Annotated in this window: 52 protein-coding genes, 4 tRNA genes and 1 other RNA gene (1 of these 57 running past the window's edge); 38 read left to right on the forward strand and 19 right to left on the reverse strand. The window is 47.9% G+C overall.

The features are described from left to right. The 5 genes from OEV79_03050 to OEV79_03070 form a co-directional block, all read left to right on the forward strand. On the forward strand, positions 1-2,183 hold a 2,183-nt coding region (locus OEV79_03050), incomplete at its 5' end, for a TonB-dependent receptor (GenBank protein MDH4210408.1). 12 nt (positions 2,184-2,195) lie between these two features. Then, positions 2,196-2,645 (forward strand): hypothetical protein, encoded by a 450-nt coding sequence (locus OEV79_03055; protein ID MDH4210409.1) that lies wholly within the window; start codon positions 2,196-2,198, stop codon positions 2,643-2,645. 108 nt (positions 2,646-2,753) lie between these two features. Beyond that, the gene (locus OEV79_03060; GenBank protein MDH4210410.1) at positions 2,754-3,164 is read left to right on the forward strand and encodes a hypothetical protein; all 411 of its coding nucleotides are present in this window, start codon (positions 2,754-2,756) and stop codon (positions 3,162-3,164) included. Between the two features lies 1 nt (position 3,165). Further along, the gene (locus tag OEV79_03065) at positions 3,166-4,035 is read left to right on the forward strand and encodes a hypothetical protein (protein ID MDH4210411.1); all 870 of its coding nucleotides are present in this window, start codon (positions 3,166-3,168) and stop codon (positions 4,033-4,035) included. A gap of 3 nt (positions 4,036-4,038) precedes the next feature. Beyond that, positions 4,039-6,558 (forward strand): UvrD-helicase domain-containing protein, encoded by a 2,520-nt coding sequence (locus OEV79_03070; protein ID MDH4210412.1) that lies wholly within the window; start codon positions 4,039-4,041, stop codon positions 6,556-6,558. A gap of 1 nt (position 6,559) precedes the next feature. On the opposite strand, the gene OEV79_03075 is transcribed toward OEV79_03070, so the two are convergent. Genes OEV79_03075 through OEV79_03090 form a run of 4 tightly spaced genes read right to left on the reverse strand, consistent with a single transcriptional unit; the run spans position 6,560 to position 10,900 of the window. Further along, a complete protein-coding gene (locus tag OEV79_03075; protein ID MDH4210413.1) occupies positions 6,560-7,177 on the reverse strand; it encodes a DedA family protein in 618 nt (205 codons plus the stop codon). A gap of 11 nt (positions 7,178-7,188) precedes the next feature. Further along, positions 7,189-8,916, reverse strand: a complete 1,728-nt coding sequence (locus tag OEV79_03080; protein ID MDH4210414.1) for a helix-hairpin-helix domain-containing protein — start codon at positions 8,914-8,916, stop codon at positions 7,189-7,191. Continuing rightward, positions 8,913-9,629: a hypothetical protein gene (locus OEV79_03085; protein ID MDH4210415.1), complete on the reverse strand. Its 717-nt coding sequence runs from the start codon at positions 9,627-9,629 to the stop codon at positions 8,913-8,915. The genes OEV79_03080 and OEV79_03085 overlap by 4 nt, the downstream gene beginning before the upstream one ends. Positions 9,630-9,652: 23 nt before the next feature. Continuing rightward, on the reverse strand, positions 9,653-10,900 hold the full coding sequence (locus OEV79_03090; protein ID MDH4210416.1) for a nodulation protein NfeD: 1,248 nt from the start codon (positions 10,898-10,900) through the stop codon (positions 9,653-9,655). Positions 10,901-11,226: 326 nt separating this feature from the next. On the opposite strand from OEV79_03090, the gene OEV79_03095 reads away from it, so the two are divergent. From OEV79_03095 to miaA, 3 genes are all read left to right on the forward strand, one after another. Further along, the gene (locus tag OEV79_03095; protein MDH4210417.1) at positions 11,227-11,646 is read left to right on the forward strand and encodes a hypothetical protein; all 420 of its coding nucleotides are present in this window, start codon (positions 11,227-11,229) and stop codon (positions 11,644-11,646) included. Continuing rightward, positions 11,595-12,419 (forward strand): prepilin peptidase, encoded by an 825-nt coding sequence (locus OEV79_03100; GenBank protein ID MDH4210418.1) that lies wholly within the window; start codon positions 11,595-11,597, stop codon positions 12,417-12,419. The genes OEV79_03095 and OEV79_03100 overlap by 52 nt, the downstream gene beginning before the upstream one ends. A 107-nt stretch (positions 12,420-12,526) precedes the next feature. After that, the gene (gene miaA / locus OEV79_03105) at positions 12,527-13,444 is read left to right on the forward strand and encodes a tRNA (adenosine(37)-N6)-dimethylallyltransferase MiaA (protein ID MDH4210419.1); all 918 of its coding nucleotides are present in this window, start codon (positions 12,527-12,529) and stop codon (positions 13,442-13,444) included. A gap of 70 nt (positions 13,445-13,514) precedes the next feature. On the opposite strand, the gene cmk is transcribed toward miaA, so the two are convergent. From cmk to OEV79_03120, 3 genes are read right to left on the reverse strand one after another with little or no spacing between them, the layout of a single operon-like run. Continuing rightward, entirely contained in the window at positions 13,515-14,219 is a 705-nt protein-coding gene (gene cmk, locus OEV79_03110) for a (d)CMP kinase (GenBank protein ID MDH4210420.1), read from the reverse strand. Further along, positions 14,194-15,345 carry a putative sugar nucleotidyl transferase gene (locus OEV79_03115; GenBank protein MDH4210421.1) on the reverse strand — a complete coding sequence of 384 codons (1,152 nt, stop codon included), beginning with the start codon at positions 15,343-15,345 and terminating at the stop codon, positions 14,194-14,196. The genes cmk and OEV79_03115 overlap by 26 nt, the downstream gene beginning before the upstream one ends. Next, the gene (locus OEV79_03120; GenBank protein MDH4210422.1) at positions 15,342-15,743 is read right to left on the reverse strand and encodes an EamA family transporter; all 402 of its coding nucleotides are present in this window, start codon (positions 15,741-15,743) and stop codon (positions 15,342-15,344) included. Before OEV79_03120 ends, OEV79_03115 begins: the two co-directional genes overlap by 4 nt. A 158-nt stretch (positions 15,744-15,901) precedes the next feature. On the opposite strand from OEV79_03120, the gene thrS reads away from it, so the two are divergent. From thrS to rny, 10 genes are all read left to right on the forward strand, one after another. Beyond that, complete coding sequence (gene thrS, locus OEV79_03125) at positions 15,902-17,800, forward strand: threonine--tRNA ligase (GenBank protein MDH4210423.1); 1,899 nt, start codon at positions 15,902-15,904, stop codon at positions 17,798-17,800. Beyond that, positions 17,790-18,314: a translation initiation factor IF-3 gene (infC, locus tag OEV79_03130; GenBank protein ID MDH4210424.1), complete on the forward strand. Its 525-nt coding sequence runs from the start codon at positions 17,790-17,792 to the stop codon at positions 18,312-18,314. The genes thrS and infC overlap by 11 nt, the downstream gene beginning before the upstream one ends. Positions 18,315-18,318: 4 nt before the next feature. Further along, positions 18,319-18,507, forward strand: coding sequence for a 50S ribosomal protein L35 (gene rpmI / locus OEV79_03135; GenBank protein ID MDH4210425.1), 189 nt, complete (start codon positions 18,319-18,321; stop codon positions 18,505-18,507). 171 nt (positions 18,508-18,678) lie between these two features. Further along, positions 18,679-19,068, forward strand: a complete 390-nt coding sequence (gene rplT / locus OEV79_03140; GenBank protein ID MDH4210426.1) for a 50S ribosomal protein L20 — start codon at positions 18,679-18,681, stop codon at positions 19,066-19,068. Continuing rightward, positions 19,049-20,050 carry a phenylalanine--tRNA ligase subunit alpha gene (gene pheS / locus OEV79_03145; GenBank protein MDH4210427.1) on the forward strand — a complete coding sequence of 334 codons (1,002 nt, stop codon included), beginning with the start codon at positions 19,049-19,051 and terminating at the stop codon, positions 20,048-20,050. The genes rplT and pheS overlap by 20 nt, the downstream gene beginning before the upstream one ends. 134 nt (positions 20,051-20,184) lie before the next feature. Beyond that, on the forward strand, positions 20,185-22,515 hold the full coding sequence (gene pheT, locus OEV79_03150) for a phenylalanine--tRNA ligase subunit beta (protein ID MDH4210428.1): 2,331 nt from the start codon (positions 20,185-20,187) through the stop codon (positions 22,513-22,515). A gap of 2 nt (positions 22,516-22,517) precedes the next feature. Further along, positions 22,518-22,694: a hypothetical protein gene (locus OEV79_03155; protein MDH4210429.1), complete on the forward strand. Its 177-nt coding sequence runs from the start codon at positions 22,518-22,520 to the stop codon at positions 22,692-22,694. Between the two features lie 8 nt (positions 22,695-22,702). Beyond that, on the forward strand, positions 22,703-22,990 hold the full coding sequence (locus OEV79_03160; protein MDH4210430.1) for a cell division protein ZapA: 288 nt from the start codon (positions 22,703-22,705) through the stop codon (positions 22,988-22,990). A 2-nt stretch (positions 22,991-22,992) separates the two neighbouring features. Next, a non-coding RNA gene (gene ssrS / locus OEV79_03165) (6S RNA) lies at positions 22,993-23,147 on the forward strand. A gap of 35 nt (positions 23,148-23,182) precedes the next feature. Next, positions 23,183-24,739 (forward strand): ribonuclease Y, encoded by a 1,557-nt coding sequence (gene rny, locus OEV79_03170; GenBank protein ID MDH4210431.1) that lies wholly within the window; start codon positions 23,183-23,185, stop codon positions 24,737-24,739. Positions 24,740-24,987: 248 nt separating this feature from the next. On the opposite strand, the gene OEV79_03175 is transcribed toward rny, so the two are convergent. After that, entirely contained in the window at positions 24,988-25,659 is a 672-nt protein-coding gene (locus tag OEV79_03175) for a CPBP family intramembrane metalloprotease (GenBank protein ID MDH4210432.1), read from the reverse strand. Positions 25,660-26,010: 351 nt separating this feature from the next. Between OEV79_03175 and yidD the strand changes: the two genes are divergently transcribed. The 17 genes from yidD to OEV79_03260 all read left to right on the forward strand — a co-directional run bounded on the left by yidD (position 26,011) and on the right by OEV79_03260 (position 43,366). Then, positions 26,011-26,382: a membrane protein insertion efficiency factor YidD gene (gene yidD, locus OEV79_03180; GenBank protein MDH4210433.1), complete on the forward strand. Its 372-nt coding sequence runs from the start codon at positions 26,011-26,013 to the stop codon at positions 26,380-26,382. 16 nt (positions 26,383-26,398) lie between these two features. After that, positions 26,399-27,118 (forward strand): hypothetical protein, encoded by a 720-nt coding sequence (locus tag OEV79_03185; GenBank protein MDH4210434.1) that lies wholly within the window; start codon positions 26,399-26,401, stop codon positions 27,116-27,118. A 15-nt stretch (positions 27,119-27,133) separates the two neighbouring features. Then, a complete protein-coding gene (locus OEV79_03190) occupies positions 27,134-27,886 on the forward strand; it encodes a hypothetical protein (protein ID MDH4210435.1) in 753 nt (250 codons plus the stop codon). Between the two features lie 127 nt (positions 27,887-28,013). Further along, positions 28,014-28,087 (forward strand) — tRNA-Ile (locus OEV79_03195). A 135-nt stretch (positions 28,088-28,222) separates the two neighbouring features. Then, on the forward strand, positions 28,223-28,498 hold the full coding sequence (locus OEV79_03200) for a hypothetical protein (GenBank protein MDH4210436.1): 276 nt from the start codon (positions 28,223-28,225) through the stop codon (positions 28,496-28,498). A gap of 9 nt (positions 28,499-28,507) precedes the next feature. Next, positions 28,508-29,299, forward strand: a complete 792-nt coding sequence (locus tag OEV79_03205; protein MDH4210437.1) for a hypothetical protein — start codon at positions 28,508-28,510, stop codon at positions 29,297-29,299. Between the two features lie 336 nt (positions 29,300-29,635). After that, positions 29,636-30,505, forward strand: a complete 870-nt coding sequence (locus tag OEV79_03210; protein MDH4210438.1) for a hypothetical protein — start codon at positions 29,636-29,638, stop codon at positions 30,503-30,505. A gap of 193 nt (positions 30,506-30,698) precedes the next feature. Continuing rightward, positions 30,699-31,313, forward strand: coding sequence for an outer membrane beta-barrel protein (locus tag OEV79_03215; protein ID MDH4210439.1), 615 nt, complete (start codon positions 30,699-30,701; stop codon positions 31,311-31,313). A gap of 8 nt (positions 31,314-31,321) precedes the next feature. After that, positions 31,322-35,395, forward strand: a complete 4,074-nt coding sequence (locus tag OEV79_03220) for an acyl-CoA dehydratase activase (GenBank protein MDH4210440.1) — start codon at positions 31,322-31,324, stop codon at positions 35,393-35,395. Positions 35,396-35,419: 24 nt separating this feature from the next. Continuing rightward, positions 35,420-35,491, forward strand: a tRNA-Gly gene (locus OEV79_03225). Positions 35,492-35,520: 29 nt separating this feature from the next. Continuing rightward, the gene (locus OEV79_03230; GenBank protein MDH4210441.1) at positions 35,521-36,300 is read left to right on the forward strand and encodes a hypothetical protein; all 780 of its coding nucleotides are present in this window, start codon (positions 35,521-35,523) and stop codon (positions 36,298-36,300) included. Further along, positions 36,270-37,040: a hypothetical protein gene (locus OEV79_03235; protein ID MDH4210442.1), complete on the forward strand. Its 771-nt coding sequence runs from the start codon at positions 36,270-36,272 to the stop codon at positions 37,038-37,040. Before OEV79_03230 ends, OEV79_03235 begins: the two co-directional genes overlap by 31 nt. Beyond that, the gene (locus OEV79_03240) at positions 37,024-38,271 is read left to right on the forward strand and encodes an LptF/LptG family permease (protein MDH4210443.1); all 1,248 of its coding nucleotides are present in this window, start codon (positions 37,024-37,026) and stop codon (positions 38,269-38,271) included. Before OEV79_03235 ends, OEV79_03240 begins: the two co-directional genes overlap by 17 nt. After that, positions 38,268-39,347, forward strand: a complete 1,080-nt coding sequence (locus tag OEV79_03245; GenBank protein MDH4210444.1) for an LptF/LptG family permease — start codon at positions 38,268-38,270, stop codon at positions 39,345-39,347. The genes OEV79_03240 and OEV79_03245 overlap by 4 nt, the downstream gene beginning before the upstream one ends. 60 nt (positions 39,348-39,407) lie before the next feature. Further along, positions 39,408-40,238: an acetyl-CoA carboxylase, carboxyltransferase subunit beta gene (gene accD / locus OEV79_03250; GenBank protein MDH4210445.1), complete on the forward strand. Its 831-nt coding sequence runs from the start codon at positions 39,408-39,410 to the stop codon at positions 40,236-40,238. Further along, entirely contained in the window at positions 40,231-41,301 is a 1,071-nt protein-coding gene (ugpC, locus tag OEV79_03255) for a sn-glycerol-3-phosphate ABC transporter ATP-binding protein UgpC (GenBank protein MDH4210446.1), read from the forward strand. The genes accD and ugpC overlap by 8 nt, the downstream gene beginning before the upstream one ends. After that, on the forward strand, positions 41,273-43,366 hold the full coding sequence (locus OEV79_03260) for a PBP1A family penicillin-binding protein (GenBank protein ID MDH4210447.1): 2,094 nt from the start codon (positions 41,273-41,275) through the stop codon (positions 43,364-43,366). The genes ugpC and OEV79_03260 overlap by 29 nt, the downstream gene beginning before the upstream one ends. Before the next feature lie 20 nt (positions 43,367-43,386). On the opposite strand, the gene OEV79_03265 is transcribed toward OEV79_03260, so the two are convergent. From OEV79_03265 to OEV79_03295, 7 genes are all read right to left on the reverse strand, one after another. After that, on the reverse strand, positions 43,387-43,884 hold the full coding sequence (locus OEV79_03265; GenBank protein MDH4210448.1) for a protein-S-isoprenylcysteine O-methyltransferase: 498 nt from the start codon (positions 43,882-43,884) through the stop codon (positions 43,387-43,389). Positions 43,885-43,892: 8 nt separating this feature from the next. After that, positions 43,893-43,976 (reverse strand) — tRNA-Leu (locus OEV79_03270). Between the two features lie 121 nt (positions 43,977-44,097). Beyond that, positions 44,098-45,573, reverse strand: coding sequence for an FAD-dependent thymidylate synthase (gene thyX, locus OEV79_03275; GenBank protein ID MDH4210449.1), 1,476 nt, complete (start codon positions 45,571-45,573; stop codon positions 44,098-44,100). Between the two features lie 5 nt (positions 45,574-45,578). Further along, positions 45,579-46,658, reverse strand: coding sequence for an L-threonylcarbamoyladenylate synthase (locus OEV79_03280; protein ID MDH4210450.1), 1,080 nt, complete (start codon positions 46,656-46,658; stop codon positions 45,579-45,581). Between the two features lie 26 nt (positions 46,659-46,684). Continuing rightward, positions 46,685-47,095, reverse strand: a complete 411-nt coding sequence (gene purE, locus OEV79_03285; GenBank protein ID MDH4210451.1) for a 5-(carboxyamino)imidazole ribonucleotide mutase — start codon at positions 47,093-47,095, stop codon at positions 46,685-46,687. Continuing rightward, a complete protein-coding gene (purD, locus tag OEV79_03290) occupies positions 47,092-48,378 on the reverse strand; it encodes a phosphoribosylamine--glycine ligase (GenBank protein MDH4210452.1) in 1,287 nt (428 codons plus the stop codon). The genes purE and purD overlap by 4 nt, the downstream gene beginning before the upstream one ends. After that, on the reverse strand, positions 48,375-49,103 hold the full coding sequence (locus OEV79_03295; GenBank protein MDH4210453.1) for a geranylgeranylglyceryl/heptaprenylglyceryl phosphate synthase: 729 nt from the start codon (positions 49,101-49,103) through the stop codon (positions 48,375-48,377). The genes purD and OEV79_03295 overlap by 4 nt, the downstream gene beginning before the upstream one ends. An 88-nt stretch (positions 49,104-49,191) precedes the next feature. On the opposite strand from OEV79_03295, the gene OEV79_03300 reads away from it, so the two are divergent. From OEV79_03300 to OEV79_03310, 3 genes are all read left to right on the forward strand, one after another. Then, positions 49,192-49,707, forward strand: coding sequence for a cyclic nucleotide-binding domain-containing protein (locus OEV79_03300; protein MDH4210454.1), 516 nt, complete (start codon positions 49,192-49,194; stop codon positions 49,705-49,707). Further along, positions 49,686-49,760 (forward strand) — tRNA-Glu (locus OEV79_03305). Before OEV79_03300 ends, OEV79_03305 begins: the two co-directional genes overlap by 22 nt. Before the next feature lie 18 nt (positions 49,761-49,778). Continuing rightward, positions 49,779-51,809 carry an OmpA family protein gene (locus OEV79_03310; GenBank protein MDH4210455.1) on the forward strand — a complete coding sequence of 677 codons (2,031 nt, stop codon included), beginning with the start codon at positions 49,779-49,781 and terminating at the stop codon, positions 51,807-51,809. Positions 51,810-51,852: 43 nt separating this feature from the next. On the opposite strand, the gene OEV79_03315 is transcribed toward OEV79_03310, so the two are convergent. From OEV79_03315 to OEV79_03330, 4 genes are all read right to left on the reverse strand, one after another. Next, positions 51,853-55,005: a diguanylate cyclase gene (locus OEV79_03315; GenBank protein ID MDH4210456.1), complete on the reverse strand. Its 3,153-nt coding sequence runs from the start codon at positions 55,003-55,005 to the stop codon at positions 51,853-51,855. A 391-nt stretch (positions 55,006-55,396) separates the two neighbouring features. Continuing rightward, complete coding sequence (locus OEV79_03320; protein MDH4210457.1) at positions 55,397-56,641, reverse strand: ABC transporter permease; 1,245 nt, start codon at positions 56,639-56,641, stop codon at positions 55,397-55,399. After that, the gene (locus OEV79_03325) at positions 56,634-57,299 is read right to left on the reverse strand and encodes an ABC transporter ATP-binding protein (GenBank protein ID MDH4210458.1); all 666 of its coding nucleotides are present in this window, start codon (positions 57,297-57,299) and stop codon (positions 56,634-56,636) included. The genes OEV79_03320 and OEV79_03325 overlap by 8 nt, the downstream gene beginning before the upstream one ends. Positions 57,300-57,316: 17 nt before the next feature. Next, positions 57,317-57,671, reverse strand: the 3' portion of a protein-coding gene (locus OEV79_03330) for an efflux RND transporter periplasmic adaptor subunit (GenBank protein ID MDH4210459.1). 800 nt of this gene lie beyond the right edge of the window; 355 of the gene's 1,155 nt are visible here — the last part of the coding sequence; the start codon falls outside the window, past its right edge; the stop codon is at positions 57,317-57,319.

The following is a 57,671-nucleotide window of genomic DNA, read 5'->3' on the forward strand; positions in this document are numbered from 1 at the left end:
AAGACATGGTCGGCACCACTTATCTCATTCGCAAGACCGAACTCCCTTATTTGCCGGTCGATTATACGATCGAGCTGGTTGCATTCCAGGCGGCGGTTGCCCGAACCGACACGGCGCTTCATGTGCGCGGTGGCCGGGCGACCGAGGTGCAGTACATGATCGATAACGTCTCGATCATCGATCCCCAGACCGGCGATGCGGCAATAACCCTTTCCAAGGGTGTGGTCGACGAGATCATATTCCTCCCCGGCGGTTTCGATGCTGAATACGGTCGAGCCATGTCCGGCATCATAAATATGATCACAGCCTACCCGGCCGGCGAACTGAAAATAGGAGGATACGGTAAGACCGAAAAAGTTATGCCCGAGGACTACGATTTCGGGTACCAAAACGTCCAATCCTCGGTTCATTTACCGGTTTCACCAAGATTCAAGGGATTTTTGTCTTTTGGTGCGATGGTAACCGACGACTGGGACCCGCGCCTTAATCTGCTGTCACACAAGCAGCGCCAGGATTATTCAGTATACGGGAAGTGGTTGTATGCGCCATCAGGAAAAATCAGATTCGGCATCAGCGGCGCGAAATCGAGAAGCCAGTTCGACCGGTACGCAACGCTGTGGAAATTCCGTTTACATCATTACCGCTCAGACTTGATGAGCGGCGATCTCCAGACAATCAACGTAAATTTCCTGCCTGATTCACGCCGGCTTTTCGATCTTACCCTGAGCCGATTGTTCACTGCAAAGACATACGGCGTACGCGAACCCGGGCCGTACGACTTGTTAGATGACTACACTTTCCGTGATTACCAGACTTATGAGTATCCATGGATCGGGATCATGAACCCGTTCGGAGTATACATACGCAAGCCATACAGTGAAGGCGATTATCCCCGATATCAGGATAAATCCTCAGAAATATACCGGGCGACACTGCGCACTAACGTTCAGATTCATAAGAATCACGAACTAAGAGCCGGAGGTGAATATGTTTATCACGATCTGTACAATCTCACTTACTTCACGAGCGACTCGATCAACCCGGTGTTTGACGAGTATCAATATAACCCAACGGAGTACTCTGTCTATGTCCAGGATAATTTAGACTATGAGGGCATCTACGTAAAACTGGGTTGTCGCTACGACTATTTTTCAAATGATATCGAAGGCGTCAAGGCGAACACTGCGATATCACCGCGTCTCGGCGTCTCCTTTCTCGTCACCGACAAATTCCTCTTCCGCGCCAACATAGGCAGGTATGCCCAGCCTCCGCTATACAACCAGATGTACGATTATTATAACATCCTGCCACTCCCGCTGTACGTTCTGTCCCGGCCCGATGAATGGCCGGTTGTCGGCAATCCGAATCTCCAGGTCGAGCAAACCACCAGTTACGAGATCGGCCTACAGGGAGAGGTTCGGGAGAACTTAAGTGCTACGATCAATACTTTCTATAAGGACGTGACAAATCTCATCGGTACGCGCCATGTTGAAGCACTGCCTTACGATTACGACCGGTATGATAACATGGACTATGCCAACATCAAGGGTATCGAGACGATCATGGAATTCGTAAATTCGATATTCTCGGGTAAGATCTCTTACACGCTTTCATGGACGCGGGGCACGAGCTCATATGCAGGGGAGTATCTTGACCCAGCCATCCCGAAACCAACCACCGAATACTTCCTTGATTTTGACCAGCGAAACAGGATCTTCATCCAGGGTTTGATCCGACTTCCTTTTGATTCCCAGTTCTATCTATTCGGCTATTTTGGCGATGGCTTTCCCTATGTGCCGCCCGGCCCGGAAGGAAAATATGAGGAGCGCGGCGTTTTGAGGCTCCCATCTCAGAAGCAGATCGATTGCGTATTATCCAAATCCATTAGCCTGGCCAGCATCACCTTCAATCTAAGTGTTGAGGTACTGAACCTGCTTGATGAAAGGTACCTGGTCGCACCCCATGCACCGCTCATAGAAGAAAAACAACGCTGGGACTTCTATCATTACTACACTTTTGAGCATCGTTACTACAGTCCAGCAGCTGACGCCAACCACGACGGCCTCGTGACCCCCTCTGAGGAGTACGATGCTTACACTGCCGCTTATAATGCTACGGATGACTGGGTAAATGCCTACTCACCACCGCGCCGGGCAAGAATTGCCCTACAGGTTAGTTTTTAAACAGGAGGCGTTATGTCTTTCGCAAGAGATACCTGTGCGCGCCTTAAGAGCATCATAACGCACGGTACGATCCTTACAATCGTTTTCTTCCTTACGGTTGTCGGCTGCAAGGATCCCGATGAATACGATCCGAACCAGCCACTGGACCCGCCACCGAGTCCACCGACTATACTTTTCCCGATAGCGGATACGAATCTCTGTAGTACATCGGCTTTTCAGAGCGTCTTTTTTGACTGGAACACAGTCGGCGGTACAGAAGTATACCAACTCCAGGTCGATAGTATTTTGTCTTTTGAAACAGCCGAGTTACTTCAATTTTCATATCCGCCCACTTATGTCCAGTTATACCGTTATGCAGATAGAGCCACTTACTACGCAAGAATGCGAGCTGGCAGTACGCGATGGACCAATTATACCGACTGGTCCGAGGTTCGAAGATTCTACCTGCGACCTGATCCATAATTTGCTCCTGAGTGCTCATATTCAGCGTAAAGAACGAACTCAGCAATGGATATTGCCTATTGCAAATAGTACTATTGCGTGTAATATATAGTGGATATGTCCAATCGAATGTCACTTTTTCTGCCGGCACGCGCTCTGATTTTTGTTGCTGTAGTTATGGGAAGCGTCTCCTGCACGAATCCTGAAGAATACAATCCGCAAGAACAAAAAACGCCCCCTCCAAATCCCCCCGAGATCATAAAACCGCTGGCTGACACAGTTATTTGCGGGGGAGCCGTGTTGTTCGACTGGACAATACCGGTCGGTTCCGAAATATTTCAAATCCAGACTGACACAACATCGTCTTTCAGTACCGCCACCATGTTCCAGATCAGCGTGCCAGCAGTTTTCGTACCGCTGAACTACTACGGAACGAGCAGAACCAATTATTACGCAAGAATCCGTGCCGGCAGTTCACGCTGGATAGATTATACGGTTTGGTCTGACATCAGAAGATTCTACCTTTGGCGTGAGTCCTGATATGAAGGAATTGTTCAAAGACATTGAGATCGCCGATCCCGTGTTTCTTAGGAACCTTTTGATCCATCCGATTTCTGGCTCCTCGGGGAACGGGATAGAGATCGCCTCGCTTGAAGATATTCTGAGAACTGCAAAAGGTGAGTTCGGCGAACTAGATCCACCCGACATCAACCGGATTTCATTTTTCAATCACGGGGACGCCCCGCTGCTCATGCTGGATGGCGAGGAAATAATCGGTTCCCTGCAGAACCGTATCGTGGCTGACTCGACCCTGGTGACCGCCCGGGCGACGAGCGAAATTCCGGTGATTTGCGCCGAAGAAGGTAGGTGGGAAGATATCGGTTCGTTTCAAACAGGATACTGCTCGTACCCTACAATCCGTGCTATTCTCTCGCGGCGCGGCAAGGAGGGAAACGGTTTGCAGAAAAAGATCTGGAATGAAATCGAGCGCAAGCTTACCGTTACCAGAACGCTATCAACAACTTCCTCGATGCACGATATATACAATAACCTTGAAGATGAAGTCACGCGCTATCTCGAAGATTTCGAAAGCCTGGCTCCTGAAACGATCGGTTTCGTCGGTGTTGCAGGAAGAAAGATACTGGGTTGCGATATGTTCTTGAACTATGCTACCTACCGTAAGTTTGAGCGGAAGCTGGCGCGCAGTTATGCGCTCGACGCCATCGAACACCGCAAAACATCCGGCGGACAGGTCGATACCCATGCCTTCCTCGATGATATCTTCAATTCGGTCAATAAAAAAACATTCTCAAAAGACACTCATCATTTTTCCCTAAGAGACAAGAGAGTAGCGGGACAAGGATTCTTTAGTGACGGTCATGTAATACATCTTTCAGTCTTTCCCAGATAGTCTGTGCTGCTGAAAAAACTCGGTAAATATGAAATCATAGAATGGCTTGGGGGAGGCAGATTCGGCGATGTCTTTCTCGCACGCGATACGATCATCGGCAAAGACTTCGCGCTGAAAATATCCCGTATGCGGCGCGAAGAAATCGCCATGCTGAAGGATGAGGCAGTACTTCTGGCTTCCCTGAACCACCCGAACATAGTGCGTTTCTACAATATCGACTTTATCGAAAATAAGTTCGTGCTGGTAATGGAGTACGTTGAAGGAAACAATCTACGCGATATCATTACCGAAGGCGGTATCGATATCAGGAAATCGATCTCTATACTTGTCCAGCTAGCTGACGCTCTGGCCTATGCGCACGGCTGCAGAGTCCTTCACCGGGATCTCAAACCCGAGAACATACTAATTTCGAAGAAAAAGGGTGAGTCAATAAAGATCACCGATTTTGGCCTGGCGAAATTCATACGTGCAGATTCGATATCCGCGTCGACCGCTGGCACCCCGATCTACATGGCACCCGAATCCTGGGCGGGAAGCTACAGCGAGAAATCTGACATATGGAGTTTATGCGTGATCCTCTATGAAATGCTGACCGGAGCACCGCCTTTTCTTGATGACAACCTGGACGGGCTTAAGAGAAAGATCGAGAAAGCCAGATTTACCTCACCTGCGGTTTTGAGGCATAACATTCCCGAGCAGATCGAAAAGATAATCCTGTCGGCGCTCACAACCGACCCCCTGTCCCGCCCCAGCATAGCAGAAATTCAGGACAGAATCACCCAAATGGATGAAGGTATAAGGGGCGAGAAGGTGCGTGTGCAGATAAAGAAGACCGCGGAGATAAGGCTTACGCCCGCGCAACAAGAAGTCCTTGAGTCTTTGCCCGGTGCGGTGCTCGTGCACGGCCAAGCGGGTTGCGGAAAGACCACAATTCTCACCCAAGCGGTCGTTACACTGCTCAGTCAAGGAATGCCGATTTCCCGAATACTGATCTGCACGTTCACCAACAAGGCAGCAAGTGACATACGCGAACGATTAGAGAAAACGAGCCGGCTCCAAACCCACGATCTATGGCTGGGTACGCTGCATACATTAGGGTTTCGTATCCTCCGCCGTGATGCCGAGCGTTTAGACCTTGATCCTGATTTTGTGATCAAAGATGCAAAGAGTATAACCCAGGAAATAGGGATCGATGTCGGAAAATTCCGTATCAACGCGGTATTGAGATTCATTGAGATGCTGAAAGCAAGAGGTGTCACCGCCCAAGATTTCGAACCCAAGAGCAAATGGGAAGACACATGCTCTGAGGTATACAAGAAATATGAAACCTACACGAAAGAGAACAATATACTCGATTACGATGATTTGATCCTTTTTTCAATCAAATTGCTCGAAGAAAACGCGGACATCAGACAAGACTACCAGAACATGTTCGACCACATCTTCGTCGATGAGCTGCAAGACATAAATCCAGCACAATACAAGTTGATCGGTCTGATCTATAATCAAAATATATTCTTCACCGGCGACGGAGACCAGGCGATTTACGGCTGGCGTGGTGGCCAGAAGGAACTGATGTACCGCGTGCCAAAGGATTATCCAGAGGTTAAGACATTCCAGCTAAATCAGAGTTTCCGCCTCGCCCAGGGTATCATCGATATCGCAAGTAGCCTCATGCACCGCAGAGCGACCGTCATACCGGCCGGTGAAAAGAGTGACGTGTTCGTGTACGCCGCAAAATCCGAAGAAGACGAAGCCGGGTATGTGGTGAAAGAAATAAAGAAACTCAAAAATGAAAATCTCAGTTACCGAGATATCGTCATTCTGTGCCGGATGAACCAGCTCGCGCGAGTCTATCAAGGTGCAATGGCCCGAGCCCGTATACCACACGCCTTGATCAGTGGGTCATCACTTTACGAACACAGTGAAGTGAAGCCTATAATCGATTACCTCGAAGTCCTGAAAGAGTGTTATTTGCAGAAAGAAAAACCCGGCAATATTGCCGCTCGGGTGAACAACCTTCTAAAGATACCCAAGCGAAACGCGGGCCGGGCGCAAGGAGTATATGAATACCATCTGGCAAATTTGATGATGCTCGAACCGAAGAAATTGATAGATGATATAAGTGAATTAACCGGACTCTGCAGCGCCGAAGTAGAAGAACTTCAGACCCTGGCCATGGGTTTGGAATCTCGCGGCCTGAATAGTTTCTTGAACCAGGTCCGACTCGTGCAAGAACTTGACCTGGCCGGATGGAACAAAGACATCGTCAAGGTGATGACTGTCCACAGCGCAAAAGGTCTCGAATTCCCGGTGGTGTTTGTGGTCGATCTGGTCGAGGACATCTTCCCGCTCACCAGGAAGACGTCCTCTCAGAAAGAAGTCGACGAGGAGCGAAGATTGTGTTATGTCGCATTGACACGGGCCCAGAAGAGACTCTACTTGTTATACCCAAAGTGGCGTCATGGCCGTTACCAAAAACCATCCCGCTTTCTGGTCGATATGTTCAAGACCGATATCTGATCTATAAACCTTTACGGTACCGGGAGTGTTTTTTATAGTATATTAACGCAAGGACGATCAAACCCATGACCAATATCAAGGCGGCAATCACACTATAATTTCTCAAGAAAAGGGACGCCTCATCCCATGATGCGCCGACATAGAAACCCACCGTGATCAAAAAAGCATTCCATACAATCACGCTGATCGCGCTGTAGATGAAGAATTTACTCCGCTTGATCCCGGACATGCCGGCTACGAAGCCAATCGGCGCACGCATACCGGGGATGAATCTGTTAAGAAGCAATATCAGATCCCCTCTTTCACGGAATTTTTTCCGTGCCCGGTCGACGAGGCGCACCGGGAAGATCCGGCGCAGGAAACCCCGGGAAATGAATAACAACAGGCCATCGCCGTATTTCATACCCATATGATAGATCAACATGATGCCAACGATACTCCCCACAACGGTCAACGAATACACGAGATAGGGATCGTAATATCCACGTCCTGCAAGGAACGAGAAGACGAGAACAAAGGCATCTGAAGGGTAGGGCGGAAAGACACTCTCAAACATTGCATTGAGAAACAAGAATAGATAAATAAGGAACAAACCTTGCCTGTTAATCCATTCAAACATGTTTTTTGGGGTTATAGGATGAGGTCAATTTGCCCACCTATTTGTCTGTTAGAAATGGCATCACGGCTCACGTTAGAATACTTCATGCTCAACTTGAGCTTCTGCAACGGACGCAGCGATAAGTAAACGAACCAGTACTCTCCTTCACCATATAACATGCGATTATTTACTACGCCCTGCAGATCGATCTCATACGCATATATGCGTGCCGCGTATGTATCGGTGTCAAAGATTCCGTACCTGGCCCTTGCGTCAAATCGCTTCAAATCCAAGCCCAACTCAAGTGCGAAGAATATTCCTCTTTCCGTTTCTTCTTCATATAATGATTTCTCTTCGAATCGCAGATCAAAGAACAGGAATCTTGTAACCTTCAGGCGCAGCAACACTTCAGAACCTGACAAATCAACATCTTCTGCCCTGTATCTCCTCCTGAAATTTACCCGGGCATCAAGGTTTCCGAGTTTCTTCCCGAAGCTCAGTTTCAGGTCATGCTTTGTTGTGTCCTCATCCAGCCTGTTGTCGAGTGTCAGGCTAATACCGGCATCAATGATACTCGACCGATGCATGATGTCCAGAGTGCCGGCGGCGTGGTTCGCCTCGGCTTCAACACCCTTCGGTGAATAGAAGCCTTGAGGGAAGTACCTGCCAGCGAGGTTAAAATCTATATAAGGAAAAACAGCGCTAAAACCGAAAAGGCCTCCAATATGATTCTTCCAGGAGCGACTGACTTCGCTGAAAAAAACAAATGACTCGCTGTAATGCCTGAACTCCATACTCGTCAGGAAGAAATTTGAACCGTGGAATTTGATCACCGAATCGGATGCCGCAAAAGAAGGTTCATAGGTGCATACATAGGAACGGTTGGCGATCAGCACATCTGCTTTTCGATAGCGTATGTCGTATCCGAATATCTCTTCGTTAATCCGGTCCTTGCGGCTCAACGATAAAGAATCCGTATGTTCCCCGGACTGATCGAGCGAACGCGCGAATCCCAACGAATCGATAATACCGTCGAGTTTTTGATTTGAGTAGAAAATGGTGTAATTGAGGACAAGGGAATCACTAAGAGCGGCACCAAAAAACCCGCCATTCTCAAGCGCGGAGGTGTAAGGAATCAGACCCCGTTCGTTCAGCATCATCCTGAAGTCAATCCCCCGGAAAAAAGAACCGACCGACGAGAGTACAGCACCCGCGCCCAGGTCAAGATTATATTTCCCCAATGCGAATTTTCGTTTACCTTCATCGATGAGCAGGCCGACCGCATAATGGTCAAGAAGGTCGTCCTCGTATGGATCCCGTTCGGTGACCGCATGTACACTGTAATCACCCAACTGACCGGTTGTTCTCGAATAGTATTGCAGGGATTGTTCTTCACCAGGAAGGGCTGTCCGCGCACGAAGCCTGGCATTGAGCATCTTTCTCATATACTTCTTCTCACCGACAGTGAGGAACGGTCTGATCATCTGGAGCAGGTCAGCACCTATCAAGTTTGCCTCAGCCAGCTCGTCGACCGACTCGAATAACCCGCGCTTATCCCGGTATTCGATAATCTTTATTATATCGTTCGATGAAAGAAAAGGAATCTTCGCGAACTGCTCGAAACCGGCCGTGTTCACATCCACGGGGTTATTACGCAGATATTCGAGGTCCTTCAATATTATTTCAAAATCTATATCCTGCTCGGTCTTGAACAGAATATCCTCCGTGATGGTAAAGACAAAGAGGACAAGGAACATCATCGCGCGAAACCCAATCCCACATTGTGGGTTAAGCCGAGCTGCTGATGGCGGTTTCCTGAATAGAATACATACATACTTCCGAATGTTACCTTCAGTCCATACTCGATCGTGATCGGTTTGGTGTTGATCCCCAGGCTCAACAATGTGATCTCGTGGGGAATAAAGATGACCCCAAATTTGTAAAAAGGTAATTCCGTCTCTACGCCGAGTACCGAGAAACAGAAATCAAGATTACCGCGCGCGAGATAATCTAAACGCAGAGAATAACTTACTGGCGTATAATCGATAGAGGAAACTCTCGGTACATTAACGTTGTTCACCCAGACGCCTACCACCAGTGGCGCGGATTCGAACTGGCCGCCTACCTTTATCGCATAAGCGAACTCATTACTGACATCTCTAACCCAGCTGTTCAATCCTGCGATGTTGAATCCGGCGGAGAATTGCTCACCGAGCGGAAATCCAAATCCCAATTCCAGAAAATTCTCCCGGTACAGTTCACCGCCAAAGCTGGCGAATCTCACACTGAAACTATTGACCTGCGAATGCAGATAATATGTCCGGAGTTCGGCGAGTTCATACCTTACCTCACTGCCGGCCATTAATTCAAATCTTCTCTCATGCAGTTGCGCTGGGTTAAAATTGCCTTCGTGCAAAATACTTCTTGGAAATAGAAATGATTCGAAGAACCCTACAAGCAGTAATATCTTCAACGAAAAGGTCTGTTGTTCTTTATCTAATCTGTGACTTCTACCTTAAGGGTCATGCCTTCAACACCCATGACGCGTACCTTCTGTCCGCTCTTTATCAATTTGTCACTGGCTGCGTTCCAGAACTCTCCGTGAACATAAACCGTCCCCCCGTCGTTTTTGACATCGGTCTTTGCAGTTCCGATCTCACCCACCATTCCGTCGCTGCCTGTTGCACGTTTTCTGAATTGTGCTCTTACACCGAGGGCCAGAATGAAAATGACAAAACCCGCGACGATTACCACAGCATACATAATAACCTCCCATGAAACACGCAAATAAGGAACGTCACTCTCGAAAAGGATCAAGGAACCAAAGACTAAAGCAACAATACCGCCGATCGTCAAAAGTCCCTGTGAAGTAACATATATCTCCAGGATGAAAAGAACCGCCGAAAGAATTATCAAAGCAAGGCCTGCATAGTTGACCGGCAATACATGCAGTGAATAGAACCCCAGTATCAAACATATACCTCCGACCACCCCAGGAAATATCATGCCCGGATTCTGTAATTCGAAGAACAGCCCGTATATTCCCAATAACAGCAAGACATAGGCAATATTCGGATTGGTGAGCAATAACAAAAGACGCTCACGAAGTGTCATTCTCACTTCCCTCAGCGGTCGGCCAATTGTTTTGAGCACAATTTCCTCTTCACCAATTACGATCTTTCTGCCATCAAGCTTGCCGACAAGTTCATTCTCATCTTCAGCTATGATATCGCTCACACCCAACTGAACTGCGGTCTCAGCATCTACAGATGCACTTTCCCTCACCGACTCTTCAGCCCATTCCTCGTTTCTGCCTCTTTCTTTGGCTAAAGCCTTCAAATACGCGACAGCATCGTTGGTTACCTTCTCAGTCATCACACTATCCATCTGCTCCCCGCCCATACTCACCGGATGTGCAGCGCCAACATTAGTGCCGGGAGCCATCGCGGCCACATGGCTTGCGTACAATATGAACACACCTGCAGACGCGGCACGTGCGCCCTTGGGGGCAACATACACTACAATAGGGATTTTTGCGTTGAGAATCTTTTTTGTGATTTCGCGCATTGAAACATCAAGGCCTCCAGGTGTGTCGATTTTGAAAATCAGACAGGCAGCCCCTTCACGTTCCGCGATATCGACCACTCGTACAAGATAAGAACTACTCGCTGGGCTTATTACTCCGTCCAAATCGGCAATCAGAACATCATTTACGCTAAACAACAATGAAAGCAAAATAAACATAGAAGAGAATAACCATATCCAAAGTCAAGTCAATAGCTTAACTGACGCAGAATGCAATGCTACACATCAACTTAGGTCTTGACAAAAATTAAATAATGATTATAATCGCACAAAAGGAGGTAAGAATGCCTGCAAAAAAGAAAGCTAAGAAGAAGGTTACGAAGAAAAAGAAGAAGAAGAAAGTAACCAAGAAAAAGACAACAAAGAAAAAGAAGAAGAGATAGTGGTTTATTAGAAGGGGGAGCAATCCCCCTTCTTTTTTTATGTACAATCCACACAACAAGCATATTCTCTTGACTTGGAAGTCGTACTACATATAATTCCACATGGACACACATAGCTTTCAAATACTCAAAGAGAACATGAAGAAGAACATCATTGAGGTTAAATCCATCATAAACAACCCGAATGCACTCGACCCTTCTGACGGTGCGAAATTCGACCGTGGCGTCTACCTTTTTCAGAGTTTGACAAAATCCATTATCGCCATAGGCAACGACATCATTATCGAAAATGACTTCCGCGAACCCCTAAATCCAGCCGATGTTTTTATCAGCCTGGCGGAGCAAAATTTGATATCGACCTCGATCGTTCCCGGATTGAAAAAGGCGGCAATAACAATGCCCAAGATAGCTAATTGCGCGAAGCCCGCGCTCATGGAAATAATGACCGATTGCTTAAGCGACTTCAGTCAATGTCTGAATTCATATTCCGAATACTTTGCCTCAAAGAAGGATTGGGCGTAGAATTGCATTTCGTCTATTACCTCTTCGCTTTTGTTTTCGGTTCAGCGATCGGTAGTTTCCTGAACGTGCTGATATACCGGTTGCCAAGACAAATATCAATAATCGCTCCCCACTCCTTCTGCCCCAAGTGCCGGAAGGCGATACGCTGGTATGAAAACATCCCTATCATCAGCTTTCTCATGCTAAGAGGAAAATGCTCCAACTGCCACAGCCGGATATCGCTGCGCTATCCCATAGTCGAAGCCATTACTGGATTGCTTTTCGTCTACACGCTGAGCCGTTATGGATTCGGCTACAACTTTTTTCTCATCGTGTATTTCTTCTGTGGTCTGACCGTCATCACCTTCATTGATTTCTCTTTCCAGGTGATCCCCGATCTAATCTCTATACCCGGTATTTTCCTGGGGATACTATTCCAGGCCGTCAACGGAAATTTCTTGGCCGGCCTGTTCGGAATGCTATTCGGTGGTGGGATGATACTTTTCATCAGGGTCATTGGCGGCAAGGTGTATAAGAAAGAGGTAATGGGGCTGGGTGACGTTTACCTGACTGCAATGATCGGTGCCTTCGTAGGATTTCCGTTTATCTTGCCGGCAATATTCATCGGTGCGCTGGTCGGCGCGACCCTGGGCATTTTGTATATCGCTTCGACCCATCAGAACCGGGAAAGTCCCATTCCTTTCGGGCCTTTTCTCAGTTTGGGTGGTATTGCAGTGGTTGTTTTTGAACCGTATATTTACAAGCTCTTTGTCCTCCTCGGCATTTACCTGTGATTTCGTTTTTCGTACTCGTGATTCGTGAGTCGATTTTTCACATAAACATGATCTTCTGTGTTTAGTACGAGCACGACCCACGATACACGAATACGAGTTTCTGTGTTATGAATATCCCGACCATTGTAGGCCCGACCGCTGTCGGCAAGACAGGTATTGCCATGCTGATAGCCGAACGGATTTCGGGCGAGATAGTTTCGGCAGATTCGAGACAGATCTACAAACACCTGAATATCGGCACCGCCAAACCGACCGTGGCGCAAAGAAGGAAGATCCGGTTCCATTTGGTCGACTTCATCGAACCGGACGAAGATTACTCTTGCGGCCAGTTTGCGCGCGATGCGGAGAAGAAAATCCAAGAGATCCTCAAAAGAGACAAGATGCCTATTCTGTGCGGCGGCACCGGATTGTATATCCGGGCTCTATTTCATCCTCTTGCCGAGCTTCCGCACTCAAATACAGAGACCAAAGACAGGCTACGTGAAATGCTGAAGAAACATGGACTCGACCATATGTATAAGAAATTGCAGCGCATTGACCCGGCCTGGGCAGAAAGAATCAAGCCCCGGGACAAACAGCGGATCATGAGAGGTCTCGAAGTTTATGAGATCGCGGGCAAGCCGCTGTCAAAAATGATGAGCACAAGAGTGAGAGGCGCGAAATTTCTACCTTATTACATAGGTCTGCGCCTGCAACGTGACGTTCTATATTCACGCATCAACGCCCGTTTTGAACAGATGCTCAATCTGGGGTTGGTCAAGGAAACCGAATCGCTTCTTAAGAAAGGACTCGATCCCCGGTCGAGTGCACTGAGGACAATTGGCTACAAGGAAATCGTCGCGTATCTGCAGGGAGAGACGGGTCTTGACGAAGCGGCGGAAAAAGCGAAGCGCAGGACACGTAACTACGCAAAACGCCAGATTACATGGTTCAACAAAATACCCGGGATGGTCTGGCATGAAGCCGACAATCCTGGATTAACCGACAGCATTCTGAGATCTCTCAAAAAATCAAAAACGATTTAGCAGACAATCCGGTCATCCGGCAAGATTTTGTTGTCAGATGCAATTAAATTCGATCCAGGAAAGATATTAACTATTTGGAGTTGCCGGGGGCTGAAGTGGTCAGGCGTTTTTCAACAACAGCTTTCACTTTCTCTATTTCCTCCTCGATGGTGAGGTCCGTGGTATCTACGACTATCGCATCCTTGGCTCTTCTCAGAGGTGAGTGTTCCCTCTCGGAATCGAACTTGTCACGGAATTTTATGTTTTCCATCACCTCATGCTCATCAGCATCCATGTTTTTCTCACCCAATTCTTTTAGCCTCCGCGCTGCTCTCACCCCCACATCTGCCACCATGAAAATCTTCACCTGAGCATCCGGGAACACAATAGTACCAATGTCACGGCCCTCACAGACGACATTCTTACCTTCGGCAACCTCTCTCTGCCTTGCCACCATCCATTCGCGCACCTCTGATATTGCCGAAACCTGGGATACAAAATCACTGACCTCGGGAGTTCTGATCGCAAGGGATACATCTTCGTTATCGAGGTAGACCTTCATTTCACTGTTTTCCCTGCGCAGGTCAACCGACGTGTTTGTCAATAACTGTCTGATCAATTCCAAATCGATTTTCTTGTCACGTGACTGGCTGCTGCGTAGATACTTGAGGGTGAAAGCACGGTACATCGCCCCGGTGTCGATGTAGAAAAAACTCAGGCGCCTGGCAACGCCTTTTGCCGTGGTGCTCTTGCCAGAACCTGCCCCGCCGTCAATTGCTACGACAAATCTCGCCATGGAGAATGCGGATCATCTCTCCGTATTGTCGTGATAGATTTACTTTTCTGCGCTTCATAACAATCTGCGCCGTTCGTAATGCCTTTTCAAGATCGTAATCCTCTTTCTCGCTGCCCACAATCCACTGAAAATCCCGTACGTACCTATCCATCATGCCGCCGCCTGCAAAATTCACGAAACTACCGATCACCGCACCGGTGGGGATCAGGGTTCCGATTCCAAGCTTGCTGTGATCACCGATGAAACACCCGAGCTTGATCATGCCGGTTTCATGATCCTCGCTCCCGATCTGAACTCGCACCGGACCATAATTATTCTTCAGGTCAGAATTAGTTGTGAGAGCACCTAGATTCACCCATTCACCAATGAATGAGTGTCCGATAAAACCGTCGTGGTGTTTGTTCGAGTACCCCTGGAATATGCAATTCTCGACTTCCCCGCCGATCCGACAATGCGGACCTATGCTTGACCCCACAACCTTCGCCCGATCGATTATCGAACCTGCTCCAATATAGGAAGGCCCTACTATGCTTGAGAAAGGACGCAACTCGGCATCGTCATCAATATAGATCGGACCATCAGTAGCATCCAGAAATACCAACTTATGGATACGGGCACCCCTTGCCACGTGGATATTTTTCCCCCTCACGTACGCGTTCCTGATCATGCTGCCTTTTCTGCGCGCCGCCGTGTAGTGTTTCACAAGCATTGTATGGTTCAATCCGATAAGGTCCCAAACCTTCTTCACAACCATTCCATTGATATTCTTTGAATCCTTGATCGTAGCAAGTGCATCCCTGATTTCATCGAGTGTACAAGGAAGTGGTGGTGTCTTCTTAAAAAAACCAACGGTTGCCGAATCCACTTTTAATTTCGTATCCGTCCGCGGCAATCCGACCCCGGCATTCAACAACAGGCGACCCGAAAGATAAAGCGTCGGCTCGGTGGATCTTACCGGTTCCACACCAAACCGTTCACGACAGGCAAAACTCAATTTGTGGCGTCTGAAGAAAAAAGCATTATGCTCTGCGATCGTCCTGGCGCCAACGCGTAAATTGAATTGAGGGACGAGATTACTTAAAGGATAGAATTCCTCTTGATTTTCTTCGTATATTATTACTCTCATAGGCTCAGCAAAACGGCTGCGAGGATCGCCATAACAATACCGGCAATTCTGACAAGTGTTACGGGTTCTCTCAGAACAATGAATCCGAAGAGGACGGGCAGGATAACATAAAGATTGGTCAACGGCAACACCACGGATGATGGCCCAATTTTCAGCGCTTTGTAAAAGGATATTATCGCAACAAGCGAGATGATCCCAACCGGGATCGAATAGAAGACGTATTTATTGAATATGAGATTCTTGCGAAAAAGTATGACAAGGGTCAAGAACACTATAGACCAAAAGGAAATCCAGAAAGTGGTGCTCAATGTATTGAAATAGCGCGTTAACAGCTTGCTCCCGATCGCCCAAAAACCCCAGCCGATCAACGCGATAAATGCATACTTTACATGGTCCACCGAGCATTATAGTTGAATAGCATGATGAAGTCAAGACGGCAGAAAAGATCCGTTCTGCAACAGCAAATGCACGAAATTGAAGGTATTATGCCACATTTTTCGCTTCCCCAGCCAGGCGTTTATCTTGACAAATTTGAAAATCAACCTATAATTGCAGTATGATAAAAGTTACGATAAATAACGAGGTCATCGAAATGGAAGACGGAAAACGAATTTCTGACCTGACACAGACCAGACAACACTTTGCGTCACGCGTGAATGGTGTCTTGCGTGATTTAAACACCGAAATCACGGAGGATTGCATGATCGAACTAATTGATTTCTCGAGCGATGAAGGCAAGAGGATATACTGGCATTCCTCATCCCACGTGATGGCAATGGCCGCCAAACAACTCTTTCCTGATGCAAAACTGGCCATAGGACCGGCAATTGATCAGGGTTTCTACTATGATTTCGACCCCAAAAACCCTTTTTCACCGGATGACCTTGCAAGGATTGAAAATAGAATGAAGCAGCTCGTCGAGCAGGATATCCCGTTTCAGCGGCTAAACATGAAGAGACGAGCTGCGATCGACCTCTTCGAGAAGAAAAGTGAATCATATAAGGTTCAGTTGATCGAAGATATTGAGGACGTTGAAATAAGCCTTTATCAGAACGGAGATTTTGTTGACCTTTGCCGCGGGCCCCATGTACCAAGTACGGGATACATCAAAAACTTCAAACTGCTTAATCTTGCAGGGGCTTACTGGCGGGGAGATGTCAATCAGCCGATGCTCTCGCGTATATACGGAATTGCGTTCCCTGAGGCAGAAGAGTTAGACGATTACCTTAAGAAAATCGAAGAGGCAAAGAAGCGCGACCACCGTAAATTGGGCGTCGAGCTTGAATTGTTCTCGATATTCGAGGAAGCCGGTGCGGGTCTGGTCTACTGGCATCCAAAAGGCGCAACGCTCAGACGCATCATTGAGGAATACTGGATGAAAGAACACCTTGATGCTGGGTATCAAATCAATTCAACGCCCCACATCGCGCGTGGTCACTTATGGCACCAGTCCGGTCACTATGATTTCTATAGAGATAATATGTATTTGCTGCCGGTGGAAAATGAGGAGTATGTTCTCAGACCAATGAACTGCCCCGGCCATATTCTGATCTACAAATCCAGAGTGCGCAGTTACCGAGAACTACCGTTGAAATATGCAGAACTCGGCACGGTCTACCGTAATGAACTCTCAGGTACCCTTCACGGCTTGCTGCGGGTACGTGGGTTGACCATCGACGATGCCCACATATTCTGTCAACCAGAACAGATCGAGGACGAACTCGTAAAAGTGCTCGAATTGGCCAGGAAATTCATGAACCGATTTGGTTTCTATGATTTTCGCGTTGATCTATCTGTCCGCGACCCAAATGAAAAAGCAAAGTACCTGGGCACTGACGAAGACTGGGAAAGAGCGGAAAAGGGATTGATGGCCGCCCTCGCGAGAGTCGGATTTGAATACGAACGCATGGAAGGCGAAGCAGTTTTCTACGGACCCAAGATCGACATAAAGCTGGTGGATGCCCTCGGCAGACAGTGGCAAGCGACGACAGTGCAATTTGACTTCAATCTCCCCGGTCGTTTCAATATTGAGTATATGGACAAGGATGGCCAGCATAAGCAGGTCGTGGTCATACACCGCGCAATATATGGATCACTGGAACGATTCATCGGCTGTCTCATTGAACACTATGCAGGATCGTTCCCGTTATGGCTGGCACCGGTGCAGGTTGTTGTGATGCCAATAACGGATAAAGAAAACCGGTACGCTGAACAGATACTGAAGAAATGCCGGAAGCAAGGACTGCGCGCTGAACTGAACAGCAAATCGGAGAAGATCAATTACCGAATCAGAGAAGTCGAGGTCAACAAGGTTCCTTATATGCTTATATTAGGACAACGCGAGGTGGTCGATAAAAACGTGTCAGTGAGAAAACACAAGGAAGGAAATTTGGGACAGATGACATTGAAGAAATTTTTTGGGTTGTTGAAATCAGAACAAGGAGGTGAAAATTAAGCATCTGCCAAAGGTAAACCGCGAAATCAGGGCACAAATGGTAAAAATCGTGGATGAAGATGGAGCAATGCTCGGTGAATTCAACATCAAGGAAGCAATGCGCATGGCGCGCACAAAGGAACTGGATCTGGTGGAAGTTGCGCCTAATGCCAAGCCTCCAGTTTGCCGACTTATGGATTTTGGCCGTTATGTTTATGAAAAAAAGCGCCAGGAACGCGAATCACGCAAGCATCAACACAGAAGTACGGCGCGTGGAATGAGATTCTCCCTCAAAATCAGCGAGCATGATTATCAGGTGAAAATTGCTAAGGTCAAGGAGTTTCTAATGGACGGCGACCGGGTGAAAATTTCACTGCGGCTGAGAGGAAGGGAAATGTTGCACGCTGACATGGCCTTGAAGATGCTACAGAAGATGCAGTTGGACCTGGAGGGTCTTGGCAAGCCTGAAGCAGATCCCAGGAAGGAAAACAATATCTTTATGGTGACTTTCTTGGCCGAGAAAAAGAGGAGATAGTCCAATGGCAAAGCAGAAAACGAAGCGCGGCGCTGCAAAACGACTAAAAGTCAAGAAAAGTGGTGTAATAATGCGCAGTAGAGCAGGCCGGAGACATGGCCTGTCCTCTAAGTCGCGAAAAAGAAAAAGAAGACTTCGCAAGCCTGCAAAGGTCTCGAAGTCCGACCTAAAAAGAACAAAACCGTTGGTATAACGGGGTTTTTCGTTTACGCAGAAATCTAAGCGTTCCGCCCGCGCGGGACTTAGTTATTGGTGGAGTATAATTCGTTAATCAGGGGCAAATTCAGACGATACCGCACGTTTCTGCGAAAACATTGACAGAAAATTAGAAATGATTATAATTTAAGAAGAAAGGAGTCTGAACATGCCAAGAACGAAAAATGTCCCCCAGACGCGCAAAAGGCGAAAAAAGTGGCTGAAACAGGCAAAAGGCTACTGGGGAGGAAAGCACCGACTCTACAAGACGGCGCGGATTGCCGTGATGAAGGCCTGGCTTTCCGCATATCGCGAAAGGAAGAGGAAAAAACGCGTATTCCGTGCATTGTGGATAACCAGAATAAACGCAGCACTCCGTGCGAAGGGCATGAAATATTCACAGTTTATCCACATTCTGAAGAAGAATAATATCGACCTCGACCGCAAGACTCTGGCCAGTATTGCCTATGAATACCCTGAGCAGTTCGACAAGCTCATCGAGATCTGCAGGACCGAGGAACAAAAAGGCAAGACAAAAAATGCAGGAAAAACTGAATAGCTTGGAGAAAGAAATCCGCCTTTCCCTCGAACAGGCAAAAGATCCTGCAAGGCTGGAGGAATTGAGGATCAAGTACCTCGGACGAAAGGGCGAGATCAACAGGCTATTCAAAGAACTTGCGCAGCTTCCGCCGGAGGAAAAGAAAGCCTACGGTGAAGTCATCAACAAACTGAAGAACGCTATAACAAGTGATCTGAACTCAAGGCTCGAAAAATTCAAGGATAAATCAAAAGGCGAGTTTGAATTACTGCTGCCAGGGAAAATACCACCGGTCGGCCATCTTCATCCCTTGACCAAGGTTTTTGATGAGATAGTAACATTTTTTAAGAGTTATGGCTTCACGGTCGAAACCGGCCCTGAAATCGAATATGACTGGTACAATTTCGGAGCCCTGAACATGGCAAAGGATCACCCAGCCCGCGATATGTTCTCGAGTTTCTTCATAAAAGACGATCTACTACTTCGAAGTCACACATCCCCGGTGCAGATAAGGACCATGGAAAAGCAGAAACCCCCGGTCAAAATAATCTGCCCTGGACGCTGCTACAGGTATGATGCGTTTGATGCCAGCCATTCACCTGTCTTCCATCAGGTTGAAGCATTGTATGTTGACAAGGGTGTTTCGTTTGGCGAGCTCAAGTGGATTCTCAGCGAATTCGTAAAATATATCTTTGGCCGGAAGACAAAATACCAGATACGCCCATCCTTCTTTCCGTTCACAGAGCCGTCCGGTGAATTGGCCGTCAGCTGCATGGTTTGTGGCGGCACCGGTTGTTCGGTATGCGGAAGCAGCGGATGGTTAGAAGTCCTCGGGTGTGGCATGGTCCACCCGAATGTTCTAAAGAACGTGAAGATATCTCCGAAGAAGTATTCGGGCTACGCCCTCGGTATGGGCGTTGAACGCGTGGCAATGATCAAGTACGTTATCGATGATATCAGGGTTTTCTACAATAATGACATAAGGTTTTTGGCACAATTTTAATCGGCTATGTTGATCATGATTACAGAGATAATAAACAAGATTACAGAGACACAAAAAAAGATTACGGTGATAAGATATCGCTGTAATCTATCTGTTCATCGCTGTAATCATTGCCGAACGGCAGTGAGGCGGTAATGCTATTTTCGATCAAATGGCTTGAGGAATTCTTACGAACAAAACTGGATATTGTCAGGTTGGAGAAGGTCTGTTTAAATCTCGGACTTGAAATAGAAGATAGAATCAATTACGCGCCGCAGGATATCGTCATTGGCAAGATTACTTCTATAAGACCTCATCCTCGGCAGAAGAATTTGGATATCTTGAAAGTCAGAACCAAGCGCGATAAGACAATCGTAACCGCGGCGAAGAATATCAAAAAAGGAGATTTCGTTCTTGTCGTCGATGCAGGTTCAAAGCTCAACGAAACCCTGGTCACCGAAAAGAAATTCGCCGGGGCCAAGTCTGAAGGAGTACTGGTAAGCGAACAAGAATTGGGCCTTGCTGAATCGTCAACCGGCGTCATTGTTCTGGAGAAAGGCAAGCCGGGCGCATCGTTCTCTTCATATTTTGACGACCTGGTCGTCGATATTGGCGCAACACCCAACCGTCCCGACTGGCTGTCCCTGGAAGGTATTGCCCGTGAGATATCCGGCAGTCTCGGAATAGACTATTCCAAATTGAGTTCACTAGACCGAATGTATGATCCCGTGCAGAAGAACAAAGCAGGCATTTTCAAGATAAAGATCGAAGATCTGAGCGGCTGCCCCAGGTATACAGGACGTGTTTTTGACGAAGTCAGGGTGGCCGAATCCCCGTTCTGGCTGAAGTGGCGTCTGCACTGCATGGGTATGAACGGGATAAATAATATCGTGGATATTACCAACCTGATAATGCTCCTGACCGGACAACCGCTGCACCCGTTTGACGCCGACCTGCTACGGGGAGGTATATTCATCCGTAACGCAAAACCGGGCGAGAGATTCGTGACCCTCGACGGCACGATCCTAAAACTCTCCGCTGAGGATCTGGTCATCGCAGATCGCGATGGGCCGGTTGCACTGGCCGGGGTCATCGGTGCGAAACGTGCACAGATATCCCGTGCAACAAAGAGAGTAATGCTCGAGAGTGCTTACTTCGACCCTAAACGCATTGGGCATACGGCACGACGTCTCGGTATAATGACCGATGCTTCAACACGATTTGAACGAGGTGGGGACATTGCAGTAGTCGATGCGGCTTCATCAATGGCCGGCGAGCTTTTCACCCGGCATGCAGGTTGCAGGGAAGCAGAATTTGTCGGCCAGGGCAAAAAATTCATTCCTAAGACGGTGCGTTTTTCACTGCCGCGTATGAACGAAATACTTTCTCTCGAACTTACATCTAAAGAGGTTAAACAAATTTTGGGAAGAATTAACATTCGGGTCTCTGGTTCTACGTCCCTTGCCGCGAAGATACCCCATTACAGGCGTGATATTCATATTGAGGAAGATATATTCGAAGAAATCGCACGGGTTTACGGTTACGAACGAATTCCTGAAACCGAGCCCACGAGATGTGCTGGACGAGCACAAATCAGCAGAGCCAGTGTTTACGAAGAAAAGATCAGAAACTATCTGGTTGGACAGGGTTTCGACGAGACGTATACCCTTTCATTGATGTCGTCCAAACTGCTCGCGGATGCCGGTTATGGGCAGTTTGTAAAGATCAAGAATCCGCTCAACGAGCGGTTCGATGCACTTAGACCAACACTCTTATTCGGGTTGTTGGATGCTCTTAATTACAATCTATCTAAAGGGAATATATCCCTCAGGTTATTTGAACGGGGAAATGTACTTTTGACTAAACCACCGTATCAAGAACGCCGGCTGGGCGTAATACTGGGTGGCGACCGTAACCGAGATTTCTGGCAAAAGGAAGAAGACAGACTCGACTACTTTGATGCTAAGGGCGTTGTCGAAAGTTTGTTTGAAATTCTGCATATTTCAGACATTAACTTCAAACCTGCCGCCAGGAAAGGTTTCAGTCATGGCGTCACGATTCATGTCTCGGGTAAAGAACTCGGCTTCTTGGCTTCTCTCGATACGGAACTATGCAAGGAACCATACTACTTCTTCGAACTGACAATGGAACCATTGTGGGATGTGATCGAAGATGCATTCTACATGCCTCCACCCAAGTTTCCTGCAAACACGAGAGATTTATCTTTCGTCACAGATGACAAAGTGCAGGTTCCCGATATGATCAATGCAATATCCAGAATCGGAGGTCCGATCCTCGAACGAGTTGTGCTTTTTGATTACTATAAAGGGGAAAATTTAGGTCCCATGAAAAAAAGCTTAGGATTCCGTCTGCACTTTCGGGCACCAGACCGAACCCTTACTGATAGAGAAGTGGATGTCTTCATCAAGAGAATCACTCAAGAGGCGCTAAAGACATTCAATGCAAGTCTTAGAACAAAGGAGTAGAGTTGGACGAATTGACTAAGCTTGAAGAACGAATCGACAAGTTGGTTTCCCTGATCCGTGAATTGAGGCAGAAAGTCGAGGATTTAGAGGAAAACAACGGTCGTTTGCAGAATACTAAGCAAGAGGTTAAAAAAAGGGTTGATGGCTTGATAGAGAAGGTTGATAATCTGTTAATATAGGAGACGAGTTGAAGAAAACTGAGGTTATCGTTAACATCTTTGGAAATGATTATCGTGTCATTTCCGATGATGTGGATACCGAACGAATAAAGGAAGTCGCCGAGATCGTCGATGCCAAGATGAAAGAGATCCACCGCGAATTTCCCTTGCCTTCGACAACAAAAATCGCCGTTCTTGCGTGTCTGAACTTGGTTGACGACTATCTTCAACGTGAGAATCAAATGAACAAGAAGTTGTCCGGTATGGAAGAGAGGATAAGGTCTCTTATCCTCAAGATAGACGAAGCAGTTCCTTAATTCGTTCCCTGCAGTGCCCGTGATCGGTATGAAGTCTTGAGCCAACACCCATCTTAAGGGAGCCAAGTTCGATCAGGGATTTTACCCGAATTCGACTGGCACCCACCTTAACCTTGGGTTCAAAGACTTTTTACCACACGGCACTTGCGGGGAGCTTTATAAAATTGCCTCCGGGGGAGGTAAGGAGTCTTTATGATAACCTATACGTTTATCGCAATCGCCATTTTAATTCTGGCGGTCGTTTCAGCAATTTTCTTGTATCTACGTTTTGGCAAATCAAAATTGGCAAGCGCTTCGCTCGAAGCAAACCGCATAATAGAAGAAGCAAAAAGAGACGCTGAAAACAGCCGCAAAGCGGCCGACATTGCTGCCAAGGAGCATTGGTATCAGGAAAAAGTTAAGTTTGAAAAGGAAACAGCCTCACGGCGCAAGGAAATCGACCGGGCTGAGAAGAGGCTGTCGGAAAAAGAACGGGTTTTGGACAGGCATGAGCATCTGATCGTCGACCGTGAAAAGGAACTGATGACGATGCAACATGATCTCCAGAACAAGGAAAGAATAATCCATGCAAAATCCGAGAGATTCGATCAGATGATCCGGGAGCAGAATGAAGCGCTGCAGAAAATCGCGAATCTGTCAAAGGATGAGGCAAAAGTAATGCTCATGAGAAATCTCGAAGCCGAGGCCAGACATGAAGCCGCATCACTTATCAATCAAATAAAAGAAGAAGCCAAGGCAAAGGCTGAAGAGAGCTCCCGTGAAGTGATACTTCAGGTCATTCAGCGATGTGCAACAGCACACACCGCTGATACAACAATATCCGTGGTCCCGATCCCTTCGGACGAGATGAAGGGTCGCATCATCGGTCGTGAAGGAAGAAACATCCGCGCTTTCGAGAATCTTACCGGCGTCGAGGTTGTAATTGATGACACCCCGGAAATGATATCGCTCTCTTGTTTTGACCCTATCAGGAGAGAAGTGGCCCGTATTTCCATGGAGAAACTGATCACGGATGGTCGAATACATCCCTCAAGAATCGAAGACGTTGTACAGACCGCTCGAAAGGAAATCGAGGGTATCATAAAAAACACTGGCGAAGAAGTAGTACTCGAACTCGGCATCATCGGGGTCGCGCCAGAGGTGGTTAAATACCTCGGTAAGATGAAATATCGCACCAGTTATGGTCAGAATCTATTGCAGCATTCAAGAGAAGTCGCTTCCTTGTCCGCACTGCTTGCCCAGGAATTGGGTTTGGATCAAACGACCGCGAAGCGTGCGGGATTATTGCACGATCTGGGCAAGGTCGCCGATGGCACATTTGAAGGCTCCCATGCACACATCGGAGCTGAAATTGCAGGGAAGTTCGGAGAAGGCGAGATAATTGCCAATGCAATTGCCGCTCACCACGAAGAAGTGAAACCCATGTCATCCTACGCGGCAATTGTCGAAATTGCAGATTCGATATCTGGTTCCAGGCCCGGCGCACGCCGTGAAACGATCGAAGCATACATAAAAAGACTCAACACGCTCGAAGAACTTGCTTCGTCATTTGATGGAGTTGAGAGAGTATTTGCGATACAGGCAGGGCGTGAAATACGTGTGATGGTGCATCCCGAGAAGATCTCCGATATCGAGGCCGAAAGCCTTGCCCATGATATCGCGCGCCGCATTGAGAAGGAAACACAATATCCAGGGCAGATAAAAGTCACCGTGATACGTGAAAAGAGGGTGGTCGAAACGGCGAAATAAACTCCTGGACACAGAAGTCAAGAAGGTGAGAAACTTGATAGGATAGAAATTGAGAAGATAAGAGGCTGAGAAAGAACGAAACGGAATGATGTAGAGCCAATCTTGTCCAATCCCAAACAAAAATACGTCGATGATGATACCAACGAGATTGACGGTTTTTTAATTTCGCAATTCGCATTTCCAAATTCGAAATTTTGTATAAACGATATTAGCGGTAATAACGAACTAAACGAGATTAACGTCTTTTATCAAAGCAAAATCCCCATCACATCCGCAGTAAGAAGAATAAGAAAATGCAGGATAATGCACGGCAAGAAACTGCGAGCCCTCAGGGCGATCAACCCAAGAAATATACCGGCAATGACCGCGCCGTAAGCCTCGAGCTGCGGCTTCTTGAAGTGTGCGAGCCCGAATGCAATCGCCTGCACGAGCACACTCATGCGGCCAAAACTCCGCTCAAGCCCGAAAAGCATGAAACCCCGGAAGAAAAACTCCCATCCTATCATGTACCAGAGCTGCACCATTTGATAGAAGAAGAAATACCCCATACCCTGCGTCGCCTTGCGGTACAGCGGATAAACATGCTTCAGGTTCGTGAATCTGAAAGCAACGAAGAGAATAACCAGGAATATCAGATAGTAAAACAGAACATCCCTGAGCCATACCTTTGGGTTACCGAGGGCGATACCGTAATCTCTCGGCGATCGCTTGAAAGCAACGAGAAGAACAAAAGGCGCTATACCGTAAAGCGTACCGACCACGAGTAGCCGTTCCATAAATATCTCCCGTGGAAGAATGAAGTGGGTTCGACGCATGAACATGGCAAAAAGCAGTATCGTCGTGGAGTACATTGCGATAACCAGGGCCTCGCGGTCGATTTTCTTCAACTCATTTGCATAATCCCTGATAATTTTCAGCATGGCTTCATTATACACCTAACTTCGTATCAATCAAGGACCTTTCACACATACCAGCAGTTAAAGAAAATCATCGGTGGGTATAACTGAATTCCAAAAGCCAAACACTAAATACTAAATTCGAAATCCTAAACAAATCCAAATCTCAAAATACAAATGACCAAAAATATCGATTCAGCGTTGATACTAACGGAATTAACGAGATTAGCGGGATTAACGAAATCAACGGGCATAATGAAATTAGCGAGAATAACGTATTCAGTATCAGTGTTTCACGAATACGAGTTACGAATACGACAGACGTTTCATGTGAATAGTCCCTTGATTTCCCCTCTAATTTGCCTACAATTTCGCATGAAGGTAGTATTGATCGCACTTCTCCTGACTCAGTCACCTCACGAGACAAATCCAGTGAAGATCGTCACGGGTACTTTCTTAAAACTTTATCAAACATTGATATCTCCATCTCAGGGTGATGTCTGCAACTTCTCCCCTTCCTGCTCTCATTTCGCCAGCAAGTCAATTGACACCCACGGGATCTTCTGGGGTTCGCTAATGGCGTCAGACCGGTTGCTTCGCTGCAATCCGTGGGTGCATCAATCTTTTAACAAATACTATGTGGGGATAAAGGACCGTAAATACTACGATCCCATTGAAAACAACTTCATACTGAAGCCGATCCAAAGGCATCAGCGCAAAGATACCGTGAGCAAAGCGAGAAATTGAGTAAAGTACTTTGAGTATGATAATTCTGATATTTCTTCTCATTGGCAAGGTTGATTTATTCGAACCCCATAATATTCAGGCGTTTGCCGACTATCTCTATGACCGGGAGGACTACACTGCTGCACTGGGTGAATACCGCAGATATCAATTCCTCACCGATTCAGTCGAAACTTATATCCATGAAAGGATCGTCGACTGCCTGACACGTTTGGAAAGATACGAAGAGGCAATCGTCGCCGCAGATAACTTCGCCGATGCAAATAAACGCAATTTCACCAAAGGGTTGGTCTATTTCACGTCGGGGGCTCTGGATTCCTCACGTAAATATCTCGAGTCGGTTGACATTCCATATGACGGTGATGCGCGCAGGTTGATCGGCCTGGGATACGCTTACGAGTTCAACTTCGATAAAGCCGCCGCGTATATCCCGCTCCCTGAGAACCCGCCTTCCTACAAACAACCGGCACTTGGAGCTCTTTTTTCGATCGTGCCGGGCGGGGGTCACTTCTATACCGGGCGATTTGGTGACGGGATCTATTCATTCCTCGTCGTTGGCACCGCAGCGTTACTTTCTTATTACTATTATGACCGGGACGAAAAAGTCAAATTCGGTTTTTCGCTCGGTGCTGCGATACTGTTCTACGCCGGCAATATTTATGGCGGCATCAATTCGGTACGCAACTACAACTACTATGAAAATGAGAGATATCTTCAGCAGATCATCCTCAGAGAATAGCCATCATCCGTAACGATGTGCATATTGCTCGCGCTGTGCGCTCAACTCACTCTGGCTGATTCGCTATACGCGCACGGTTATCATGATGCCGCGCGTATCGAATATCTAAGATGTTTTTTCTTCTACCCTGAACTCAGACAGGAACTAAGACCAAGGTTGAATTATGCGATATCCGTGCTCGAGAGCGACGAACTGAGCGGCATCGAAGAGCTATATGGCATTGTTAATGACTTTCCAGAGCTACCAGACAGCGTGATCGATGAAATCGCCACAAAATACATGGAAGCCGGCCGATATTATCTGGCGACAAATCTGCTGGAAAAAGAAGAGGACAATGATCTCCTCGGTGTCGCATATCTCTTGGATGATCAACTCATCAATGCACGTAATACATTCCTCAGGAACGGAAACTATGAAATGGCGGCGAAAATTGAAGATTTCTTGCAGCATCCAATGAAATCCGAAAAAACCGCTCTTCTGCTGTCACTCTTCTTGCCAGGTTCAGGCCAGATCTATGCCGGCAATCTGCGTCGCGGAATCATGGATTTTCTCGTCAATCTCGGTTCTGGATACCTGTTCTATAACGCTGTTAAACAGCAAAAGTATGTCGATGCGAGTCTGATATTCTTTTTCCTCGTCAACCGATTTTACCTCGGGTCCCTTAACAACGCCCAAAAATCGGCTCTCGAATACAATGAAAAATATATCACAGAGTGGCGAAAAAACGTTGTTAAACCATATTTTGAGCATGATGTTGACCCACGTTGAGATATGCATTAGCGACGCAGCGCTGCAGCGAAGCTGCGGTCTTGACAAAAACTGAGTAGTATGTATAATAGCTCAAATAGGCATTTGTCCAAGTTGTAGCTGATTTGGCTCAATTCAGCGGACAAGCGGGCCTATAGCTCAGTTGGTTAGAGCGCACGCCTGATAAGCGTGAGGTGAGTGGTTCGATTCCACTTAGGCCCATGACCGGAAAGTTAGAAAGGATGAATGTGTTTCTATATCCGGCACAAAGGAGTTGCACCCATGACGGTGCAACATTAGAATAGGAAATAAGGGCAGTAGATTTTGCCCTGGGTAGTGTTAGAAAAAGGAGGAAAAATGATTAGGATCGCAACACTACTGGTGATAGTTGCTTGCCTGACAGTGATCGGGTGCCAGCCTCCAGAAGGCATGGCAGGTCCGACCAAAGAGGAATTCGATGCCCTGAAGATGCAGGTGGAAACCCTTCAGACCGACGTTGCAGATATGCAAGCTGCGATGGATTCTTTCATCGAACAATACAATATGCACATGGATAAATACCACAAAGGTGGCGCAACTGTAACCAAACCAACCACGCCAAGTGGTGGCGTGAAACCACCCACTCAAAAGTAAGGAGGAGATATGAAAAAACTGATAGGCATTACTCTTGCGGTGTCGGCACTTCTGATCGTTATCGGCTGTGAAGGTGAAGGAGACGGATTAGAAGCGCCAAACGTAACATATGATGTGATTGACGCTGGCGCAACCCTGGCTCTGGAATGGGATGCAGTAGATGGCGCCGACGGCTATTACATATATGCGGACGGAATCCTGATCGATTCGACAACAGGAACAGACTACGACGCGACCGTGCCTGCAGGATTCTACGGAGTTTCTGCATATGCCGGCGAGGACGAAAGTGCTACAGACGAGGTTGATTGTACACCGGTTGAAACAGCTAGCATTACCGTTTACGGCAACAGCGACCCTGATCCAGATCACCCGAGCGGTATCGGCTTTGCATCAGATGGTAGCTGCATAACTCTTGCACTTAGCGAAACGACGAATCATCCGCTCATCGATTTCTATTTTGACGATGCTAACTTCGTGAACCTGACGATCGTGTCTCCAGGCGATCATCAGCCAACCCCCTACAATGACGAGGAGAACACCACGGCCGCAAGCGGCAATGACTATGATGCCCTTGAGATCGCCGCCGAACCCGGCGTGGGTTTGTACAATACTCAGCGAACTCTGAACAACAACGCGGTTCTCTCATTCTGGATCGATCCGAGTCCGCCGAACTGGGGTGCGGTCGATGACTACTTTGGAAAGATAAAAGTCGTCAGCATCACTGGCACTGGACCCTATATGGCCGTGCTCAACGTTGCTTACCAACCAATTGCCGGTTTGCGTTGGGTGGTCACGCAATAGTACACACCTTTTAGAGAAAAGGGCGGGCATTGCCCGCCCTTTTTTTTGGCGTGTCATGGGGTCAGGTCTTGACTATTGACAAATCTCTTCGCCAATCCAAAATATCCCCCTGGTTGTATGTCCAGATAAAGAAGAAGTAAATTCATCCATTGTACGCAATTGTCAATAGTCAAGACCTGACCCCAGAGTTGTCGCAAATACTTCTCGATGCACTTCGCTCACTCGAAGAATAAAAAAGTATAGGCATGTACATCAACCCAATAGCGGAGATACAAAGCACTCGTTCTACGCCTACCTCAGTTGACTTCTGCCCGATTTGCATGTATAATTCACGCGATGAAGAACCAAGGAGGAATTGTGAAGCAATCTATTAGATTATTGAGCCTCAGTGTGGGCATTTTAGCTGTCGTTGTACTATCAGGATGCGAGGGTGAAGGGGACGGCAGCGCGCCCTTAAATGTTGTGCTCACCGGAACCAATTACGGACAGGAGGTCCTGCTTTCCTGGGAAGAGCCATCCAGCGGTCCACCCGGTAATTACATGATCTACTTCCGGGAATTCGACGCCACGGATTTCGTTCTCGGCGCAACGATCAACGGCGACACCATGGAATATGCCCATGACCCGGCAGGATCGACCGGAGACTACTATGTAGCCGCAAGATTCGGCAACACTGAATACGGTTCAGATACCGTGACAACCATACCCGTTCACACCGATATAGTTCTCATTTCGGAACTGAACGCAGCTGGAGAATCAGGATATGGGTGGGCTCTGGTCGAAGATTTCAGCGGTATTCTCTATGCCATCACCGATGCTTCAAATGCTCCGCTTGTTGACTTCTATGTCACTAATTTCGCGAATGATTCCCCCAGCGGACCATGGCCAGCACCATGGTACATTGCGAGTCCGGATACCGCCGTCGATGATCCAGGCGGCACTTCAGTTCCTCAGGCTGAATGGCGTCAAAACTGGTTTTCAGACCCGCTGCTTGACCCGCAGGCGATACTGCCCAATTTCGCACCAACCACATATTTCAAATGCATGAATGGTATAGAAGATGATACAACGTACATCGGCGTATACCTCAATACGGAGCAGCATTACGCGCTTGCCAAATTCTTTGATGCAGATACGACGACCGGTACTCTCCAGGTAGAAACCTGGTTCCAGAGCGTGCCGGATCTGCGTCTCATCGCCCATTAGGTGCATGGGGTCAGGTCTTGACTATTGACAAATCTCTTCGCCAGTCCAAAATATCCCCCCTGGTTGTATGTCCAGATAAAGAAGAAGTAAATTCGTCCATTGTACGCAATTGTCAATAGTCAAGACCTGACCCCAACCTGCCGTAATTGACTTCACCCATTTTTCAATGTATAATAACGTCTCAGGAGGAACAATGAGAAAAGTGTTATTCTTAATGCTTACAGTAGTAATATTCTCCTATGCCCAGTGTTTATCAGCACCAATAAGCACCAGGGTGGGCGTTAAGTTCGGATTCAACCCGGGAACATACAACCTTGATGACGGACTTGTTGAATTCAAGGGCACGGGCGTGCATTTCGGCTTCGGAATGGGGACCGACATCCTGAACTTGATAGCCCTTGATATGGGTGCACAGTTCAGAACAACGAATTACAGCCGCGACGTGTTATCGGTCAAACATACCATTTCATACAACAATCTATATTTTCCGTTCTTTCTTTCATTAAAAGCGGGCATGTTACCACTGATATCCCCTTATGTTGGTGCCGGTGTCGGTATCAATGTCCAATTCAACGGTACGAACAGGCTTGAGTCTAACGGTCTCGTTGTGGAAACGCCCATCGAGGGTTCTAACACAAATGTCTTTTTGATACTCGGACTCGGTGCTGAGATAAAACTACTCAAATTCAGAATCATGCCTGAATTCACTGCAAACATCAATGCCCAGGCCGATGATGCGGCTACCGAAACCCGCACAGAAGAGAATGTTGATTATCATTTTTCAGTCGGCTTTTATTACGCACCATAGTCCTCTTGATGCACGAATACGGCATCGATATTGGTTCAGTGAGTATCAAGCTCGCCGAATTCTCAAACGGCAGGCTTGTTCAGACCCGATACATAAAACACCAAGGGCAGCCTTATAATCTGCTGCTCAGTATATTAAAGTCAGCAGAAAAGATTGACCGGCTTGTCATGACCGGCAGTCTGGTCGAACCCCTGACCGATCTGCTCGGTGCAGTGCGTATTAACGAAGTTGAAGCTACTGCAGCCGCGATAATGCATTTCCATCCCGAGGTGAGATCGATCATCGAAATCGGCGGCGAAGATTCTAAACTCATCAACGTCAACGGAGGCATACGGGATTTTGCATCAAATACGATATGTGCTGCCGGGACCGGCATATTCCTGGATCAACAAGCCAGAAGATTATGCTATGATATTGATGATTTAGGTGACGTCGCACTGCGGGCGAAGAAGCCGGCCCGCATTGCCGGGCGCTGTTCAGTCTTTGCCAAGAGCGATATGATCCATTTACAGCAGATTGGAACCGCCCCCGACGATCTGATCGCCGGGCTGTGTCTTGCCCTGGCCCGCAATTTCAAGAGCGTGATCGCCAAAGGAAGAGAGATCGAAACACCCGTAGCATTCGTCGGCGGCGTGGCCGCAAACAAAGGTATGATAAAGGCATTCCATGAAACACTGCAAATTTCACCAGGGCAATTGCTGGTCCCTAAACACCATAACTCCGTAGGTGCAATAGGCGCCGTGCTCGCCGCAAGAAAATCGAATCTTCAATCGACATATAGGGGTCATGACAAACTGGCCGAATGGCTTGCCCTGCCAAAAATAGTGAAACGGCTGCCACCGCTGGATGGTAAAATGCGCAGGCCTCCTACGCTATCTTCGACCATCCCGGCTCAAAAAACAACTGCCTATCTGGGCATAGATGTGGGATCAATCTCGACCAATCTTGTACTTATCGACGAAGAGGGAAACGTCCTGGGACGCAAATACCTCTGGACCCGAGGACGGCCGATCGAGGTGGTACTGGAAGGACTGGCCGAACTGAGCTCCGAGATCGGGGACAAGGTTGATATTGCCGGCGCCGGGACCACGGGCTCTGGAAGGTATCTGATTGGCGAGTTCATAGGTGCCGATATCATCAAGAATGAAATAACTGCCCAGGCAAGGGCGGCATTCGAGATCGATCCTATGGTCGATACGATATTCGAGATCGGCGGGCAAGATTCCAAATTCATAAGTCTGCGCAACAGAACGATCGTCGATTTTGAAATGAATAAAGTCTGTGCCGCAGGTACTGGTTCGTTCCTCGAGGAGCAGGCCGAAATTCTCGGCGTCGAGCTGAAAGAATTCGGTGACCTTGCACTACAGGCAAAATCACCGATCAATCTCGGTGAGAGATGCACAGTATTCATAAATTCTGAAGTAATACATCAACAAAAAGATACACAAGAGCGCGAAAACCTGCTTGCCGGCCTGGGCTATTCGATAGTGTACAATTACCTCAACCGCGTTGTCAGCGGCAAGGAAATAGGCAAAAAGATATTCTTCCAGGGTGGGGTAGCAGCGAACAAATCCGTTGTCTCAGCATTCGAGGAAGTACTGCAAAAAGAAATCGTAGTTCCTCCCAACTACGATGTGACCGGTGCGATTGGCATAGCCCTGATCGTGCGCGACTCAAGCATTAAGCGCACCAAATTCAGAGGCCTCAATCTTGCATCGAAATCATACACCTCGATTTCATTCACATGCAAGGACTGTAGCAACGCATGTGAAATAAATGAAATAGCTATCGCCGGCGAGGAGATTATCCATTATGGCGGTCGCTGCGGAAAATATGAAGAAAAAGAGAAAAAAAATGACAAGGTAATTCCAGATCTATTCAAACTTCGCAATGATATCTTTTTCAGAACGGAACAAACGACCGGACCCGAAATCGGTGTGCCGAGATGTCTGATCATGTATGAATTGTTTCCCTTTTTCTACGAATTTCTCAAACAACTGGGATTTAATCCGGTCCTGTCCGAACCGACGACACGCAAGGTGATTGAATATGGATCTGAACTGGCGCTTGCCGACACTTGTTTGCCGGTCAAGGTTGCCCTCGGTCAGATACAAAGCCTGCTCGGCAAGGGAATTGACCGGCTCTTCATACCAAGCGTCATTACCATGCAGCCCCAGGATGAGATTTTTCCGCGCAGCTATGTCTGTCCGTACGTCCAAGCACTCCCTTACCTCACGAGGGCCGTGTTTGGCGAAGAAGTCGTAGTCCATGCACCCTATCTGCATTTCGACCGGGGGCAGGCAGGCGTCGAGGAATCCCTGGTACAGTTCGGCAAGGATGTCGGCAAAACAAAAAAAGAGGTAAAAAGGGCGATAGAAAAAGCCCTGAATCACTGGGTCAATATTCAAAACGAGATCAAGAAACTCGGCAGAGATGTAATGGAGCAAATAGAACACACGGCATTTGTTGTGTGTTCAAGACCATACAATGGTTTTGACGTGGGAATGAACCTGAACTTACCAAAGAAACTTCGCGATCTCGGAGTACTGGCTATACCGCTCGATTTTCTTGATCTGGACTACAAATCAATCAAGACAGATTTCAGCAACATGTACTGGCATTATGGCCAACGTATCATGTCGGCGGCCGAACTGATCAGAAAAGATGAACGTCTTTTCCCGGTATATTTATCTAATTTCGCCTGCGGGCCCGATTCCTTCCTCACCCGGTTCTTCCGAGAAAAGCTCGGGGCCAAACCATTCCTGCTGCTTGAAATAGATGAGCACTCCGGTGATGCCGGGTTCATAACGAGATGTGAAGCATTTTTGGATAGCATCAGAGGCGCGAGTAGATCCGGCGCGCCAAGAAAAATAAATCAACGCAGCGAAGTAAAAGAGGGAAGAACAATATACGTGCCATATATGTGCGACGGCGCGCGTGTCCTTGCCGGCGCAATGAAGCGTGCTGGCATCGATGCTGAGGTTCTGCCCAAGCCCGATGAAGAATCTATCAGCATTGGCCGGCAGTATACCTCGGGTCGAGAATGCATCCCGGCCATCATCACGGCTGGTGACATGGTAAAGAAGATAAACTCACCTGACTTTGACCCACAGAGCAGCGGATTCTTTATGGCTCAAGGTTCTGGTCCCTGTCGCTTCGGACAGTACTACAGACTGCATCGCATCATTCTCGACGAGCTGGGACACGGAGATATTCCGATCTATGCACCGAATCAGGGTCCGAGCTTGTTTGATGACCTCGGCACAATGGGAATCACTTTTCTCACGTCGGCATGGGACGGCGTATGCGCGGTCGATGCGTTAGAGGCGAGGGCAAGAGAGATAAGACCATACGAAGCACATGCCGGACGAACAGAGGAGATATACAATAGATACCTCGACGATTTATGCATGCTGATCGAAAGGGGAAAAAGTATTGTTCCTTTGATTCGTGAGGCAAGAAAAGATTTTGATGCAATTCGGGTTGACCGCATCGATAAACCGAAGATTGGTATTGTTGGGGAGATCTACGTGCGCTCTCAGGAATTCAGCAACAATTTTGTGATCAGACGGCTTGAAGGCCTCGGCTGCGAGATAGCTTTACCGTCCATCGGTGAGTGGTTTCTATATCTGAATTTCACCAGAGTACGTAACTGTCGTTGGTTCCGACAATACCGCAGGGTAATATTCACGAAAATATTCGACCGCTATATGAAACACCGTCAGAAAAAGATATTTGGCATTCTCGGTCTCCAACCGGAGGCTTCGGTGCATAAACTTTTCGATCATGCCAGTTCTTATATGCACTCAACCCTGGAGGGTGAAGCGGTCATGACTATCGGCAAAACCATTGATTTCATCAAGGAAGGATTCGATGGTGTCGTGAATGTAATGCCGTTCACCTGCATGCCGGGGAATACTGTCACGTCTATCTACAAGAAGATCAAAGATGATTACCGTGATTTTCCGCTCTTTAATCTATCTGTCGATGGTCTCGACCATGCGGTCGACACCATGCGGCTGGAAACCTTCGTTGCACAAGCCAGAACGCACCAGCGGGTGGTAACCTTGACAACCAGTTAGTTTAGCATATAATTTTCGGACGCTGCGGGTGTAGCTCAGTGGTGGAGCATCGGCTTCCCAAGCCGAGGGTCGCGGGTTCGAATCCCGTCGCCCGCTTTAATTTTTCTCATTGACGAGGAGGTATCGTGCGAAATACGTTTATGTTCTTGATAATTGTCGCCACTTCTGGACAAATTTGCTTTGCCGAAATGGATTGGGAGAATTATGTTCTTAAGGAATCCGCGACCCATCAGGAGCAAGCGTTCGATCTGCTGAAAAATGAACTCTACAGTTTGCAGTATGATGCAACAAGCACGGTCGGTGAATTCCTCCTCGCTTACGACCGCGGGGAACCCCTGACTGAACATCTCCACCGGTATAAGATGGACCAGTACTATCTCACGGACGGCACGACCGAATTTGGATTCCATCTGGCGCTGAAACCTTCGATCATTTCTTTGATCCTCCCCGAGAAAAAGCCAGTCCAGATGGTGGTACCGGTGCTTTGTCCAACCTGCGGACAAGAATGGCCGGCCGACAAGAAACATCCCGCAGGATTACAATTGAAGCCAAAGGAAATTGAGACGGCAAAATATACGAGTATCATTATCGATTGCAGCAGGTTGAACATTGCCTCCTGTTTTTTCCCGAGAGTCTACAATGAGAAATTTCAGGAGGTATACTCTATCGACTTTGCCGACTCTCACCACGTTATAGATAGAGGGTTAGTGCAATACATCGAATCCGGACTTTCTGATAATCCATTAATTGGCGAAAACCCGCTGAGAATCAAAGCCCTCGCAACAATGGGTCCTCACCGCACCGATATCAAGATCTCATCGCCTGATGCCAGGCGTGTACATGGTTCTCAGAGTAATTTGGAACTGCTAAGAGAATGCCGTGTCGTTATTATATCTGGGCAGTAGTTGTCTTATTCGCAAGCTGCGCCTCGCTTTTTGACCGCAAGACCGATTTTGAGCGAGGGTTGATTTCATACAAGAACGGCCAATTCCGCGAGGCAGCCAACTATTTCAATGCCTATCACAAAGAGCATCCTCATTCAGATTCTACGCTCTACTACTTATTCAACTGCTACACCAAACTCGACGAACCTGAGAATCAAATACTTACTCTGGAAAAACTGGCCGGCCGTGGCATTAACGATCCGAACATCTATCTGAATCTGATATTTCTCTGCCGCAAGCACGCGAAGTACGATCTATTATACGCAGCGCTGCTGAAAAGCCCGCAACCGCTTGCCGATGATATGGACAAGCACCTTACCCTGACCCGTAGGTTCCTGGCGGAATTGATTTCTGGCGCCTCGAGACAAAGGTTAAAAACCGACGCAATGGTCTTTTGCATATCAAGAGGCTATCTGCCACTATTCCCTGATGGTAAGACATACGAAGAAGATACGCTCACGATAGCCAACCTCATTGTGCTCTTAGACCGCCTCGTCGACCCTCTCTATCCTCGTAACCTTTTTCCAATGAAGGAGATAAGCACAAAATCCTACCTATATCTCCCTTATATGAGGCTCGTCGAACTCGGAGCAATGGATTTCGATCCCTACCTCAAGCCTGATCACACCGCCAGCGTCCTTGCAGCAACCAGGGCACTCGATCTATTGGTCACAAAAGGATACCTTGATAAGGCTCATTGATCGCTACCTCATCAGAGAATTCATACCTCCCTTCATATTCTCAACGATTGCGCTGACCTTCATCCTTCTCATGAACGAATTGTTCCGGCTAATCGACCTCTTTGTCAGAAAAGGCCTGCCAATAGGGATTGTAGGACAGATACTCATCTACACCCTCCCCCTGATCCTGTCGTATAGCGCACCCATGGCAATCCTCGTAGCAATCATCATGAGCTTCGGCCGGGCTGCGCAGGACAATGAGATACTTGCTCTTAAGACAAGTGGTCTTCCTTTTCGTTCCATCATGCGCGTTCCATTTGCGATAACGCTGACTTTCACGCTGTTCCTCGGATTCTTTAATAATTACCTGCTGCCCGAATCGAATCATCGCGTCCGAAATTTAATGTTGGACGTAACACGCAAGAGGCCGGCCGTGCGTTTACCCGAAGGTATCTTTACGAATGAATTTCCTGGCTACACCATATACATTGGCGAGAAAGATGAAGGCCGTTCAATCATTCGTGACATAACTATTTACGACGCGCGTGATGGCGTGCTCATAACTGCCCCGCGCGGTGAGTTAAAGAGTTTTGACGAGGAGGATGTTCTTCGATTCACGCTGTTTGACGGTGAACTACATCAGCTGGTCGACAGCGCCAAATACCAGAAGACTCAATTTGACAAACAAATAATCAACATGAAACTCGACACCGATCTGGTAAGAAAGGAACGCAGTTACCGAAATGAAAATGAGCTGACCGTTGACGGGCTGGAAGATATGATCCGGGAAACGAAACAGAAGATCGCCGGCCTGCGGCTCGAGATCATTGGTATCGGCACAACCGCGATTGAGAGCTATCTTCAGGGCGATGTTTTCGGTTTCGACAGAGCAAACTTTGAGATCGAGCGTCGAATAAAGACGATCGAAGGTGATTCGAGAAAGCTTTCACGCTATGAGGTCGCTTATTACAAGAAGTTTTCCCTCGCCTTTGCCTGTATAGTATTTCTGATAATCGGCGCGCCCCTCGGATATATATTCAAGCGTGGCGGAATAGCCGGTATCCTGGTGGGCGTTCTGTTATTCTCTTCCTATTACATCCTCGTCATTGCCGGCGAAGAGTTTGCCGATCGCAGGAATTTTCCTGCCTTCTGGGGCATGTGGCTCCCCAATTTCATTCTGCTCGGCATCGGTTTATATATGTTCCTGATGGCAGAACTTGACCGCTCCCCATTACGGAAACTGTTCAAATGAGCATCATCAACCGCTACGTACTCAGGCAATTCATCCGCTACGGGGTTATCTGCCTTGGCGTTTCCATATTCATATATGTGGTGATCAATCTGTTCGATAATCTGGGCAAGTTCCTGGCAAAAAATGCCTCGGCACTGGACATAATGTTATACTATGTGTATCTGACGCCCTCCTATGCCATACTACTCATCCCGGTTGCATCCATGATCGCAGTATTTCTCGTGTTCGGAATCATGACGAAGAACCGGGAACTGCTTATCTTGAAGACAAGCGGATTCAGCATCAATAATCTCTTCTACCTCCTGTTGCTGACAGGGGTCGCTATCGCCATCGGTACATTCATTTTTCAGGAAACAATAGGGGTCTGGGCTCAAACGAGGTTGATCGAACACGAACAGGTAAGAATAAACCGGCGTCCAAAGAGAGAAGATCTGTGGCGCCGTAATTTCTTCTACTACGGTGAGGACAACTGGATATATTTCGTCCGCAAGTTCGACGGCAGGATCAACACCATGGATGATGTGATCCTGTGGAAGACGACCCGCGACAACAAGGTCAAAAAACGGGTCGACGCGCCACACGGCCGGTTTGACGGCATCTGGGTATTTGAAAATGCAACCCTGCGCCAATTTGACACCCTGGAACACGAAATTGTGACCAGACACTCGCTCCTCACGATGCCCGAACTCGCAGAAAAACCCACTGATTTCCTGAAGAGAATTAAACCGGCCGAGGAAATGAATTTCCTCCAGATATCCGCATTTGTGAAGAAAAGGCAACGCGCAGGGCAGGATGTCGCAAAAGAGGAGGTTGAACTGAACTACCGTTTTTCTTACCCCATAATCACTCTCGTGCTGCTTCTGATAACCCTCCCGATTTCAGTGGTCCTGCGCAGAGGCGGGATCGCCGTCGGCCTGGGCATAAGTATCGGCCTATCATTTGTCTACTGGGGGTTCATTCAATCAAGCCGCGCCTACGGCGTTGCCGGCATCCTGAACCCGTTTCTCGCCGCTTGGCTACCCAACATAGCATTCGGTGTCATCGGCCTAATATTGTTTCTCAGGGCACCTCGCTGAGCAAAAGCCTCAGAAAATAGCCATGTTGACATTTCTCCAAAATTAAGTTAGAATAGAACAATGTGGTTCAAGAAAAAGATCGAAGCCAAGGCGGAAGACAAGCTGCAATTGCCTGACGGGCTATGGGCAAAGTGCGAGGCCTGCGGTGAAATTCTATACCGAAAGGAACTCGAGAAGAACCTCTGGATTTGCCTAAAGTGCCAATTCCATTTCCGTATCAGCTGCCGCGACTATATCAACCTGCTTCTGGATAATGCGCAATTTGAGGAGCTGGATGCAAACCTTGAACCAATGGACCCCCTGGAATTCCCCAACTACAAGAAAAAACTGAAAGAAGCGCAACAGAAAATGCAGATGACAGATGCAGTCGTCTATGGATTGGCAAAGATCGGGGAAACGCCCATTGTCTTCACGGCAATGGACTTTGGCTTCATGGGGGGAAGCATGGGTTCTGTCGTTGGCGAAAAGGTCGCCCGAGCCATCAGGCGGGCATACGAGGCAGAGATCCCGCTGATAATACTCTCCGCATCGGGTGGAGCACGCATGCAGGAAGGCATTCTTTCTCTCATGCAGCTGGCAAAAACCTCTGCCGAATTGGCCCTATTGAACCAAAAGCGAATCCCATACATTTCAATTCTTACTCATCCAACAACCGCAGGGGTGATGGCGTCCTATGCGTCACTCGGTGATATCATAATCGCTGAACCCGGAGCGTTGCTCGGATTCACTGGCCCGCGCGTAATTGAGCAGACCATTGGCAGCAAATTACCCCCGGGCTTCCAGCGGTCAGATTTCATGCTGGATCACGGGCAGGTAGACATCGTTGTGTCCAGAAAAGACCTGAGAAATACCCTGATCAAAATCCTGAATATTATCTGGAAGCATGCCTAGACTCCTTCTGGAGAATGTTACAAAAGTATATGACCGGGAAGTCTATGCGGCAAAGGATATCTCATTTGCCGTCGAGCCCGAGGAGTTCACGGTGCTCGTTGGGCCCTCAGGTTGCGGTAAGACCACAACACTGAGGCTGATCGCCGGTCTCGAAGAGTTAACGTCTGGCGATATTTACATAGATGGCCAACGCGTAAACGATGTATCGCCAAAGGATCGAGATGTGGCCATGGTCTTTCAGAACTACGCCCTGTACCCGCACATGAGCGTCTACGATAACATGGCATTTGGATTGCAGGTGCGTAAATACCAGAAGCAGGAAATCAAAGAACGCGTAGTTGCAACCGCGGAGACCCTTGGTATCTTGAGTCTATTGGAGAGAAAACCGCGCCAGTTATCAGGAGGTCAAAGACAGCGAGTTGCCCTTGGCCGTTCGATCGTGCGCAACCCAAGGCTGTTCCTGTTTGACGAACCACTCTCTAACCTTGACGCCAAGATGCGCGTGCAAATGCGCGCCGAATTAGCGCGCCTTCACAAAAAAATTCATGCTACAATCATCTACGTAACTCACGACCAGGTGGAAGCAATGACCCTCGGGCAAAAGATCATCGTGCTTAAAGATGGAGAAGTACAGCAGGTTGCAGACCCAATGCAACTCTACAAGGACCCGAGAAATAAATTTGTTGCCGGTTTCATTGGCAGCCCGCCAATGAACTTTATCGGCGGTACAATTGTCAAAAAGAATAGGACAATTGTCTTTCACAGCAGAGACTTGAATCTTATTCTCAACAAGAGAAGTGAGAAAATGGCCGATCACAAATTAAGTATAGGCATAAGACCAACTGATTTTTCAATTGCCAGGGGCTCTCAAATAGAAATTGTCGTAGATGTCATTGAACCAATGGGCACTGAGCTATACGTGCACGGGCGGACCGGTAGCACAATGTTGTCAGCCCGGGTTCCCGAGGATGCCGCGCCGCAAGTCGGCAAATCGTTTATCCTCAAGATCGACCCGGGAAAGATCTACTTCTTCGATGAAAAAACAGAACAAAAAATTCAATAAAAAGATCTTGCGCCTGGGGCTTGTCAGCATGATCCCGCTCTGTTTGGGGCTCGGGATCGGTGCTTATTACTCAGTAGTAAGCGGGCTCCCGCCGGCAGAATCGATTTCTTTCTTCGCACCACCCATTTCTACCAAAGTATTCGATGATCAGGGAAACGTGATAAGCCAGTTCTTCATCGAGCGACGGGAACTAACGAGTCTCGACCGCGTGCCCCAGTACCTGAAAGACGGATTCATAAGCATCGAAGATAAGAGATTCTACAGCCACTGGGGTGTGGATATGCTGAGGTTTTTCAAATCGATGTTGATCAATGTCGTGAACATGCATATCGTACAGGGCGGGAGCACAATAACCATGCAGCTCGCCCGGAACATGTTCCTGACAATGGAACAGACGATCATGCGTAAATTGAAAGAAATGGCACTGGCGATACGGATTGAACGCGCTTTTACCAAAGATGAAATACTCGAGATGTACCTCAACCAGATCAATTTCGGACAGGGGCATTATGGCGTCGCCACCGCTGCCGAATACTATTTCGACAAAGACATATCAGAACTCAACCTCACCGAATGCGCACTGCTCGTCGCCCTGCCGAAAGGAGAAGGTTATTCTCCATACAAACGGCCCGAACGTGCAATACAACGGCGTGACCTCGTCCTGAAAGCGATGCTCGATAACAAGGTCATTTCCTCCGAAGATTACACGCGTGCAGTGAATGAACCGCTCGGTGTTGTCGAACAGAAGAAGGAAAGGCGCGTGGGCGAATATTTTCTCGAGGAAATAAGACGTTATCTTGAGCTTAAATACGGACCGGAATTTCTCTATCGAAGCGGCGCAAATATCTACACGACGATGAATACGCGCATGCAAAAGGTCGCTGAAGAGGTACTGGAAAAGCATCTCACAAAACTGGAGAAAGACCAGAGATTACCCCATCCGAAATCTGAGTTCGATTCGATCGGTCTCGCCGATACGATAACCGCGATACCCTATCTTCAGGGTGCGTTCGTTCTGCTAAATTACCACACGGGCGAGGTCAAAGCGATGATCGGCGGCCGCAATTTCACCCAGAGCCAGTTCAACAGGGCAACCCAAGCGCGCCGCCAGGCAGGGAGCGCATTCAAGATATTCGTCTTCACAGCAGCCGTCGATAATGGCTTCACGCCGACCGATATAGTACTTGACCTGCCGATCGTCCTCGAGATTCCCGGCATGGACAGCATTTATCGTCCCTCTAATTACGACCGTACATTCCTGGGACCGATCACCGTGAAGAATGCCCTGAAACATTCAAGGAATCTCGTTGCGATACGACTCATCAGGAGCATCGGTCCGGAACTGGTAGTGAGTTACGCTCACAACCTCGGCGTTGCATCGCCCTTGCTTCCGGTCGTATCACTGGCCCTGGGCGCTTGCGAGGTGAATTTATTGGAAATGGTCAGTGCCGCCGGAACGATCGCCGATCTGGGTGAAAGGGTCGAACCGATAATGATCAGAAAGATAACCGACAACGACGGCACCTTGATTGAGATCAATAACCCGCTTCCGGAAAGAAGAATTTCAGCACAGACCAGCTATATAATGACCGACATCATGAAGTCCGTGGTGAATGGAGGAACTGGCTATCGGGTTCGTGAATTCTACAAAGGAAATGCTGCGGGTAAGACGGGGACGACCAATAATTACAGTGATGCCTGGTTCATCGGCTACACGCCCGAATACGCTTGCGGGGTATGGGTCGGGTATGACAATAACGACAGGATATTCCGTGGCGCCACAGGCGGTTTCACATCCGCGCCGATATGGGGCGATTTCATGGCACGCATCGATACCTTGCAGAACAAGGAATTCCCCAGGCCTTCATCCGGGCTATCCTCAACCCGCATTTGCTCACAAACCGGGCTCCTGGCAAGACCATCCTGTCCTGAGGTGATCGACCAGGTATATATTGAAGGCACTGAGCCCACCGAATTGTGCGACACCCACGTATTCAGGGATCGGTTCCGCCAGTATGAAGAGGAATTCGAAAAGATCGACGAGTCAATAATCGAAGGTTACTAGTGACTCTCAGCCGCGCACTTTTACAATACCAATAGCACAAGAAACCCAGCGTAAACAAATACCAACACCAGCCACGTGGAAATTTCTCCTCTAAGGTTACGCAGCCTGTAACAAGCTTCACGCACTGGTTTTCCTTTCAGGTAATCCATCTCGCCGAGAAGAATACTCACGTAAATTAACAGGAACAAACCCAGGTACAACAAACCCATCCATCGCGGCGGGTTGTAGAGGATCAAAACACCGACCACGAGAAAGAAATTACCGATATATAGCGGGTGTTTCAAATACCTGTAAGGTCCATTTCTGATGATATGTTCCGCTTGAAATTCTCGGCGCCGGGCATCACCACCTATGTAACCTGCAGCCCAGATCCTGATCGTCAAACCAAGCACGACCGCAGCGTGGCCAGCCATCGAGTGGCGAGGATTTGCAGCAATAACAAGAAGCACAAAGGCGACAGCAGCGATTGCTGCGCGATACCGGAATAAATGGCGGCCTATTTTGAAGAGAGTCCTCACATGAATAATGCCGGGAAGGGGATTTGAACCCCTATACCCTTGCGGGCGCTAGGTCCTGAACCTAGTGCGTCTGCCAATTCCGCCATCCCGGCCTAACCTGATAACTGATAACAGTCAACAGATATCTGGTATCTGTTATCCGTCAAGAGTTAGTATACACAGAGAAAGGTTCAAGTCAACGGAACAACTGGAATTCTGGATATTGCGATACGATTAAGGAGCAGGAACTTCCTTCACCCGCGGGTACTGTCCATACAAACGCCGGTAGATCTCTGGATAATCAGATTTGCCGCCGAGCAGCATTGTCGTTATGGGAAATGCCTTCTTGGCCAGAACCGACATCTGATGGGCTATGCTACGGATATCCCACTGCGCAGTCGGATCTTCCCGGAGTCGAGAAATGTGATACAACTCCCGCAGATTCACTTTCATGAGCACCCGCCTGCGGTGCGCGTTGGTCAGGATATAACTGCCGATACGGGGAAGTTTTTTTTCGAGTTTATCGTAAAAACGCTCGGTCATGTCTACCACCTGGAGAAACCCGTTCTCCTCTCTGACTGCCTTAACCGACTGCGGCACGGTTACGCCAAGATTCGGATCATAATCACTCCAGACAATTGAAGCCACACGGTGGCGCTTCAGTTGTCCAAAACATCCTGCAGACACGATCAGCGAGTAAGAAAGATCAGCATATTCGAATTCTCTGAGCAAAACATCATATAGCTCAACCCGACCGCATGCCTTTTTGAAGAGATCCAATTTCTTTCTTCTGGACATTGTCCTCACCGTCCTCAAGCAAGCAAGATAATTCCCGCCCGACACACTGAAGAGCAACGTGGCCAGTATTTTGTTATCACCATCATTCGTATGGTCGACAAGCTGCACCTCATGCTCTCGTCTCAATTTGCCGGTGCTATTGATACCAGCCGTATGGTCCAGCAATTCTTCGTAGGTTTTCTGGTCGTAATCATTTGCCTCGTAAAAGAGAATGATCGAAGGTGAGATCTTTTTTACACTGCCAAAGAGTTTCCTGCCCAGTTCCCGTATCTCGGCCAGATGATGTGAAGCGAATCGCCGTATCATCAATTCCAGATTACGCGCGTTCACGGTCGCGCCAACCTGAGTCTGGGTCGCAAGGGATAGTATATAGCGCGCGTCCTCCTTCGCCAAATTTTCCAGGAGACGTCGGTCCTGAAAATTTTTGTCCAGTCTCGGCAGTCTGGTGAAGTTGTAGTTCTTTATTTTTTCAAACAGCAATTTATAGAGCTCATTCTGCAGGCGGATCATATCTTTGAATTCCACGCGCAAATTCTTGTTCTGCATCTCTTCCGGCACTACATAATCACCTTCCAGGGTCACGTAGCGTTGTGATTTCTCTGTATACGAACACAGGCGGAACTTCTCGAATTCCTCGACAGCTTTACGGGAAATATCAAGGATATCGAAATTAAAAACTGCGTGCTCGGCCACTGAATGATGCCCCATTTCAAAAATGATCTTCTGATTCGATGCCCTTGCCCTGGCGACCTCATGCCTCGCATTTTCTCTGAGTTCATCGATAGATTTAGGACTGCGGCTGATCCGCGCGTAGGCAGCGGATATGGATTCGGGGGTCAACACGATATTTCCTTTTCTGTATTCTTTCAAGGCGTCGAGGTCGATATTGTAGCCCGCCAGGATAACCCGCATAGGTATTACCTTCTCCCCCGAAATCTTGCTTCGATATCTTTGGCCAAACGTTTTAATGTTGGATACATCTTCACCGCCGCCTGCTGATATGCAACAAGGTCACGGCCAACCGGGTCAGGTACTTCGGTATATTTTGTCTTGCGTCGGTACTCCCGAAGGAGAAAGGTCCTTACCACCGCATCAGGGTTGATTTCCAGCACCGTTTCATAATGTTTGAATTCCATCACCAGTACTAGATCGGCCCAGTCAATCAGTTCCCGGTCAAGGTAGTTGCTCCGGTGGCGGTCGATCGAACCGCCGTATTCCTTGACCACTTGCCTCGCATAATGTGCAGACTGCAAACCACCCATCGCAATCGTCCCGGCCGACCTTACTTCACAGTACTTAGGGTTGATCAACGTCTTCAACATGCCCTCGGCCATCGGACTGCGGCAAGTATTCCCACTACACACAAACAGCACATTGAATTTCAGTGAAGCCTTCAGCGTCACTCTACGCCCGTAGACCTTTTCGATCGCCAGTATCGGAACCGCGCCCTTACGCATTACCATCGGCGGCGTCGCCGTAAGATCAAGCACCGTTGAAGGCGGTGAGTACAGCATACCGCCATCGACGACAAGTCCCACTTCCGTGAAATGTTCAATAATGTCATAAGGTGATATCATTGGCGGCTCGCCGCTCTTGTTGACGCTGCTTACGGCAAGAGGTCTGCGGTACTCTGCGAGTAACTTCAGCACGAAATCATTTTGAGGAATTCGAATGCCGATCTTATCAGTGATATACGGCAGTGAAATGTCGGATTTCTTCTTGACGATAATGGTCAACGGGCCGGGAACAAAAAAATCTATTATCTTCTTCTTCACGGGGACCGCGAATTTGTCTATGTCACCCCTGCTTATGAATAGGGTAAATGGTCTTTCTTCCCGTTGTTTTGTATCAAAGAGTTTCCTGACCGCTGCTTCATCACCGCCGTCGACTGCAAGGCCGTAAACCGTATCAGTTGGTATTGCTATTATCCCCTTATTCTCCAATATCTGGGTTATGCGCCTGAGTGAATTGAATGCCTCGGCAAGTTTGATGATCATAGATATTGAAACAGCAGTCTAAGCTGCTACTTTATCTTCAGTTGATTATACAGACGGCTGGCGAATAACGCCGCGTTCTTGGCACCAGATTTACCAATGCCAAAGGTCGCTACCGGCACTCCGGAGGGCATCTGGGCAATTGACAGCAGAGAATCGAGCCCGCCCAGGGTCGAAGCCGGAATGGGTACCCCAAGCACCGGTATTTCGGTCATCGACGCAATGAACCCGGGTAGATGTGCAGCCAGCCCCGCGCCAGCAATGATCGCAATGACCTCCTCATCTTTCGCCCTGGCGATCAATTCTCTGATCTTGTCAGGTTCACGGTGAGCCGAGTGGATAAATACTTCGTGTGGAATAGATCCTTTTTTTAAATACTCTTCAGCCGGTGCCATCGTTTCGGTGTCGGACTTGCTGCCCATGAAAATCCAGACTTTCATTTTCGCCTCCTCCGCTTCATCTTCTTCATGCCAGTGTTGCCAATATCCTTACGATAGTACATACCCTTGAAATGTATTTTCTTGATCTCCTCGTAGGCGCGTTGCTTGGCGACTTTCAGATTATCACTTACCGTAACGACATTCAGTACTCTTCCCGACGCGGTGACTAATTTCGATTCATCTATTTTGGTACCAGCATGAAATACCAGCGTGCGGGAATCAAGTTTCTGCTTGAATTCAATTTCTTCACCAACCCGGTAATCATTTGGATATCCGGCTGATGCCAAAACTACACACAGTGACCATAGATTCTTTGCTTTTATCGGCTCGTCAGAAAGCTTACGTTCAGTCACTGCGACCATAGAACCGAGCAGATCGCTTTCCACAAGAGGAAGAATCACCTGTGTTTCTGGATCTCCGAACCGACAGTTGAATTCTAATACCTTGGGGCCGGTTGATGTTATTATCAACCCTGCATAAAGCACACCTTTATAATCAAGCCCCTGGTCCCGCATCGACAGAACCGTAGGCTGGATAATTACATTCTCGATGATGTTCGAAATACGTTTATTCACCGGATACGGGGCGTATGCTCCCATGCCGCCGGTATTTGGTCCACGGTTCCGGTCATACAACTTCTTATGATCCTGCGACGAGGGAAGATAGCTGACCGAAAGGCCATCGGTTAGCACAAACACGGATGCTTCCTGCCCGGTCAGGAATTCTTCAACCACGATACGATTTGCTGCCTCGCCAAGTTTATGTTGCACCAGAAGTTGATCGACAATTTTCTCGTATTCACGCTTATTGTTGGCTGCGAAGACACCCTTGCCAGAAGCTAGGCCAGCGGCCTTTACCACAACCGGAAATTTGTTTATCGTCTTTATATATTTCAATGCCTCAGATGCCGTTTCATATATTTGAAACTTCGGTGCCGGGATGCCAAACTTACCCATGAATTCCCGGGCAAATGATTTATCGGCTTCGATACGGCTGGCGTTCTTATTCGGCCCGAACACTTTAAGCCCGGCGTTTTCGAATTCATCAACAATACCCATTGCCAGAGGTAATTCGGGCCCGATGATCGTGAAATCTATCTTTTTCTCCTGGGCAAAATGTAGAAGGCCCGGAATGTCCGATGCTAAGATATCGACACAGGTCCCTACCTGGGCAATACCCGGGTTACCTGGCGCGGCGTATATCTTCCTGACTCTTTTTGCCTTGCTGAGTTTCCAGGCAAGAGCGTGTTCGCGTCCGCCACCACCAACGATCAAAATTCTCATCGCAATCTCCTCATTATGTCTTTGAATTTGGTTTCGGATCGCTCAATGATGCTGCCCAATACTACGAAATCCGCGCCAGCGTCCAATGCCTTCCTGACTTCATCATACTCTCTAAGCCCCCCACCGACGATCAAAGGAATATCGACATTATGTCTGACCTTCTCGACCATGGTATGGGGCACTGGATTCTGAGCGCCACTGCCCGCTTCGAGATAGATGTATTTCATACCGAAATACTGTCCAGCCAGTGCGTGGGCAACCGCGATTTCAGGCTTGGCTCGCGGTATCGGCTTCGTATTTGATATGTACTCAACCGCCGTGAAATTTCCGGACTCGACCAGTATGTAGCCAACCGGGATTACTTCCAGGCCGCAGTCTCTTATAAGAAATACCGCCTTAACCTGCTCGCCGATGAGAAATTCCGAGTTCCGGCCGCTCAATAAGGACAAGAAGAAAATCGCATCAGCGCTTGAGCAGACCTGATGTGAACCACCCGGGAACAATATCACCGGACAATTTGCATTACTGCTTACTGCGTGAACAAATTTGTCAAAATGCGGGGTCACCAAGAGAGACGAACCAATTAGAATTCCTTTGACACCGTTATCACACACAAATTTCGTCACGGTGCCGACATCCTCTGTCGATATACGGTCCGGGTCCAGGAGGCCCAAAACACCCGGTTTTACACTATTCAGTTGGTCATAGATCGACCGATTATTCATGTTGCCTGATTATACTTATCTCAGGCGAAAAATCAAGGGGGAAAACGGGGAAGCTTGACAATTCTAAAATAATGCGTAAAATCATGGTATGAAAGAGCTGGAGAAAGTCAGGCTTTTTAAATACATGACACCCCAGGAAGTCAGCTGGATGCTGGTCAGGTGGCAAACCAGGGAAGTGCCAGAGGGCTCTGTAATAACAAAAGAAGGAACGATCGGTGACGAGATGTTCATCATTGAATCAGGGCGCGTAGAGATTTACCTTATGCGTGGTGATGTTGTCTTATTATTGACCGAGCTTCAGGAATCCTTCTTCTTCGGAGAAATGTCGATCATGACCGACAAAACGAGATCGGTCACGGCAAAGGCCAAGACCGATACGAGGCTGCTTGTATTGAAAAAGCGTGATTTTATGGATGTTGTGAACGAAAATCCGAAGGTTGCCGCCAAATTCCTGCTGGCGATGACCGAGGATTTGTGCAACAGGATACTCACAACAAACAAGAATTTAGAGAATTATTTCCTTATAAATCAGGCAATTGTCGATAACAAATCGTTCAGAGATCTTTACATACTTGCCCAGAAGGCCCCATCGTCTAGTGGTTAGGACATCACTCTTTCAAGGTGGAGACACGGGTTCGAGTCCCGTTGGGGCCACCATTTGAACAAGGAGAGGTTATGAAAAAGATATTGTTTGTAATTACACTGACGACAATCGCTGCATCGGCCCAGGAAATATCTATCTATGGCAACCGGGGTATGTTCAAGCTGCAATATGCGCAACCTCATGATATGGGCATGCTATCATTTCATCTGGCTGCCATGGAAAGGTTCGAGCAAAACAGGGTGGAGATTGCAGGCGATTCTGTGAACGACCGGAGACATTTCCTGGAAACTGTGGTCGGCATATCCTACGCGATAAATGACTACGTTGAAACGCGATTTCACGCAGCACCGTTAGTCAAATATTACGAGGCAAACGATTATCCGATTGCGCGTGGCGACCCGGATCCTGTTTTCGGAATCACCACATATGAAATCGGCCTGAAATTGGGTTATCCGATTATCGTCGATGAGCTCACTCCTACGTTGTATGCATTCGGCATTGACTCCCGCGTTGATTTTGGCCCTGGGCTTTCAACTGAATTTTTCGGCAACGCATTGAACAAGGACCGGCTACTCTACGAGGATTCCATGTACCGTATGCCGCCTTACATACCGCACGATCCGGATTTCGGGTTCACAGCGCTTTTTGATTTCCGGACAGGACCTTTCGCGACCCATCTCAATATCGGATATGTCATCACGGGCGACGATCAAAATCCTGGGTATGTAACGCCAACCGATTTTGCAGCGCTACAGCGCCCTAACTTTGTTCCCCATGGTATTGGTATCGAGATAGTTCCTTCAGAAGGGTTGAGGCTCCTGTTCGAGACTTACGGTTATACGACCCCGGACTTTGAATCTGAATCCCTTTGGGTAACGCCCGGCCTGCGGTTCGGTTCCAAGAGCGTCGCATTTGATCTCGGTTGTGAACTTGGATTGGTCGGTACGTGGTATTGGAAAGCATTTTTTAACTTTTCCGGCGGATACGACCTGGCAAAGAAACCCAAGGTGCCGATCGCGCGAGTTTTCGGGAGAATCTCGGACGCAAAGACAGGAACGCCCTTGGCCGGAACTATTAGCTTCCCTGACATCCAGCGCGAACCGGTACAGACATCGGCTGACGGTACCTACGAATTATCTCTGGCGCCTGGCAGCTACCGCATCCGCGGTGATGCACCGGATTACAGATGGCGCGAACAGGGACTCGTTCTGAAAGATGGCGATAAGATCATGCTTGATTTTCAACTGAACAAGAAACCGGTCGCAAAGATAGCAGGCAGAATATACGACGCCGAAACCAATGCCCCGCTGGTCGCGACGATTACCTTCCCCCAGACTGAATTTCAAAAAGTCATCACTGATACATCGGGGTTCTACACTGTCACGCTGCTGCCGGGAACTTTCCGGATGCGCATAGAAGCCACCAACTTCCAGCCGTTGGAAAAAACCATTAATCTGGCTGACGATGAAACAAAGGTCGTTGATATTGCCATGCACACCGGTGGTATCCTCACCGGTAAAGTATCCGAATACGAAACTGGCAAGGCTCTGCTGGCGCAGATAACCTTCGTCAACACGAGCGTCCCGCGAATAACAACCGACGCAACCACGGGTATATACAAAGTGGCAGTACCACCGGGTACGTACTCGGTCATGGTTGAAGCAGAAGACTACATCGCCGAAAGTGTACCAGTCGTGGTGGCAAAGGATGAAACAAAAATTCAAAACTTCGTGCTGAAGCCGGTTCCTAAGGTGGGAGAAAGGGTCGTCTTGAGAGGCATCACCTTCGATTTCAATTCAGCCGTTATCAAGCCGGTTTCCTATCCTGTACTGGATGATGCGGCAAGGGTATTCAAGGCAAAGCCAACGATGAGAGTTGAAATAAGCGGGCATACCGACAGCATCGGCTCTGATTCTTACAACATGACACTCTCCAATCAGCGCGCGAGTGCGGTACGCGATTATTTCATACGATATCATAGTATCGACCCCAGCCGTCTCATCGCAGCAGGTTATGGGGAGACCCAGCCCATCGCTGATAATCGAACACGCTCGGGTCGCGATATGAACCGCCGCATTGAATTCAAGGTACTCAGTTGGTGATTATCTGAATCATAGTAATAAAAAGGGGGCTTAGGCCCCCTTTTTATTCACTCCTGGTGCCGGCGATTTCCTGTTCTATCTTGTCAAGATATCTTAGATTGCCGACAATTTTGAAGATTTTATCGGCTTCGAGGAACATCTTCAATGCGTCCTTGAACCGACCTACACGCTTGTAGGCGACGCCTCTCAGGTAGAAAATCTCACCGGATATTTTGTTTGCTGGCAGACCCCGAAGATAAGTCTGAGCGTGTCTGAACAAAGTCTGCCCCATCGAATTTTTGCCGGATGCAACCAGGATCCGGGCGCGGTACATCAAATTGTAGATATTATACAAAACATTACTCTCCATCTTGAGTTGCGCGGTCATTCGCTTTACGAGACCAGCAGCTTTTCTGTTTTGCCCTGCGCTTAGGTAATACTCCACCTCTTCCATCAGGCAATCAATATTGAGGAACTTGACGTTTATTTTCGCGGCAACACCGCGAGCTGCATGAAGATATTTACTTCCCTTTTTGATCTTTCCTTTCTCGCGATATAATTCACTCAGGCTTATACTGGCAAAAATAGTACCTTCATAGAAGGATATTTGCTTTGCGAGCTTTAACGAACGCCGGAAATATTCCAATGCCTGATCACACATCAACCGGTTGTGGCTGATCATACCCAGGTTATTGTAAAGAAGTACAATTGTTCTTTTAGCGCCGATCAATTTCGCTTTCGCCAGCGCTTCCAGACAGTATGCTTCAGCTTTCGGTAAATCGTAATTTGCATACATTACTCCGAGATTGTTTAAGGTTATCAGAATACCTTCCTGGTAACCAACCTCCTGATAGATACCGAGGGCACGGTTGAAGAATTTCTCACTCATCGTGATATTGAATTTCCCCTGGTAGTTAAGCCCGAGGTCAACGAAGCAGGCAGCGATATTTTTCTTATCGCCAATCGACCTTCTTATCCGCAGGCTTTTTCTGAAATACTGTTCTGCATTGTTGAATTTACCCATCCTCAGAAGGACGACGCCGAGTATGACGTATGCATCACCGAGTGTTTGCCTGTTCACGTGCTTCTTTTTTTTCAATATGTCCACACACTCTTCTCTTGCCCGAACATACTGGCCCATTCTTGTATACAACCACGCGATTGAGGTCCTGAATATGTATACGGCATTCGTTCCCCGGGTAATCTTTATTCCTTTTTCGTAGTATCTCAGACTTCGTCTGTACTGTCCCATTTTCTCGTGGACATTTCCGAGCTTTTCGTATATGCGATAGGCATGAGGGTTTATCTTCAAGCACTTGCGTAATAGATCCAGCGCCTTATTATAATTACCGATTGAAATATGTATATCCGCAAGTGCAAAATTGATCTGAAAGATCTGCTCAATATTATCTTCGTATTTCAAAGCGGTTTCGTAGAATTGAACGGCCAGGCTGTGAGCATAGTTATCCCGTGCCTTCAGGGCAGCTTTCTTTGAATAGCCGAGTGTTTTCACAGCATCTCTTGCATGAGCGAAATGATTTGCCAATTCTTCATAGTAGTCTGAAATATTGCCGTGGAACGTTGTCTCAATTGCCTCACCCACTGCATGATGGTAGTTTCGTAGATTGCCGCGGGATATATTCTTGTATACAATCTGTCGCACTATGTCCTCTGAGAAGAAGTAAGTGTCAGCCGTTCTATTTTTCAAGAACCCCACTCTGCAGAGTTCATCCAGCGCTTCCAGTATCTGGCCCACGTTCCGCTTGCTGGCAATCGCAATGATCTCGGGAGCGAATTCCTGACCAAAAACCGCGGCGATTTCAAGGAACCCCCGCGTTTCGGGATTGAGCATTTCGATCTTTCTTTTTATCGTTTCCTCAATTGTCGGGGGGATGGAAACTGCACTGCCTTTCGCCAAATTCCACCCGTCTTCATCCCAGTACAGTCTCTTGTTCCGTTGATATCCTTTCAGAATTTCTTCGATGAAGAAAGGGTTACCGCCACTTTCTTTGTAGATCAGTTTTGCCGCGGCCGGTGGAACCTTACCCATTACAGATTCCAGAAGCTGGCTGGTCTGTGCATCACTCAAAGGGCTGAGCGTGATCTGAGTATAGAGACGTTCCCGTGCCCATACCCCGAGGTAATGCGAAAGGGATGAATTCTTCCTCTCCTCTACACGATACGTGCCGAAGATCGCCAGGCTGTTTCTCGTGCTGCGCATGAGAAAATCCAAAAGCTCAATGCTCGGCCGGTCAGCCCAATGCAAGTCGTCGATAAAAAGAATTGTCGTGCCCGGGTAGACTGCTTCGGACAACTTGCCAAGAAACTCGCTGATCGCATGATACAGACGGTATTTGTCTAATTCCTCGATCTGGACAGTACGAAGCATTCCAGACATGGGAAGGAGTTTCGCCAACTCACTCTGGTAGATATCAGCCATCCTCTTAAATGTTTGCTGCACCAGAGAAAAATCATTATTGAGCATGTCGCGCAACATGTTCTTGAACGGATGATACGCGACCAACGCGAGGGCTTCGTAGGCATTGCCCCTTGCAACGATTTGCGTGTTCAAACGGTCTTTTATCTCCATCACGAAGCGAGTTTTACCGATTCCTACTGTGCCGGCAACGAAAATCGTGCCGAATTCCTTCAGCTGGTTGATACACCAATTGGTTTCATCTTCCCGGCCGATCGTCACCGGTGACGGTATTCTCAATCTCCTGACAGCTGCGTGCTTCACTCCTATTCGGTTCTTTCCCTCTCTTTTTGCCTGATACATCAGACCATCAGCATGATTGACGAGGCTCTCTGCCTTGGCTCCATTATCCGGGAAGACTGCGAATCCCATACTACACTGGATCTTATGCGCCCGCATTTCGATGTTAGAAAGGGCTTCGATGATACGACGACCCAGCTCCATGACCCCGCCAGCAGAACTATTGGGCATGAGCACGAAGAATTCGTCACCACCGTAACGCACAACGCTGTCGACTTCCCTTACGCTGCCGCGCAAGAACTCGCCAAATTTCGCCAGAACGCGGTCACCTTCAAGGTGGCCGAAGTTGTTATTTATTCTCCTGAAATCATCTATGTCGACCAATATCAGCGCGAATTTCGTGTCAAATCTCTTGGCGCGTTTGATCTCATTGTCGATCCAATAATGCATATAGCGTCGGTTGTAACAATTTGTGAGGTCATCACGATATATTTCCTTCATCTCCACACGATTATAATCACTGAACGAGCCGAAGTCAACTTGTGAAAATACGTTAGGTTCGTTATTCTCGTTAATATCGTTACTCCCGCTAATCCCGCTATACTCGTTATTTGGGTTAGTCTCGCTATTCCCGTTAATATCGTTATTTACGTATCTTCTGTTTTTCTCCCTTTCTCCGTGTCACCGTGTCTCCCGGTATCCGTTTCACAGCGCAGCGTATCTTCAGGAGCGATCTACTTACCTCCCATCACTGTTTGCGACTTTGATATTTGAATTTTGGATTTGTCCCGCTCTGCGAGGATTCTCGCAAATGCGATCAAATCACAGATTCAGAGCATTTGCGGAATTTAGGATTTAGTGCTTCGGATTTCGAATTTCCCCCGGTAGGGGGTTATTCGTACCGCAGTGCTTCTATCGGGTTCAGGCCGGCAGCACGCCGTGCCGGGTAAATTCCAAAGAAAATTCCCACCGCAGCAGAAAACCCGAATCCGAGCATGACCATCCAGGGCGATACCGAAGCCTTGAGCGGAGATACAACTGAAATAAGCCAGGCAAGGATCAGCCCGAAAATAATACCAATGACCCCGCCAATGAGGGCGAGGAACACAGATTCAACCAGGAATTGTGAAAGAATGTTCTGGTTCGATGCGCCGACCGCTTTTCGTATGCCGATTTCCCGGGTTCGCTCGGCAACGGAAACGAGCATTATATTCATGATCCCAATGCCGCCGACCACAAGAGAGATCGCCGCGATCGCCACAATTGCGATGAACCCCACGCGGGTGATATTTTGATATATCTCCATTAACATCTGCTGGGTGCCCAATTCGAAATCATCCTTTTTGTCGAATGAAAGTCCGTGCCTTCGACGCATTAGTTCTCTCACTTCATCTATGGTTTTCTCGGACTGACCTGATTTTGGCTTGATGTCCACTGAATATCCAAAAAAGGCACGTTCGATTACCGACTCACCTTGTGGGAATATTTTTTCAAAGAACGTATAAGGCATCACCAGCATGTTGTCCATGCTTTGGCCCAGAAACGCGCCCTTTTCTCTGAATACGCCGATTATTTTCAACCGGTGGCCGCGAACGTTCAATTCTTTGCCTACGGGTGAGCCTTCGGGGAAAATATTTTTGGCAACGTATGATCCTATTACACAAACACTGCGGCGATGCGTGACGTCATCGCGAGTGAAGTCACGCCCGCTTTCGACAAAACGGTTGTTCACCTTTGAAAAATTTTCGGTTGAACCAATGATACGTACTGAAGCAAGTTCCTTGTCTCTGTAACTGAGCTTTGTCAGCTGCTGAGATATTTCAGGGATTGCTATATCAACCGATGGCAGTTGACTGATAGCCTCAGCATCGTCGGGTGTAAGATCGGGACGATTGGCGATCTCCTCAATGTTCTGTGGCCCGGCCATGACCATTGGTGATTTGCTCAGGAAAACCAGGTCCGATCCGATCGACTGGATCTGTTCGGCGACCGAGCGGTTAAGTCCTTCGATCAGTGAAAGGATCGCGATCACCGTGCTGACACCGATTATGATGCCAAGCGCCGTGAGAAAAGAACGCAGGCGGTGGGTCTTGAAGGTCTGTAAAGAGAGGGATATTTTGATCAAAAAGTCATTCATCTTCAATCATCCCGTCTTTCAGCCGAACTATTTTCTTGGCGTGCGAGGCAACATTTGAATCGTGTGTAACCATAACTACAGTATTGCCTTCCTCAACAAGTCTATCGAAAATCTCCATGATCTCCGCGCCTGTCTTCGAATCGAGATTACCGGTCGGCTCATCGGCAAAGATGACCTTAGGATCGTTTATCAACGCTCTGGCAATAGCAACACGCTGACATTCACCGCCCGACATTTCATTCGGCCGGTGGTTCATTCGATCGCCCAGCCCGATATTCTCCAAGATCTTGCGAGCCTTAATGACACGCTCTTTTTTGTTGACCGCGGAGTAGATAAGCGGCAATGCTACATTTTCGGTCGCCGTTAGCCTGGGCAGTAGACTGAAACTCTGAAAGACAAAACCAAAAAAAGTGTTTCTCACCTTTGCCAGTTCCAGGTCTGTGTAGCTGGATACAAGCTTGTCCTCAAGAAAGTATTCCCCAGATGTTGGCGTATCGAGACAGCTCAGAATGTGTATCAGAGTGGACTTGCCAGAGCCGGAAGCACCCATGATCGATATGTAATCATTGGTCTTTATATCGATGGTCACACCGCGTAAAGCATCCACTGACACCTTCCCACGCCAGTATGTCTTACGGATGTCGAGTGCCCGGCAGATGACCTGGTCTCTCTTCATCAGGAGCGTCCGCGAATCGTCCTCACTAATCTTCTGGGCCCAACGCCGCTGTTTGAAGACAGGGTATCAGACTCCAAACCGGTGAAACTCACCTTTTGTCCGTCTTTCAGTCTGCTCAGTACGCGATAGGGACCGATGATCACCGTATCGCCTTCCTCAATGCCCGAGATGATTTCAGTTTCTTCATCGCTCGACACACCCGGCACGATTTCCTTCAGAACCGCTTTGCCGTTCTCGATTAGAAAAACGGTCTCCACCAGCTCATCATCGATCTCCCGCTTGCCCGAAGCTTGGATAGGGATCTTCAAGGCATCTTTTTTCTCGCTCGTTATGATGTCAGACTTGACATTCATC

The sequence above is a fragment of the candidate division WOR-3 bacterium genome (genome assembly GCA_029858255.1).
Lineage (GTDB): Bacteria > Hydrothermota > Tepidihabitantia > SM23-42 > SM23-42 > SM23-42.

Excerpts from the sequence above, each read along its gene's own strand:
- OEV79_03055 (MDH4210409.1), top strand. The coding sequence starts at position 2,196 with ATGTCTTTCGCAAGAGATACCTGTGCGCGCCTTAAGAGCATCATAACG.
- OEV79_03060 (MDH4210410.1), top strand. The coding sequence starts at position 2,754 with ATGTCACTTTTTCTGCCGGCACGCGCTCTGATTTTTGTTGCTGTAGTT.
- OEV79_03065 (MDH4210411.1), top strand. The coding sequence starts at position 3,166 with ATGAAGGAATTGTTCAAAGACATTGAGATCGCCGATCCCGTGTTTCTT.
- OEV79_03075 (MDH4210413.1), bottom strand. The coding sequence starts at position 7,177 with ATGTTTGAATGGATTAACAGGCAAGGTTTGTTCCTTATTTATCTATTC.
- OEV79_03080 (MDH4210414.1), bottom strand. The coding sequence starts at position 8,916 with ATGATGTTCCTTGTCCTCTTTGTCTTTACCATCACGGAGGATATTCTG.
- OEV79_03090 (MDH4210416.1), bottom strand. The coding sequence starts at position 10,900 with ATGTTTATTTTGCTTTCATTGTTGTTTAGCGTAAATGATGTTCTGATT.
- OEV79_03095 (MDH4210417.1), top strand. The coding sequence starts at position 11,227 with ATGGACACACATAGCTTTCAAATACTCAAAGAGAACATGAAGAAGAAC.
- OEV79_03100 (MDH4210418.1), top strand. The coding sequence starts at position 11,595 with ATGTCTGAATTCATATTCCGAATACTTTGCCTCAAAGAAGGATTGGGC.
- miaA (MDH4210419.1), top strand. The coding sequence starts at position 12,527 with ATGAATATCCCGACCATTGTAGGCCCGACCGCTGTCGGCAAGACAGGT.
- cmk (MDH4210420.1), bottom strand. The coding sequence starts at position 14,219 with ATGGCGAGATTTGTCGTAGCAATTGACGGCGGGGCAGGTTCTGGCAAG.
- OEV79_03115 (MDH4210421.1), bottom strand. The coding sequence starts at position 15,345 with ATGAGAGTAATAATATACGAAGAAAATCAAGAGGAATTCTATCCTTTA.
- thrS (MDH4210423.1), top strand. The coding sequence starts at position 15,902 with ATGATAAAAGTTACGATAAATAACGAGGTCATCGAAATGGAAGACGGA.
- rpmI (MDH4210425.1), top strand. The coding sequence starts at position 18,319 with ATGGCAAAGCAGAAAACGAAGCGCGGCGCTGCAAAACGACTAAAAGTC.
- rplT (MDH4210426.1), top strand. The coding sequence starts at position 18,679 with ATGCCAAGAACGAAAAATGTCCCCCAGACGCGCAAAAGGCGAAAAAAG.
- pheS (MDH4210427.1), top strand. The coding sequence starts at position 19,049 with ATGCAGGAAAAACTGAATAGCTTGGAGAAAGAAATCCGCCTTTCCCTC.
- pheT (MDH4210428.1), top strand. The coding sequence starts at position 20,185 with ATGCTATTTTCGATCAAATGGCTTGAGGAATTCTTACGAACAAAACTG.
- rny (MDH4210431.1), top strand. The coding sequence starts at position 23,183 with ATGATAACCTATACGTTTATCGCAATCGCCATTTTAATTCTGGCGGTC.
- OEV79_03175 (MDH4210432.1), bottom strand. The coding sequence starts at position 25,659 with ATGCTGAAAATTATCAGGGATTATGCAAATGAGTTGAAGAAAATCGAC.
- yidD (MDH4210433.1), top strand. The coding sequence starts at position 26,011 with ATGAAGGTAGTATTGATCGCACTTCTCCTGACTCAGTCACCTCACGAG.
- OEV79_03185 (MDH4210434.1), top strand. The coding sequence starts at position 26,399 with ATGATAATTCTGATATTTCTTCTCATTGGCAAGGTTGATTTATTCGAA.
- OEV79_03190 (MDH4210435.1), top strand. The coding sequence starts at position 27,134 with ATGTGCATATTGCTCGCGCTGTGCGCTCAACTCACTCTGGCTGATTCG.
- OEV79_03200 (MDH4210436.1), top strand. The coding sequence starts at position 28,223 with ATGATTAGGATCGCAACACTACTGGTGATAGTTGCTTGCCTGACAGTG.
- OEV79_03205 (MDH4210437.1), top strand. The coding sequence starts at position 28,508 with ATGAAAAAACTGATAGGCATTACTCTTGCGGTGTCGGCACTTCTGATC.
- OEV79_03210 (MDH4210438.1), top strand. The coding sequence starts at position 29,636 with ATGAAGAACCAAGGAGGAATTGTGAAGCAATCTATTAGATTATTGAGC.
- OEV79_03215 (MDH4210439.1), top strand. The coding sequence starts at position 30,699 with ATGAGAAAAGTGTTATTCTTAATGCTTACAGTAGTAATATTCTCCTAT.
- OEV79_03220 (MDH4210440.1), top strand. The coding sequence starts at position 31,322 with ATGCACGAATACGGCATCGATATTGGTTCAGTGAGTATCAAGCTCGCC.
- OEV79_03235 (MDH4210442.1), top strand. The coding sequence starts at position 36,270 with ATGCCGTGTCGTTATTATATCTGGGCAGTAGTTGTCTTATTCGCAAGC.
- OEV79_03245 (MDH4210444.1), top strand. The coding sequence starts at position 38,268 with ATGAGCATCATCAACCGCTACGTACTCAGGCAATTCATCCGCTACGGG.
- accD (MDH4210445.1), top strand. The coding sequence starts at position 39,408 with ATGTGGTTCAAGAAAAAGATCGAAGCCAAGGCGGAAGACAAGCTGCAA.
- ugpC (MDH4210446.1), top strand. The coding sequence starts at position 40,231 with ATGCCTAGACTCCTTCTGGAGAATGTTACAAAAGTATATGACCGGGAA.
- OEV79_03260 (MDH4210447.1), top strand. The coding sequence starts at position 41,273 with ATGAAAAAACAGAACAAAAAATTCAATAAAAAGATCTTGCGCCTGGGG.
- thyX (MDH4210449.1), bottom strand. The coding sequence starts at position 45,573 with ATGCGGGTTATCCTGGCGGGCTACAATATCGACCTCGACGCCTTGAAA.
- OEV79_03280 (MDH4210450.1), bottom strand. The coding sequence starts at position 46,658 with ATGATCATCAAACTTGCCGAGGCATTCAATTCACTCAGGCGCATAACC.
- purE (MDH4210451.1), bottom strand. The coding sequence starts at position 47,095 with ATGAAAGTCTGGATTTTCATGGGCAGCAAGTCCGACACCGAAACGATG.
- purD (MDH4210452.1), bottom strand. The coding sequence starts at position 48,378 with ATGAGAATTTTGATCGTTGGTGGTGGCGGACGCGAACACGCTCTTGCC.
- OEV79_03295 (MDH4210453.1), bottom strand. The coding sequence starts at position 49,103 with ATGAATAATCGGTCGATCTATGACCAACTGAATAGTGTAAAACCGGGT.
- OEV79_03300 (MDH4210454.1), top strand. The coding sequence starts at position 49,192 with ATGAAAGAGCTGGAGAAAGTCAGGCTTTTTAAATACATGACACCCCAG.
- OEV79_03310 (MDH4210455.1), top strand. The coding sequence starts at position 49,779 with ATGAAAAAGATATTGTTTGTAATTACACTGACGACAATCGCTGCATCG.
- OEV79_03315 (MDH4210456.1), bottom strand. The coding sequence starts at position 55,005 with ATGAAGGAAATATATCGTGATGACCTCACAAATTGTTACAACCGACGC.
- OEV79_03320 (MDH4210457.1), bottom strand. The coding sequence starts at position 56,641 with ATGAATGACTTTTTGATCAAAATATCCCTCTCTTTACAGACCTTCAAG.